42 protein-coding genes (1 of these 42 only partly in view) are annotated in these 57,671 nt (G+C 42.4%); 29 read left to right on the forward strand and 13 right to left on the reverse strand.

Annotated elements, in window-relative coordinates:
• The 4 genes from BUB08_RS15070 to BUB08_RS15085 all read left to right on the forward strand — a co-directional run.
• On the forward strand, positions 1-630 hold a 630-nt coding region (locus BUB08_RS15070; protein ID WP_175550021.1), incomplete at its 5' end, for a T9SS type A sorting domain-containing protein.
• Between the two features lie 247 nt (positions 631-877).
• On the forward strand, positions 878-2,185 hold the full coding sequence (locus tag BUB08_RS15075) for a T9SS type A sorting domain-containing protein (RefSeq protein ID WP_139249735.1): 1,308 nt from the start codon (positions 878-880) through the stop codon (positions 2,183-2,185).
• A 138-nt stretch (positions 2,186-2,323) separates the two neighbouring features.
• Positions 2,324-4,852 carry a right-handed parallel beta-helix repeat-containing protein gene (locus BUB08_RS15080; protein WP_073002729.1) on the forward strand — a complete coding sequence of 843 codons (2,529 nt, stop codon included), beginning with the start codon at positions 2,324-2,326 and terminating at the stop codon, positions 4,850-4,852.
• A gap of 360 nt (positions 4,853-5,212) precedes the next feature.
• Complete coding sequence (locus BUB08_RS15085; RefSeq protein WP_073002730.1) at positions 5,213-8,179, forward strand: FlgD immunoglobulin-like domain containing protein; 2,967 nt, start codon at positions 5,213-5,215, stop codon at positions 8,177-8,179.
• 10 nt (positions 8,180-8,189) lie between these two features.
• Here the strand turns inward: BUB08_RS15085 and BUB08_RS15090 are convergent, their stop codons facing one another.
• From BUB08_RS15090 to BUB08_RS15100, 3 genes are all read right to left on the reverse strand, one after another.
• Complete coding sequence (locus BUB08_RS15090) at positions 8,190-8,690, reverse strand: hypothetical protein (RefSeq protein WP_073002731.1); 501 nt, start codon at positions 8,688-8,690, stop codon at positions 8,190-8,192.
• Between the two features lie 44 nt (positions 8,691-8,734).
• Positions 8,735-10,153, reverse strand: a complete 1,419-nt coding sequence (locus BUB08_RS15095) for a sugar transferase (protein WP_083570795.1) — start codon at positions 10,151-10,153, stop codon at positions 8,735-8,737.
• Positions 10,154-10,245: 92 nt separating this feature from the next.
• Positions 10,246-11,142 carry a Gfo/Idh/MocA family oxidoreductase gene (locus tag BUB08_RS15100; RefSeq protein ID WP_139249736.1) on the reverse strand — a complete coding sequence of 299 codons (897 nt, stop codon included), beginning with the start codon at positions 11,140-11,142 and terminating at the stop codon, positions 10,246-10,248.
• A 110-nt stretch (positions 11,143-11,252) separates the two neighbouring features.
• On the opposite strand from BUB08_RS15100, the gene BUB08_RS15105 reads away from it, so the two are divergent.
• From BUB08_RS15105 to BUB08_RS15130, 5 genes are all read left to right on the forward strand, one after another.
• The gene (locus BUB08_RS15105; RefSeq protein WP_073002733.1) at positions 11,253-11,906 is read left to right on the forward strand and encodes a protein-L-isoaspartate(D-aspartate) O-methyltransferase; all 654 of its coding nucleotides are present in this window, start codon (positions 11,253-11,255) and stop codon (positions 11,904-11,906) included.
• A gap of 3 nt (positions 11,907-11,909) precedes the next feature.
• The gene (locus BUB08_RS15110) at positions 11,910-12,548 is read left to right on the forward strand and encodes an MBL fold metallo-hydrolase (protein ID WP_073002734.1); all 639 of its coding nucleotides are present in this window, start codon (positions 11,910-11,912) and stop codon (positions 12,546-12,548) included.
• Between the two features lie 104 nt (positions 12,549-12,652).
• Complete coding sequence (gene gcvP, locus BUB08_RS15115; protein WP_073002735.1) at positions 12,653-15,529, forward strand: aminomethyl-transferring glycine dehydrogenase; 2,877 nt, start codon at positions 12,653-12,655, stop codon at positions 15,527-15,529.
• A 22-nt stretch (positions 15,530-15,551) separates the two neighbouring features.
• On the forward strand, positions 15,552-16,355 hold the full coding sequence (gene ispE / locus BUB08_RS15120; RefSeq protein WP_073002736.1) for a 4-(cytidine 5'-diphospho)-2-C-methyl-D-erythritol kinase: 804 nt from the start codon (positions 15,552-15,554) through the stop codon (positions 16,353-16,355).
• Positions 16,356-16,682: 327 nt separating this feature from the next.
• Complete coding sequence (locus tag BUB08_RS15130; protein ID WP_073002738.1) at positions 16,683-17,036, forward strand: hypothetical protein; 354 nt, start codon at positions 16,683-16,685, stop codon at positions 17,034-17,036.
• 163 nt (positions 17,037-17,199) lie between these two features.
• Here the strand turns inward: BUB08_RS15130 and BUB08_RS15135 are convergent, their stop codons facing one another.
• The 4 genes from BUB08_RS15135 to tgt form a co-directional block, all read right to left on the reverse strand.
• Positions 17,200-17,532 (reverse strand): biotin/lipoyl-containing protein, encoded by a 333-nt coding sequence (locus BUB08_RS15135; protein WP_073002739.1) that lies wholly within the window; start codon positions 17,530-17,532, stop codon positions 17,200-17,202.
• Positions 17,533-17,549: 17 nt separating this feature from the next.
• Positions 17,550-19,094, reverse strand: a complete 1,545-nt coding sequence (locus BUB08_RS15140; RefSeq protein WP_073002740.1) for an acyl-CoA carboxylase subunit beta — start codon at positions 19,092-19,094, stop codon at positions 17,550-17,552.
• A gap of 195 nt (positions 19,095-19,289) precedes the next feature.
• Positions 19,290-20,375, reverse strand: a complete 1,086-nt coding sequence (locus BUB08_RS15145; RefSeq protein WP_073002741.1) for an LptF/LptG family permease — start codon at positions 20,373-20,375, stop codon at positions 19,290-19,292.
• Positions 20,376-20,381: 6 nt separating this feature from the next.
• A complete protein-coding gene (gene tgt / locus BUB08_RS15150) occupies positions 20,382-21,509 on the reverse strand; it encodes a tRNA guanosine(34) transglycosylase Tgt (RefSeq protein ID WP_073002742.1) in 1,128 nt (375 codons plus the stop codon).
• A gap of 176 nt (positions 21,510-21,685) precedes the next feature.
• On the opposite strand from tgt, the gene BUB08_RS15155 reads away from it, so the two are divergent.
• Genes BUB08_RS15155 through rsmG form a run of 3 tightly spaced genes read left to right on the forward strand, consistent with a single transcriptional unit; the run spans position 21,686 to position 24,059 of the window.
• Positions 21,686-22,843, forward strand: a complete 1,158-nt coding sequence (locus tag BUB08_RS15155) for a glycosyltransferase (RefSeq protein WP_073002743.1) — start codon at positions 21,686-21,688, stop codon at positions 22,841-22,843.
• On the forward strand, positions 22,818-23,423 hold the full coding sequence (locus BUB08_RS15160) for an RNA polymerase sigma factor (protein WP_073002744.1): 606 nt from the start codon (positions 22,818-22,820) through the stop codon (positions 23,421-23,423). Before BUB08_RS15155 ends, BUB08_RS15160 begins: the two co-directional genes overlap by 26 nt.
• Before the next feature lie 15 nt (positions 23,424-23,438).
• Positions 23,439-24,059, forward strand: a complete 621-nt coding sequence (gene rsmG / locus BUB08_RS15165) for a 16S rRNA (guanine(527)-N(7))-methyltransferase RsmG (protein WP_073002745.1) — start codon at positions 23,439-23,441, stop codon at positions 24,057-24,059.
• On the opposite strand, the gene BUB08_RS15170 is transcribed toward rsmG, so the two are convergent.
• Positions 24,056-25,108 (reverse strand): 6-phosphofructokinase, encoded by a 1,053-nt coding sequence (locus BUB08_RS15170; protein WP_073002746.1) that lies wholly within the window; start codon positions 25,106-25,108, stop codon positions 24,056-24,058. The genes rsmG and BUB08_RS15170 overlap by 4 nt on opposite strands.
• A 204-nt stretch (positions 25,109-25,312) precedes the next feature.
• On the opposite strand from BUB08_RS15170, the gene BUB08_RS15175 reads away from it, so the two are divergent.
• The 3 genes from BUB08_RS15175 to BUB08_RS15185 all read left to right on the forward strand — a co-directional run bounded on the left by BUB08_RS15175 (position 25,313) and on the right by BUB08_RS15185 (position 29,805).
• Positions 25,313-26,104 (forward strand): 3-keto-disaccharide hydrolase, encoded by a 792-nt coding sequence (locus BUB08_RS15175; RefSeq protein WP_073002747.1) that lies wholly within the window; start codon positions 25,313-25,315, stop codon positions 26,102-26,104.
• A gap of 151 nt (positions 26,105-26,255) precedes the next feature.
• Positions 26,256-28,658, forward strand: coding sequence for a TonB-dependent receptor (locus BUB08_RS15180; RefSeq protein ID WP_073002748.1), 2,403 nt, complete (start codon positions 26,256-26,258; stop codon positions 28,656-28,658).
• Positions 28,659-28,662: 4 nt separating this feature from the next.
• Entirely contained in the window at positions 28,663-29,805 is a 1,143-nt protein-coding gene (locus BUB08_RS15185; RefSeq protein ID WP_073002749.1) for a DUF4249 domain-containing protein, read from the forward strand.
• Positions 29,806-29,816: 11 nt separating this feature from the next.
• On the opposite strand, the gene gldB is transcribed toward BUB08_RS15185, so the two are convergent.
• Positions 29,817-30,824, reverse strand: coding sequence for a gliding motility lipoprotein GldB (gene gldB / locus BUB08_RS15190; protein WP_073002750.1), 1,008 nt, complete (start codon positions 30,822-30,824; stop codon positions 29,817-29,819).
• A gap of 143 nt (positions 30,825-30,967) precedes the next feature.
• Between gldB and BUB08_RS15195 the strand changes: the two genes are divergently transcribed.
• The 10 genes from BUB08_RS15195 (at position 30,968) to BUB08_RS20100 (ending at position 47,917) form a co-directional block, all read left to right on the forward strand.
• Positions 30,968-32,611, forward strand: coding sequence for an NAD+ synthase (locus BUB08_RS15195; RefSeq protein WP_073002751.1), 1,644 nt, complete (start codon positions 30,968-30,970; stop codon positions 32,609-32,611).
• Between the two features lie 23 nt (positions 32,612-32,634).
• On the forward strand, positions 32,635-33,207 hold the full coding sequence (locus BUB08_RS15200; protein WP_073002752.1) for an RNA polymerase sigma-70 factor: 573 nt from the start codon (positions 32,635-32,637) through the stop codon (positions 33,205-33,207).
• A gap of 156 nt (positions 33,208-33,363) precedes the next feature.
• Positions 33,364-34,383, forward strand: a complete 1,020-nt coding sequence (locus tag BUB08_RS15205) for a FecR family protein (RefSeq protein ID WP_139249737.1) — start codon at positions 33,364-33,366, stop codon at positions 34,381-34,383.
• Between the two features lie 191 nt (positions 34,384-34,574).
• On the forward strand, positions 34,575-37,919 hold the full coding sequence (locus BUB08_RS15210; RefSeq protein WP_217651630.1) for a SusC/RagA family TonB-linked outer membrane protein: 3,345 nt from the start codon (positions 34,575-34,577) through the stop codon (positions 37,917-37,919).
• Between the two features lie 21 nt (positions 37,920-37,940).
• A complete protein-coding gene (locus BUB08_RS15215; RefSeq protein WP_073002754.1) occupies positions 37,941-39,731 on the forward strand; it encodes a RagB/SusD family nutrient uptake outer membrane protein in 1,791 nt (596 codons plus the stop codon).
• Between the two features lie 264 nt (positions 39,732-39,995).
• A complete protein-coding gene (locus BUB08_RS15220; RefSeq protein ID WP_139249738.1) occupies positions 39,996-41,324 on the forward strand; it encodes a TolB family protein in 1,329 nt (442 codons plus the stop codon).
• Positions 41,325-41,404: 80 nt separating this feature from the next.
• Positions 41,405-42,802: a sulfatase-like hydrolase/transferase gene (locus BUB08_RS15225; RefSeq protein WP_083570796.1), complete on the forward strand. Its 1,398-nt coding sequence runs from the start codon at positions 41,405-41,407 to the stop codon at positions 42,800-42,802.
• Between the two features lie 132 nt (positions 42,803-42,934).
• Entirely contained in the window at positions 42,935-44,260 is a 1,326-nt protein-coding gene (locus BUB08_RS15230) for a TolB family protein (RefSeq protein ID WP_139249739.1), read from the forward strand.
• Positions 44,261-44,281: 21 nt separating this feature from the next.
• Positions 44,282-45,670 carry a sulfatase family protein gene (locus BUB08_RS15235; RefSeq protein ID WP_217651631.1) on the forward strand — a complete coding sequence of 463 codons (1,389 nt, stop codon included), beginning with the start codon at positions 44,282-44,284 and terminating at the stop codon, positions 45,668-45,670.
• A gap of 33 nt (positions 45,671-45,703) precedes the next feature.
• The gene (locus tag BUB08_RS20100; RefSeq protein ID WP_083570797.1) at positions 45,704-47,917 is read left to right on the forward strand and encodes a sulfatase-like hydrolase/transferase; all 2,214 of its coding nucleotides are present in this window, start codon (positions 45,704-45,706) and stop codon (positions 47,915-47,917) included.
• Positions 47,918-48,165: 248 nt separating this feature from the next.
• On the opposite strand, the gene asnB is transcribed toward BUB08_RS20100, so the two are convergent.
• Positions 48,166-49,914: an asparagine synthase B gene (gene asnB, locus BUB08_RS15250; RefSeq protein ID WP_317041215.1), complete on the reverse strand. Its 1,749-nt coding sequence runs from the start codon at positions 49,912-49,914 to the stop codon at positions 48,166-48,168.
• Between the two features lie 314 nt (positions 49,915-50,228).
• On the opposite strand from asnB, the gene BUB08_RS15255 reads away from it, so the two are divergent.
• Positions 50,229-50,621 (forward strand): DUF302 domain-containing protein, encoded by a 393-nt coding sequence (locus BUB08_RS15255; protein ID WP_073002833.1) that lies wholly within the window; start codon positions 50,229-50,231, stop codon positions 50,619-50,621.
• Positions 50,622-50,692: 71 nt separating this feature from the next.
• Here the strand turns inward: BUB08_RS15255 and BUB08_RS15260 are convergent, their stop codons facing one another.
• Positions 50,693-51,964, reverse strand: coding sequence for an outer membrane protein assembly factor BamB family protein (locus tag BUB08_RS15260; protein WP_073002757.1), 1,272 nt, complete (start codon positions 51,962-51,964; stop codon positions 50,693-50,695).
• Between the two features lie 274 nt (positions 51,965-52,238).
• Between BUB08_RS15260 and BUB08_RS15265 the strand changes: the two genes are divergently transcribed.
• Complete coding sequence (locus BUB08_RS15265) at positions 52,239-53,366, forward strand: hypothetical protein (protein ID WP_073002758.1); 1,128 nt, start codon at positions 52,239-52,241, stop codon at positions 53,364-53,366.
• A gap of 347 nt (positions 53,367-53,713) precedes the next feature.
• On the forward strand, positions 53,714-55,501 hold the full coding sequence (locus BUB08_RS15275) for an AMP-dependent synthetase/ligase (protein WP_245820211.1): 1,788 nt from the start codon (positions 53,714-53,716) through the stop codon (positions 55,499-55,501).
• A gap of 88 nt (positions 55,502-55,589) precedes the next feature.
• On the opposite strand, the gene BUB08_RS15280 is transcribed toward BUB08_RS15275, so the two are convergent.
• Positions 55,590-55,781: a hypothetical protein gene (locus tag BUB08_RS15280; RefSeq protein WP_139249740.1), complete on the reverse strand. Its 192-nt coding sequence runs from the start codon at positions 55,779-55,781 to the stop codon at positions 55,590-55,592.
• A gap of 179 nt (positions 55,782-55,960) precedes the next feature.
• Positions 55,961-56,827: a ChaN family lipoprotein gene (locus BUB08_RS15285; RefSeq protein ID WP_073002761.1), complete on the reverse strand. Its 867-nt coding sequence runs from the start codon at positions 56,825-56,827 to the stop codon at positions 55,961-55,963.
• Between the two features lie 341 nt (positions 56,828-57,168).
• On the opposite strand from BUB08_RS15285, the gene BUB08_RS15290 reads away from it, so the two are divergent.
• A protein-coding gene (locus BUB08_RS15290; protein WP_073002762.1) for a lysophospholipid acyltransferase family protein crosses the window boundary here: on the forward strand, positions 57,169-57,671 show its 5' portion. It continues 250 nt past the right edge of the window; the window shows 503 of its 753 coding nt (coding positions 1-503); it begins with the start codon at positions 57,169-57,171; its stop codon lies off the right edge, out of view.

The following is a 57,671-nucleotide window of genomic DNA, read 5'->3' on the forward strand; positions in this document are numbered from 1 at the left end:
GAAGGAGGAATGGTAACCGAAACATTTATGTTAACCGTTAACCCGGTAAATGATGCTCCGTACCTAGTAACTGCCATTGACGACCAAATGGTGAATGCTTCTTATGTATTGAAAGTGGAAGTAAGCTCGGAGTTGGGCGTTCTTTTTGATGATATAGACGGAGACGAGCTGACCATCAGTGCCATGCTCGAAAATGGAGACCCGCTTCCAGAGTGGGCAGAAATGGTTGATGACACATTGGTTTTCAGTCCGATGATAGAAGACATGGGGTGTATTGATGTTGTAGTAAAAGCAACTGATACAGAAGGCGCTTTTGCAACCGACACGTTCCGGTTGTGTGTTGAAGGTTACCCGGTAAGTGCAGAAGACATTTCCGCAGAAACGTTCAGCGTGAATTTGTATCCGAATCCTGCCCGCAATAACGTTAACCTCGAAATTAAAAGTTCAGGTTATGGTCCGGTAGATGTATCGGTTTACACCATAACAGGGAAAGAAGTGCTTCGCAGGAACTTTGGCAACAGCAGCCTTGTTACGTTCAGCATGGAGGAACAAGTATCAGGAGTATATTTTGTTAAGCTGCAAAAAGACGGACAGATAGCCGTTAAAAAACTGGTACTGGAGAGTAAATGATAGTGGTATTTTTGAGTAAAACAGAAAAGGTTGCTTCTTTGTTGGAAGCAGCCTTTTTTACGTTTAGGGTACCGGTTTTTGTATAATTCCCTGATTTTTAAAGGTGCATAAAACTTGTCGCATTGTTTTGTATATTGAACTCGTTTTGCATTTGTGAAAATTGTTTTATAAAAGGAGTACAAACTTGAGAGCAGATTTAAAAATAGGGCAATGTCAAATTGAAAAGGTTCTGTCAAACCCAATTAAAATGAAGGGAACGGTTTGCGTTTTTCTGCTTTTCGTTGTTTTGTTCTTTAGTAAAATTACCATGGCTCAGGTGCATTTTAATCCTGTGTATGGGCATTTTACGCCTCCGGGATTTATGAATATCAATTTGATTGAGGCAAAAGTAAATGGCATAGATTTAAATGAAGGGGATGAAGTTGGTATTTTTGAAGACGAAGTTTGTGTTGGGTTTTTGGTTCTTTCCGATGAACTTGGTGAATTCGATGATTTACTGGTTGCCCCCGGAGTTGCAGGAATCAACGATCCGGACACCGAAAAAACAGACGGGTTTTCCAATGGACGGATTATTTCATATAAATTCTGGGATGCTTCCGAAAATGAAGAAATTCATTCTGTTGCTCCTGTTTATTATCATGTAATGAGCGGTAGTATTCTTGCAAACACGCCGACTTTTTCGGAGAATGCCTCGGCTTTTGTCAGCCTTACCGGTGTTCACAATTACACACCGGTAGCCAATGCCGGAGATGATTTTGAAGTTGCAGAAGGTGAAGCGGCCCGCTTAAATGGAACAAAATCTTCTGATTACGAAAACGATTTTTTAACGTTTAACTGGACTGCTCCGGACGGAATAATTCTGGACGATGTTAGCTCTGAAACACCCGCTTTTGTGGCTCCCGAAGTACAGGAGAACACCAACTTTAAATTTGTGTTGACGGTAAACGATGGTGAATCTGATTCAAGGCCCGACACTGTTGAAGTAACGGTATTGCATATAAACAAAACTCCTGTTTTTAATACGATTGAAAATGTTACTGCCAATATTGGCTACGGATTCTCCGTAGATATTTCGGTAACTGACCCGGATGAGCTGGATGAGATTTCAATTTTTGCCGACGACTTGCCTCACTGGCTGAATCTGGTAGACAATGGAGATGGTACGGCAGTGTTGAAATCTGACTCCATTCCAAAACTGGAAAGCCTGTTGGGCGAACACAGTGTTGTGCTGAAAGCAAGCGATGGACACGAAACTGTTGATCTATTGTACTCTTTTGTGGTTAGCGTTGATGTTGGCATCACAAGTTTAGACGACGAGGTTTTGAGTATTTATCCGAACGTGACTGATAAACTGGTGAATATTCAGCTTAAATCATTCCCTGAAAACGGCGCAAATGTAGGCGTTTACAATCAGCTTGGGCAAATGGTTTTATCCAGACAAATTAAAGCGCAAAAAACGCAGCTTGATCTTTCCGGCAATCCGGCGGGCGTTTATCTTGTCAGGGTTTCTTTTTCGAGCTTTCAGTATGCCGGCAAAATCATTTTGCTGCAGTAGGATGTCACTTTTTTGTTGAGAATGATTGCGTGTGATGCGCTGTTTTTGAATGTGGGAAATGAAATAATTGCAGATGATGCGTTTTTTGTTCAGGGTTAAAGACTTGTATATTGAACTCAAATTGGAGCATTTTGAAAGATGAATAGACAAACTATAATAGGGAAGACCGGCTTTTTTGTTGCAATATTATTATCTGCATTGAGCTTTGCTTCTGCCCAAAATATCATTAAAAATTCGGGGTTTGAATCTGGTGATATTGTACCGTATTGGTCGGTTTGGCCTGAAAATAACGGCATTTATGTATCTATTGATTCTGAAGTCTCTTTGTCCGGTTCATTTTCTGCAAGGCTTGCCAATAACGAAGTGTATTTATACCAGCGTGTTGTTTTGGAGCCAAACACAAAATATACTTTAAAGGCGTCTGTGAAATCAGAATTGGGTGATGTTATTTATCTGGGAGTAAATAACCATGGAAATGAACCTTCGAACATAATTTTTCAACATACAGAATTTAAAACTGATAGTTTGATTTTTACTACCGGAGAAAACCCCGACAATGACGCCAATATATACGTCTGGAAAGTCGATGGGACAGGAAAAGCTTGGGTTGATGATGTTTCGTTGATTGCAGATAAAACCGGGCAGGCTCCCGATGAGCCGGGAGGGTTAGGAACTTATTACGTAAGTAGTTCGGGAAACGATAATAATGCCGGTACTTCGCCATCAGATGCCTGGCAAACTATTGAAAAGGTAAATCGTATGATTTTTCAGCCGGGCGATCAGGTTCTTTTCGAAGGAGGCGAGGCTTTTTACGGGTGCATTCGTTTGAATGAGTTTGATTCTGGGGTAGTTCCAAACTATGTTTCTTTTGGCTCTTACGGTGCCGGACGAGCTACTATTAATGCAGGAGCTGGTTCCGGGCTGGTAGCTTCTGATTGTCAGTTTCTGAAAATAAGTAATTTGAATTTTGTTGGCGACGGACGTAAAACCGGAAATTCAGGCAACGGTATTAATTTGAATTACTGCTCAAATGTTTTGGTTGACAGCGTTGAAGTCAGTGGTTTTCAGCATGCCGGTGTCGTTGTAAAAAACACCGGAAATAATTTTCGGATTACTAATATTTATGCTCACGAAAATGGTTATGCCGGAATTTATTTCTCGGGAAACTATAAAAATTCGCTTTCTGATATCTATATCGGGCACTGCATCGCAGATAATAATCCGGGCGACCCAACTGTGTTGGACAACCACAGCGGTAATGGAATTTTTGTGTACCTGGCAAGCAGCATTCTTATTGAATATTGCAAGGCATCAAATAATGGTTGGGATATGCCCCGAACCGGGAATGGGCCGGGCGGAATCTGGGTAGCTGAAGTTGATAGTGCGATCATTCAGCATTGTATTTCGCACAGTAATAAAACCTCGGATGGTGGGCAGGACGGGCTTGGATTTGACCTGGACGGAGGAACAACAAATTCTGTTATTCAGTACTGTTTGTCGTACAACAATGAAGGGGCAGGCTACGGCCTTTTTCAATACGATGGCGCTTCGCAATGGAAAAACAATACGGTAAGGTATTGCATAAGTGAAAATGACGGGAATGTGTCGGCGAGAGGAGCTGCGGTGTTCTGGAATGGAGCCGGCGATTCCGATCAGTTTCAGGGACTCCATTTTTATAATAATGTGATATACAACTCAGCGGGGCCCGCTTTGGCGTTTTTAGATCATTTGAATGACAACTTCCGTTTTTACAACAATATTTTCGTTTCGGAACAAAGTAGCGTGTATAATGGAATTAACAATGAACGATTTGCGGGAAACTGCTGGTATTCGTTTAATAACTCGTTTTATCTCGATTCAGAAGTCGGTTTTTTAGAGTGGGCGCAATCCAATAATCAGGAAATGGTAGAAAATGAAATTGTTGGGATGTATGAAAACCCTGAATTTATAAACCCGGGCAATTCCGTTTTGGAAGACCCGGCTCAATTGGGAAAGAGCGAAGATTATACTCTAGCACCCGGCTCGCCGGTGATAAATGCAGGCCTCGATCTTAGCGCTTTTGGGGGTGTTAATCCGGGCAAACAGGATTTTTCCGGCTACCCGTTAACGCAGGTGACGAAGTTTGATATGGGAGCATTCGAACATCAGCAGAAACAGAAAATAGTTTTGACTCCGGGCTGGAATTTTATTTCAATAAGGGTTTTGCCTGCAAATCCCGATTTGATGGATATATTTCAGCCGCTTATCAAATCAGGAAATCTGGTTAAAATTATGGATGAGAACGGATACTCCGTTGAAAATTATGGGTTTGTTGGAGAATGGATGAATTTTATTGGTGATTTGGATCGAATGAACGGTTATAGGGTGAATGTGGTATCTGCCGACACGCTGGAAGTGACAGGCATTGCAATTGATTTTCCGATTGAAATATCGCTTTCTCCCGGGTGGAACATTATTCCCTGGCCTGCGGAGGAGGAACAGAATGCACTTGCTGTTTTGCAACCACTAATTGACGAAGGCTGTTTTGTGAAAGTAGTGGATGAAAACGGAAGCACCATTGAAAAGGCTGTTTTGGAACCGGGGTGGGAGAACAGCATCGGGAATTTCAAGCCGGGTAAAGGGTACTTGGTAAAAGTGAATTCTGCGTGTCGCCTAATTCTAAACTGAAATTGACATAGAATTTCTGGCTGAAATGGGAAAATAGTCCCAGAATGAAATGAATTGGATTTTTTGGAAAATAAAGAATTGACTGTTTTTAGGGTGTTTTGCTTGTGGTATGTTAATTGTCGCCTTCTTTTTGAAAAAATATGATATTTTTATAGTTGTAAAATATCAGTTTGATTTTTTGCCGGGTTGACGATAAATCAATCTTTTTGATTGGGGATACAGAAGAAAAAGAGTAATAGATGGTTTAATGTATTATTTTGAGGGCTACAAAATAAAGTGACTAAGACAGATTTTGCTCAGTATTGAATGTCTGAAAGCGACTTTATATTACGCCGCTGAAAAACAAATAATTTTAATCAAATGAAAAGAGATCGGACGCTTGTGAAATTTATCCCATATTTATTTGTGCTGCTATTTGTTTGGTTGGCAGACATAGATTCAAATGCACAGCCGGAAAAAACTACCGGTTTAAATTCAAAAGATGAAGTTCTCTCGAAGGTTGCAAAAGAGGTGACCCTTCAGATAGAAAGGGAGCGACTTGCGCTGCATGAGTCGGAAAACTCAAAACCGTTAGTTGAAAAGTCTTCGGTGATAAATGACTTTCCGGTGAAAACAGCAATCAGTGAATCAGATTCGATGGTGCTGGTGCGCTTTTTTAACCAAACCGGCGGGGCTAATTGGACAAACAATACGAATTGGCTTGCAGGCCCTGTCAATACATGGTACGGAATAGAAATCGAATCCGATTTTGTAACTGAAATTAGGTTGAAAAACAACAATCTGGAGGGGACAATTCCTCCGGAACTTGGGCAGTTGACCTCCTTGAAACATCTGGATTTGGATACCAATAAATTGCAGGGAGCAATTCCAGTGGAACTGGGCCAATTAACAGAACTGGAGTTTTTGTATTTGAATGGTAACAAATTGACCGGAACTATTCCTGCCGAATTATTGCAGCTGGTAAATCTTGAACTATTGTATTTGAGCGACAATCAGCTTTCCGGAGATATTCCCGAAGGATTTGAACAGATTGCCGGGCTCCGGTGGCTCGATTTGAGCCACAATCAGTTTTCCGGTTCAATTCCTGTTGAATTTGGGCAATTTGCTTCTCTGCTGTTTTTGGATCTGGGACAGAATCAGTTTACGGATACCATCCCGGCGTCGTTTGGGCAGTTGGCAAATCTGAGGTGGTTGGTTTTAAGCGATAATCAGTTGGATGGGGAAATTCCGGTAGAGTTGGCCGCTCTTTCCAGTCTTGAGCAATTGTATCTTGAAGGAAATCAGTTTAGTGGAGGTGTTCCTGCGGAGTTGGGACAGCTAACGAATCTTCTTTGGTTGAATTTGGGACAGAATCAGTTGATCGGATCTGTCCCTGTGGAGCTAGGGCAACTGTCCGATCTTCGTTTGCTCTACTTGGATGGGAACCAGTTGGATGGAGGAATCCCTGTTGAGCTTGAACATCTGACTGATTTAAGATGGGTTAATTTGAGTGAAAACCAATTAAGCGGCAGTATTCCCGACGAAATATGGCAACTGGCTAACCTGGATTTGCTTTTTCTGGATTCGAATCAATTGACGGGAAATATTTCTACACAGTTGGGGCAGTTGGCCGGTGTTGAGTGGTTGGATTTTGGACAAAACGAATTAACAGGCGCAGTTCCGAAAGAGATTAGTCAGTTGGCAGATCTGCAGATATTTAATGTAAAGTCAAATCGACTGGATTCTCTGCCTGAAATTGTTGCGCCGGAAAGCCTGGCATATTTCGATGTGTCAGATAATCAACTTGGGTTTGACGATCTGGAACACAATATAGATTTGGAATCAGCGCTGGATTTCTTTTATTCTCCGCAGGACAGCATAGGAACAACCCGGGTGTTTTTGGAAAAAGCGGGGGACAGTTTCAGCTTTTTGCTGGAGGTCGGTGGAGAACAAAATGTGTATCAATGGTACCGAAATGGAGTGCTTCTGGAATCGCAAACCTCGTCAACGTTGGCATTCGATAATCTTGCTCCCGGAAATTCGGGGAAATATTATTGCGTGGTAACCAACACGCTTGTTCCTAATTTGGTTTTAACAAGCAGATTGGTAACCTTAAAAATTGAACAGTGCCAGGAGTTGGTGTTTGATGAAGGGTGGCACATTATTTCGGTTCCGGTATTGCCGGAGCAGGCAGATGCCGAATTCCTTTTTCAGTCGATGATCGACAAATCAACATTGTTATCTGTTCTGGATGAAGATGGAAATGTGCTTGAAGAAGGCGAATCCTCGGAGATTTGGCAGAATGATATTGGCGATATTACTCCCGGTAAAGGATATAAATTGAGAGCCGGCGATAAAGATACCGTTGAAATTTGTGGGGTGGTGTTGGATTATCCGTTTTCAATTCCGTTGAAGGCCGGGTGGAATATTATTGGATTTCCACACACGTCGCCTGCTAATTCAGATGAGGTGATTCAATCACTGGTTGACAAGGGTACTCTGGAAAAAGTGCAGGATGAAAGAGGAAATGCAATAGAAGACTGGGGTGAGTCTGGTGGTTGGAAAAACTTTGTTGGTAATTTTGTCCCGGGCAAAGGTTACAAAGTGAAGCTCACTGTTGCCGATACCATTTATATTAACGAAGTTTATCAGGCATCCGATGTCCAGTCAATTGCTTCGCCAGTACATTTTCAGCCGTCTTTTACCGGCAATGGCGTTGATCATATGAATATTAACATTACCAATTTGTCGTCCGCTTTTTTTAGCCCCGGTGATGAGTTGGCGGTTTTTGACGGCGACTTTTGTGTTGGCGCAGTTGTATTGACCGAGTTTCAGATTGAAGAACAAGCTGTTTCAATTGCCGCTTCTGCTGCTGGTGCTTTTGGAATGAGCGGATTCACAGAGGGAAATACCATTATGTTGAAGTTCTGGAGCGCTGAAAATGATCAGGAAATGGTGTTGACTCCTGAATTAATGGACGGGACACTCACTTTTCTTAAAAATGAATCGGCATTTCTCAGCCTGGCTGAATATACTGCTGCCGGCATAGTGGATGAGTTTCCGGGAAGCCGGGCGTCAATCAGTTGCTATCCCAATCCTTTCAGCAGTGAGGTTACCATCGAAATAGTGCAATCCGAAGCAGACAATGTTCAACTTGAAATATTCAATCATCTTGGACAGCGGGTGAAAACTCTTTCTAGCAGAGTTCGTTTGCCGGCAGGTGTTCACAGGTTTGTCTGGGACGGAAAAAGCTCAGGTGGCCAGATGGTTGCTCCGGGTGTTTATTATGTGAATATGGTGACGAACAACGTTCAAAAGCAGAAGAAGATACTGCTGTCTGGTTTCTGAAAAAAGGGCTTTATTCGTTTGCACGGTTAAAAACAAAAGTGCCTTCAGTGTTCGTTACGCTTTTGTCGCCATCGAGATCCAACTGAAGGATTAACTGATTGTTGTATTCTGTGTGAATTCCAATAAAAGAAGGATGAATATTCAGGTGGTCCAAAATGATGGATGCAAAATTATTGTCTGCGTCGTTGAAGTATGTTAGTTGACCGTTTTTGTCCACAACTCCTATTTTGGCAATCTTTGCTTCAAGGGTGTTGTCAATTGTGAGAAATGTGCCGATAAATTCACTAACAGGAATGTTAGATTCGTTTTGCTGAATGCAGATTGTTGACTTAAAGGTGTTTGTGCTGATTTCGAGCGTTTGAGAAAACTCAGTATCATTTTCTTCGTTTAGCCAGCTTCTTTCCCATGAGCCAATGTACAAAGGAGTTGGTTTTTCGTCTTCCCGGCAGGACCATGAGACGAGTATTAACAGAACAAACAGAGCTGTTTTTACTGAACTTGTAGTTTGCATTTTGAACAGGTTGGTGTTGTTACGTTCTGATGTTTTTGCGGAGTTTATTTCCCGTTCGCTTTAAATGCAACCATTACGGTGTAAATGAGTATTTTGAAATCGATGTAAAGCGATATGTTTTTCATGTACATCATGTCGTAGGGAAGTCGTTCAAGCATTTCATCAACGTTGGAAGCATATCCGTATTTAACCTGGCCCCAGGAGGTGATTCCCGGGCGGAGCTTGTGCAGATGCGTATAATGCGGTGCACGTTTAACAATCTGGTCGATAAAATATTGCCTTTCAGGACGTGGCCCCACCAGCGACATATCGCCTTTTAAAACATTGTAAAATTGCGGAATTTCATCGAGGTGGGTTTTTCGCAGAAACCGGCCGATTTTGGTGATTCGCGTGTCGTTTTCACTTGAAAGTGCCGGCGTGCCGTTTTCTGCGCCCTGCACCATGCTGCGCAACTTATATATTTTAAAAGGTTTACCAAATCGGCCAATACGTACCTGCTTGTACATAATGGGGCCTTTTGACGATTTTTTGATTAAAACAGCCAATACTAAAAAAACAGGGAGAAACAGAACGGAGGCGATAACCGAAAGTACCACGTCGATTAACCGTTTTGTGTTTGCCTGCCACGACGGCATAAGTCCATTGGAAATTTTTATGAGCGGACTGCCATAGATGGTAGTCGTTTTAACTGTTCCCGATAGGAAATCGTACAATTCGGGAATTCCCCAGATGGTTATCTGGCGGTTTTCCAACACCGTTAAAATTCCGGTCAGTTTTTCGTGCTCGCGTGTTTCTATGGCGATAATTACCTCTTCAATGTTATTGTCTTGAATTATTTCATTCAGTTGGTTGATTTTTCCCAGTTGGGGAAGGTGCTGACCCAGAAGCTTGTCGTCGTTATTTTCAACGCCGATAAACCCTTTGAAGAGATTTCCCGCCGGGCGCTTTTGACCCGACATTTCTTTGAAAACTTTTTCTGCTTTTTCGTTACTGCCAATCAGTAATGTATTGAATCCGATTTTACGGTGGTGAATTTTATGAATGGTGTGTGTTGTAAGAATCAGCCTGAAAAAATAGGTGAAACTAAAGTGAAGCGCCAATAACGTAAAAAACAGGTGGTAATAATTTTTGTACGAGTGAATGTAATCGTCCAGAATGAGGGTAAAAAAAATGACGATAACCCCAGTGACAGAGGTCAGTAATGTTTGCCAAAGCTCCAGGAGCCTGGATCTTCTGTAAATATTATCGTAAAACCCTGTGATGTAGTAGAACAGAATCCATAAAGCAGGAATAAAAAGAAGGCCAAGAAAGTACTGACCCGTAAATTCGATGGGGATATCAATGCCAAATCGCTGGGGTTCAATAATGGCTTTTCTGTAAATGTAAAATGCAGTCCAGCTTAAGGCGGCAGCAATAAAATCCAGAGTTAAATATTTAGCAACTTGCCACTTTTTGTTCATCATTCGAAGTTAAGTCAGTCTGTATGCATTACAATTTCATACAACTAACGCATTGTTCAAAAAAATATTGCGGCAAAAGTAGTCTTTTCGGCGGGTTAATTTCCTGAAAAATGGTCTAACTTCGATTTGATTCGTTGAACGGTCTGAATCACAGCGGAGTAGTCTTCGATGTTGGTGGTGTTTTGTTTTTTCAGAATGATGGAATTCAGAAAATCATTGGTTTCTTCTTTCTCTTCCAATTCTGAAAGATCGAGGGGGATGTTGTTGCAGAAATACTGATTCCGGATAAAATCAAAATCTGTAAACTGATTGTTGGCAAAAGTCTTTATTCTGAATTCACTTTCAGTACTCATTTTTCCGTAGCAAATATTTACTCTTGTTCCGTTTCCAAACTCCATCTGGATGCTGTTGATTTCTGAATCGGCCGGAGCAGACCGAAATGAAACAGCATTTATTTTTTTTGGAGTTGTGCCTGCGCTGTTTTTCAACATCAGTATTAGCCCGACAAGAATATCGTCGGCAGGTTGTTCGTCGCTGAAGTGGGAAACTTCAATTAACGAAGGTTGTTTGACGTTTGCATTTAACCACTGAATGGCCGGAGTGTAATAAAAAGGGTTGGTTACCTGGATAATGGTTTGAGCCTCTTCTGCCAGTTTGGCAATTTGATTGCATTCATTAGAAGTTAGTTCCGGGTAGCTGGTGGCAAAAAAATGTTTCGATTTTTTAACCATGTCGCAGAGCAAGTCAAACGGCAGTAGCGAAAACCGGTTAATCAGCAACACATCCGACCTTTCTATTAATTCAATACGATTAAATTCGGGAACAGAATAACGGGTATGCCCGGGTTTCGATGGCGTCCCGACTGATGATTTCCCCGTGATGTGTACCTCGCGGTGTTTCTGAGCTTTCTGGATGAAGGCATCCAGGAGCTGAATGTCTCCTATCAAACCAAGGTTTAGCATGTCACAAATATAGAAATAGAGATAACCCATTTTCGGAAATTGCTCATTAACTTATCAACTTTATGTGTTAATATTGCAGAAAAAGAAATTTAGCAAGACCCGGTTGGTTCGGCTATTTTTGCGGCTTAATTGGATGGAACATGACAGAATTCGATAATTTGCGGCATCAGGGAATGCGAAAGCGCTTGGTGGACGGCTTGAAAATAAAAGGGATAAGAGATGAGAGCGTTTTGGCTGCCATTGGAAAAGTACCGCGCCATTTGTTTATGGAAAGCTCGTTTCTGAACTTTTCGTACAAGGATCAGGCGTTTCCGATTGGAGCAGGGCAAACCATTTCCCAGCCTTATACTGTCGCTTTCCAGTCGCAGCTTTTGCAAATACAAAAAAATGAAAAAGTGCTGGAGGTAGGTACCGGCTCCGGATACCAGGCTGCCGTTTTGGTTGAGCTGGGCGCAAAAGTATTTACCATCGAACGTCAGAAAGAGCTTTTTCGGAAAGTGCAGTCGTTTCTGCCTGAAATAGGTTATCATCCGGCTTGCTTTTTTGGCGACGGATACGAAGGGTTGCCTGCCTTTGCTCCATTCGATAAAATACTGGTAACTGCCGGCGCTCCGCTGATTCCGGTTGCATTAAAGGAGCAGCTGAAAATTGGAGGGAGGCTGGTTATTCCTGTCGGAAAGGACAATCATCAGGAAATGCAGGTTATTGTTAGAGTTTCCGAAGATGAATATAAGTCGGAAAAGCACGGCGGGTTTGTGTTTGTCCCATTGTTAAAAGGAGTTGTCAATATTTGATATATGCTAAAAATTGAAAAATTCGTAGTAAATCCGTTGCAGGAAAATTCGTTTGTCATTTCTGATGAAACAGGTGAGTGCATTTTTGTTGATCCGGGCTTTTATTTTGAAGTGGAGCACGACGAGGTTCGCGACTACATTTCGGATAACCATCTCAAGCCTGTAATGATTGCCAATACCCACTGCCATTTCGATCATATTATGGGGGTTGAGTTTATTCGTAAGGAATATGACGTCCCTTTTTATGCGCATCCCGACGATGCTTTTTGGGTTGAAAAAGCCCTTGAGCAAGGTCAGATGTTTGGGTTTGCAATGGCACAGGTTGATGCCCCCGATTTCTTTTTTAAAATGGCAGAGCCGTTAAAGTTTGGAAATACCGAATTAGAGATTATTCACGTTCCGGGGCATTCTCCCGGGCATGTGGTTTTTTACTCCAAAAAAGAAAATGTACTGATTGCAGGGGATGTTCTTTTTCACGGAAGCATCGGACGAACCGATTTGCCGGGGGGTAATCATCAGGCATTGGTTTCCGGTATTAAAAACAAGCTTTTTGCGCTGCCCGACGAAACTCATGTTTTTTGCGGCCACGGCCCGGAAACCACAATTGGCTTTGAAAAAACTTCGAATCCTTTTCTAATGTGAAATGGCTGAACCCTGCTTTTATTAACGGATAGATGGAATAAATCATTTTTTCAAAAAGAGCGATACTTTATACTTGCAAACAATTTAATAAAAATAAAAGACACATGTCTCACGATCGTTTTGTAACCCGGCATATTGGTCCGCGCGAGGACGAAATTCAGGAAATGCTGAAAGCAATTGGCGTTTCATCAATGGAAGAGTTAATAGCACAAACTGTTCCCGATGATATTCGCTTAAAAGAACCTTTGAAACTCAAAGAAGGACTCACCGAAAGGCGGTATTACAGAAGAATACTCAGCCTGGCAGATAAAAACAAGGTTTTCAATACGTACATTGGAATGGGGTATTACGACACCATTACTCCGGCAGTTATTCTGCGTAATGTATTGGAAAACCCGGTTTGGTACACTTCATATACTCCTTATCAGGCTGAAATTTCGCAAGGACGGCTGGAAGCTTTGTTAAACTTTCAGACAATGGTTTGCGAACTGACTGCCATGGAAGTTGGTAATGCATCGTTGCTGGATGAGGCCACTGCTGCTGCAGAAGCTATGATAATGATGTTTAACATGAGAACCCGGCAGATGGTAAAAGCGGGAGTAAATGTTTTACTTGTTGATGAAAAGATCTGGCCGCAAACTCTTGATGTGTTAAAAACCCGTTCCAATCCGTTGGGAATTGAATTGAAAGTTCAGTCAAAAGATTCATTCGATTTTTCCGACAATGTTTTTGGTGCAGTTGTACAATACCCGAATTCCGATGGCGAAATTATAGATTACGCGTCGTTGGTAAACAGTGCGCACGACAACGGAGTGAAAGTAGCTGTTGCTGCCGATTTGCTTTCGCTGGCACTGCTTACTCCTCCCGGAGAATGGGGCGCTGATATCGTTTTTGGAAGCAGTCAGCGTTTTGGTATTCCTATGGGATACGGCGGTCCGCATGCTGCTTTTTTTGCGGCTCGCGAAGAATACAAACGACACATGCCCGGAAGAATTATCGGCATTACAAAAGATATGCACGGCAATCGTGCTTTAAGAATGGCGCTCCAAACTCGCGAACAGCATATTAAAAGAGACAAAGCAACTTCGAACTTATGTACGGCGCAGGCGTTGCTTGCAACCATGGCAGGGTTTTTCGGAGTTTATCACGGAGCCGGAGGAATAAAAACCATCGCTCGCCGGATTCACAATATCGCAGCTTTTCTTGCCGAAGAAATTGAAAAGTTGGGATACAAACAACTGAACCATAATTTCTTTGATACGTTGAGATTTTCGCTGCCGAAACATGTGAAGCGCGAAGATATTGAATGGCTGTCACTGGAGCTGGAAATGAATTTCAGGTATTTTGAAAACGGGGATGTAGGAATTAGTATTGACGAAACTACCAACCGCGAAGACATGACCTGGATTCTGGAAGTATTTGCCAAAGCCGCAAACAATTCGTGGTCGGTTATTCATGAATATCCAAAAGGTTATGAAATAGATCCGAAGTTTGCACGCCAGTCAAAATTTATGACACAGGACGTGTTCGAATCGTATCGGTCTGAGACCGAAATGGTGAGGTACATTAAAAGGTTGGAACACAAAGATATTTCGCTTACTCAATCTATGATTTCTTTGGGGTCGTGCACCATGAAATTAACTGCGGCCACAGAAATGCTTCCGCTTAGCTGGATTAAATTTAACGGCATCCATCCTTTTGTCCCGAAAAACCAGGCAATGGGATATCACGAAATGATGGAAGAATTGCGCCGCGATTTGGCAGAAATAACCGGAATGGCAGACGTAAGTGTGATGCCTAACTCGGGAGCTGCCGGAGAATACGCAGGGCTGATGGTTATCCGGGAATATCACCGGAACAGGGGCGAATTGCAACGAAATGTAGTTTTAATCCCGTCGTCGTCGCACGGAACAAACCCTGCCAGCGCAGTTATGGCCGGATTAAAAATTGTGGTTGTAGATTGTGATGACAGAGGAAATGTTGATTTGGAGGACTTGCGGAAAAAGGCTGAACTGAACAAAGAAACACTGGCTGCGCTTATGGTTACCTATCCGTCAACTCACGGGGTTTTTGAATCATCAATCGTTGAAATGTGCCGGATTATACACGAAAATGGCGGTCAGGTTTACATGGATGGTGCAAATATGAATGCGCAGGTTGGACTCACTTCTCCGGGGAAAATTGGTGCCGATGTTTGCCACCTGAATTTGCACAAAACCTTTGCTATTCCGCATGGTGGTGGCGGCCCGGGAGTTGGTCCCATTGCAGTAGCCGCGCACCTGGTGAAATTTCTTCCTTCGCACCCGATTATGAATAACGGACACATTGGAATAACAGCAGTTTCTGCTGCTCCGTGGGGAAGTGCATCTGTTTTGCCAATTACTTACGGATACATAAAAATGATGGGTGCCGAAGGATTAACCAAAGCAACCGAGGTAGCCATTTTAAATGCAAATTACATTGCTAAAGCCCTGGAAAAAAATTACGGTATTGTGTACACCGGAGAAAATGGCAGGGTAGGCCACGAGCTGATTTTGGAATGCAGGCATTTTAAAGCGTCTTCCGGTGTTACCGAAGAGGATATTTCAAAACGGCTTATGGATTTTGGTTTCCATGCGCCAACGCTTTCATTCCCTGTGCATGGAACTTTGATGGTTGAACCAACCGAAAGTGAGTCTAAGCAAGAACTTGATCGGTTTATTTCAGCTTTGAATGTAATCTACGATGAAATAAAAGAAGTGGAAAACGGAGAAGCAGATAAGTCCGATAATGTGTTGAAGAACTCGCCACATACTGCAGAGCAGGTTACTTCCGACAATTGGACGCACGCTTACCCAAGGCAAAAAGCAGCATGGCCTGTTGCCTGGTTAAGAGAAAATAAGTTCTGGGTTCCGGTTGGCCGGGTAGATAATGCCTGGGGCGACAGAAATCTGATTTGCACCTGCGGTTCACCAAAAGAGTACGAACTGATTGGTGAGTAGCAGCACAAAGGAAATATAAACAATGATTGTTTTTCCGAATGCAAAAATAAATATAGGGTTGAACGTGGTTTCCAAAAGGCCGGATGGCTATCACAATTTGGAAACCGTGTTCTACCCTGTTTCTCTTTCGGATGCTTTGGAGATGGTTGAAGCACCGAAATCCGGTATTTCTTTTTCGGGAACAGCGGTTCATGGGGCTCCCGAAGATAATCTCGTATTACGAGCTTACAATCTTGTGAAAAAGGATTTTGGTTTGCCTCCGGTGCATTTTCATTTGCACAAAGTAATACCAACCGGAGCCGGGCTGGGCGGCGGTTCTTCCGACGCTGCGTTTACATTAAAGTTGCTGAATAATTTTTTTGAACTGCAAATCAGCGTTGAACAGTTAAAAAACTATGCCGCTGCAATTGGAGCCGATTGCCCGTTTTTTATTGAGAACAGGCCGGCTTTTGCAACAGGCATCGGCGATGTTCTTTCCCCTGTTCAATTGGATTTAAGCAGGTATAAACTTCTTATTGTAAAACCACCTTTTGGGGTAAGCACTCCTGATGCTTACCGGAATATTGTTCTTTCGGTGCCTTCTTTTTCGCTGTCAAAAATTCAGGAAAGGCCTGTTGAAGAGTGGAAAGAATTGGTTAAAAACGATTTCGAAAAGAGTGTTTTTAAAGAATATCCGGAGATAGAAAACATAAAAATGAAATTGTACGAAATGGGGGCTGTTTATGCATCCATGTCAGGAAGCGGCTCTTCCGTATTTGGTATTTTCAGGGAACTTCCTGTCCAAATTCCCGGCCAATTTCCAAATGATTATTTCGTGTTTAGTTGAATTGTCACGCCTTCCTAGTTGTCTTGTTCCCCTAATTTGTTTGTTACTTTTTCTGAGTTTAATATGTTGTGGCAGTGTTTTTTCTTAGTTGTAGCAATTCGAAATTGTTCTTTATAGTAAAGTGCTTTTCTTCGCCATTTACCGGCAATTTTCAATAAAAATACTTTTTCGTATTTTATTCGACCGATGAAATCCGTCTTTCGCCGAATTTTGCAGCATGCTGGCATACTTTACATATTTTTTAACAAAAAGGAATGTAACCTTTGCACCTGTAATTAGTCTATTTAGATGAAACAATTATAGAAACAAGCAATAAAAACAGAAACAATGAAAACAATGAAAGCTCAATTAAGTCAGATTTTTTTAGTCACATTCCTGATTGCAATACTGGTAAGCGGAAATGTGGATGCTGAAGGAAATGAAATGATAGTTGTCTCAGGCCTTGAAAATACTGTAGAACCCGGACTTGTTGTTGAAGACTGGATGGTAACCGAGGATTGCTGGCTTACTGCAGAAAGTGATTTTTTTGTTGCTACAGACCACGATGAAGATCTTTCGGTAGAGTTCTGGATGTTAGACAAAAGTAAATGGGGATTAGCTGCATTTGATTATGCCTCAACCGACCACGAAAACAGGTTGGAGCTTGAAAAGTGGATGGTAAACGAAATGTTTTGGAATTAATGAGGAGATAGTGATAACGCGATTAGTTTAGTTGGATTTTTAAAGACTGTTGGAAACAACGGTCTTTTTTTTAGCTCAGAACTGTTGATGGAAAATTGCAGAAACAAAAAAAACCGCATCCAATGTGCGGTTTTTCTATTATTATTATTATTATCTGTGAAGTCTATTTAATCCGGACTGGTTTAATTTCCAGCATCAGGTGTTTTCTTGGAATGACCTCGTCTTTTGTAACGTAAATTTTTACGATTTCGCCATCAAATGGCATTCTTACCTGATTTTGCATTTTCATTGCCTCAAGTAAAAGCAGGGTTTGTCCTTCTTTTACTTTTTCTTTTGGCTTTACAAAAATGTCGATAATTGTTCCGGGAATAAATGAGTAAATGTGATTCGGATTGGGGGCTTCCCAATTCAACCGGTTTTCAAATTTCCAGGTGTAAGTGGTTTTGTACACTGCTCCCTGAACTACGAGGTTTTTGAATTCTTTTTCTTCTGTCATACCTGTTTTTTAATGGATTAAAACGGTGGAATCCCGTGTTTTTTGTTGGGAAGATGAACGCTTTTGTTCTCAGAAATCTGCAAAGCGTGAAGAATTCTTCCTCTGGTTTCGCGGGGTTCAATTACCTCGTCAATATATCCCTGTGCAGCTGCAACATACGGATTGGCAAATTTCTCTTTGTACTCCTGTATTTTGTGTTGCCTTGTTTCTTCCGGGTTTTCAGACTCTGAAATTTCTTTACGGAAAACAATGTTGGCAGCACCTTCCGGCCCCATTACTGCAATTTCTGCAGTTGGCCAGGCAAATACAAAGTCGGCGCGCAAATGGCGCGAGTTCATGGCAATGTAACCACCACCATAAGCTTTTCTGAGAATTACCGTAACTTTCGGAACGGTGGCTTCGCTGTATGCATACAAAATTTTTGCACCGTGCCTGATAACACCGGCGTGCTCCTGATCCACTCCCGGCAGGTAGCCCGGAAGGTCTTCCAGTGTAACAATAGGAATATTAAATGCATCGCAGTAACGGATAAACCTTGCTGCTTTGTCCGAACTGTCGGTGTCAAGAACACCTGCAAGCACCATTGGCTGGTTGGCAACAAAACCCACGGTTTCGCCGTCCATGCGTCCAAACCCTATAATAATGTTGGGTGCAAAAAGCTCCATTACTTCGAAAAACTCCGAGTTGTCGGTAATTGTTTTTATGAAGTCGCGCATGTCGTAGGGAATACGCGGATCTGAGGGAACCAGGTCTTCAACCTTTTTGCCTTTTTTCGGCGGTTTGGGAGGAAATGGCATTGCTTTGGCGCCATTATTTCTAGGAATGTAGCTGATAAGTTTTTTTATCTGCTCAAAACATTCCAGCTCGCTGGTCGCATAAAAGTGGGCATTTCCTGTAAGTTCGGCATGTACTTTTGCTCCACCCAGCTCTTCCATTGAAATTTCTTCGCCCAAAACTGATTTTATAACACTTGGGCCGGTGATAAACATTTTGGAAATGTTTTCTACCATAAAAACAAAATCGGTAAGGGCCGGAGAGTAAACTGCACCACCGGCACATGGTCCGAGAATAACAGATATTTGCGGAATTACGCCTGATGCCAGGGTGTTGCGAAAAAATATTTCGCCATACCCGGCCAGCGAATTAACCCCTTCCTGAATACGGGCGCCACCGGAATCGTTAATTCCAATTAGCGGAACCCTCATCTTCAGGGCATGATCCATTATTTTTGTGATTTTCCGGGCGTGCATTAGCCCCAGCGAACCACCTGCAACGGTAAAGTCCTGGGCAAAAATACAAACCGGTTTGTTGTAAATTGTTCCTGTCCCGATAATTACGCCATCTCCGTGCAGCACTTTGGTATCCATGCCAAAATCTCTGGCACTGTGCTCAACAAATAAGTCGTATTCGTGAAAGGAATTTTTATCCAAAAGGGCAAGGATACGTTCACGGGCAGTCAATTTTCCCATTTTTGCCTGTTTCTCGATGGCTTTGTCGCCACCGCCTTTTTGTACCTCCCTTTTCCTTTTTCGAAGGTCAAGAACGTTACTTCTTAATGACATAAAACTATTTTTAATTTATTAATCCCCCTTCGTTGAAGGGCTTTTTGATCTCGATAAATCGAAACAAAATTATAAATTTTTTCCCTCGGGTAACAGATTTTATAATTTCAGGGATACATTTTAAGAGACATTCGCATTATGAAATCGAATAATTACATTTTTTGTTTGAATGGTGGAATCTGGTAAAAAACTGTTTTATCTGGCTGCCCACCTGAAAACAAAGAATGCAATTATGCTGTATCCGAGGTTGGGAATCCATACGGCAATAAGAGGCGGAGCAGTTCCGCTTACTGCAAAAACCGTTGATATTTGCATAAAAAGTATGTACGAGAAACTTAGCAGCAGGCCAAGCCCCAGATGAAATCCCAGGCCTCCTTTTATTTTTCGGGACGCCAGTCCGGCACCGATAATCGTTAAAATGAAGGCGGAAAATGGGCCGGCAAGTCTTCGGTGCTTTTCAATTTCCCATTCAATTGTATTTACCCCGCGCATTTGCATTAACGAAATTTCCCTCCTCAGTTCGGGGGTTGTATAATTTTCCATCTGGTTTTTGACAATCTTATAGTCAGCGGGCGACATGTTCAAAGTGGTATCCATGCGATATCCTTTTTCAAACTCTTCGTGTGAATCGTAAATGGTTCTTTTCCACCAGTTGTTCAGTATCCATTTTCCGCTTTCTTCGTCCCAACGAATATTGTCTGCCGTAATTTTTTCCACCAGTTGGGCGCCGTCAAACTTCTCAAGCGTAAACCTATCGCCCACATTACTTGCATTAAACCGGCGCATGTAAATAAATACTCCTGGTTCAATTTGCCGGTGAATGTTTATTTCAGAAGAAACCGATTGCCTGTTGTTGTCAATGTAATACTGCCTGAACTGGTTCATGGTTTCGTTGGCCGGGGGAATAATGTAATTGCCCAGGGTAAACGAAAAAACACCCAGAATGAATGCAGATACCATGTAAGGCCTCATTAGCCTTGTGTAAGAAACCCCGCTGCTTAAAATGGCAATAATCTCGGTGTTGTACGCCATTTTCGACGTAAAATAAATTACGGCAATAAACGTGAAAAGCGGGCTGAAAAGGTTGGCAAAATAGGGAATGAAGTTCAGGTAATACTCAGTAATAATAGTTGTCCAACCAACATCTTTAGATAAAAATTCGTCGAGGTTCTCCGACATGTCGAACACCACTGCAATACTTAGGATGAGGGCAATGGCGTAGAAAAATGTCCCCAGAAACTTTTTAGTTATGTATATGTCTAAAGTTTTGTAGAACCTCATAATATATTATAATCTGGTTTTTAGCTGTTGAACCATATTTGTTTTCCAGCTTTTAAAGCTCCCTTCTGTTATTTTTTGCCTGGCTGTTTTAACCAGCCAAAGGTAAAAAGCCAGGTTGTGCTGACTCGCAATTTGCGCACCAAGCATTTCGTTGGAAATGATCAGGTGCCTGAGATAGGCTTTGGAATAAAGATCCACAAAAGAGTTTTCTGCTTCATCAATGGGGGAATGATCGTTTTCCCACTTTTTGTTGCGGATGTTGATTACTCCTTTTGAGGTGAAAAGCATTCCGTTTCGGCCGTTTCTGGTAGGCATCACACAATCGAACATGTCTACACCGCGGTCAATCGATTCCAGAATATTTACCGGCGTTCCTACTCCCATCAGGTAGCGCGGTTTGTTTTCCGGCAGTTCGGCATTAACAACTTCGGTCATTTCGTACATTACCTCTTCGGGTTCGCCAACCGATAATCCGCCGATTGCGTACCCGTCGGCTTCGAAATTTTTTACATGAATCGCAGCTTGTTTCCTCAATTCCGGATAAGTATTTCCTTGTACAATCGGGAAAAGCGACTGCGAATAGCCGTACTTCGGTTCTGTTTTTTCAAATTGCTCAAAACACCGTTGCAACCAGCGTTGGGTCAACTCCAGCGATTTTTTGGCGTAATCGAAATCGGCATCGCCGGGAGTACATTCGTCAAAAGCCATCATAATGTCTGCCCCGATTGACCGTTGAATGTCAATAACTTTTTCGGGAGAGAACAGGTGGTAAGAGCCATCAATATGCGATTGAAAACGGGCTCCCTCGTCGCTCAGTTTCCGGATGTCGCCCAGCGAAAAAACCTGGTATCCACCGCTGTCGGTCAAAATAGGCCCGTCCCAACGGTTAAATTTGTGCAATCCTCCTGCTGTTTCAATAACAGAGGTTCCCGGACGAAGGTACAAGTGGTACGTGTTGCCTAAAATGATTTGAGCTTTTATGTCGTTTTTCAAATCGCGGGCATGTATCCCTTTTACCGAGCCGGCCGTCCCAACCGGCATAAAAATAGGCGTTTCAATTTGTCCGTGTCCGGTGGATAGAATTCCTGCCCGGGCGCGGGTTCCGTTTTCTGTTGCTGTTAATTTAAATTCCATTACCCGTTTTTCAGGGCGCAAATATAGCCAAATTACTTGAAATGAAGGGGAATTTAATGTCTGCCAACCTGTTAATAAATTCTAATTCAAAAGCCGGTTTTTTGCCGCAGAAAATTTTGAAATTGAGCTGAATGTTTCCATTTTTGGCAGAAGAAATTTTTCTTTAATCTATCAGCATGCGAGAATCGGTATTGGAAATTTTTAATCATTTGTCGACGTTTGAATGGGGGGTGTTTGCATTTTTTCTTGCAATTGCTGTGTTGAGGATGGTTTATCTGATTTTGTTTTCGGGGCGTGTTGCCTTTTTAAAGACTCCGCCGGCATCGGCGCCGGAACCTGTTTCCCTGCTGTTGGCATTTAGAAATGAGGAAGCAAATTTGAGAAAAAACCTGCCCACGCTTTTGTCGCTCGGAAACAACGATTATGAAGTTGTAGCAGTTGACGATTTCTCCACTGACGCTTCGTTAACGGTATTGGGAACTCTCAAAAGACAAGACCTGAAAATGCACGTTTCCTCCATGAGTCAGGAAACACATTTTTCCGAAAAAATGGCGCGAAACATTGCCATAAAAGCTGCTGTAAACGAATGGCTGCTTTTTCTTACGCCAACGGTTAGTTCTTTTGCTCCGGGGTGGCTTTCAAACGTAGAGTCGGTGCTAAATGATGACGCCGATGTGGCAGTTGGTTATTCCAATTTGAAACCCAATGGCAAGTTTGTGAGTTTGTTGTTCAGGGTTGAACTTTTTTTTCAGCAGCTGAAAAGTTTTGGGTTTATTTTAAACGGACTCCCTTTTGTTGTGGCAGAAGAAAATGTGGCGTTTAAAAAACAAAAATATTTCGAAGCTAACGGTTATCATAACAAAATATCAGAATCTTTTGCCCACCTCGAGTTGCTGATTAATTCGTTTATGCAAAAGAAAACAACGCTGCTGTTGTCGAAAGGCGAATTTGCTTGCTGGGAGGAGAAGAAGGTTTCTTTTGAAGCGTTTTTCGACTTGCTAAAAAAAGAGATTAGGCTGAAGAGATTTCTGTCCGGGAATAAGCGTTTTATGTTGTTTTTTACCAATTGTATCGAACTATTGTTCTTTCCGGTTGCCGCTTTGCTTTTTGTTTTTGTTCCTGCACTTTGGCCGTTAATAGCCAGTGTTTTAGGCCTTGTTTTTATTTTTCGTTTGTTTATCATAAAAAGAATACTTTTTCGTTTGAACGAACGTAAATTATTTTTACCTTCGTTGTTATTAGCTTTGTTGCGACCGTATTTTAAACTGGTTTTTGTCCTATGGTATCGCAATACCGAACGAAAAGGAAATGGAAGGACTAAATTTATCAGATAAGGCCTGGCAAGACTATGAATTAGTTCAACGTGCACTTAATGGTGATGAAAAAGCTTTTACCCGGTTACTGGCTCGGTACAAAGATGCCATCTATTTTATGTTGCTTAAAATGGTGAACAATCGCAGCGATGCTGAAGATTTAACCCTGGAGGCTTTCGGAAAAGCGTTCAAAAATTTGCATCAATACTCTCCAACTTATGCTTTTAGCACCTGGCTGTTCAAAATTGCATCCAATAATTGCATCGATTTTTTGCGAAAAAAGAAAGGAACTTACCTGGCGATTGAAAATAACGGCGATTCTGGTGATAACAGCGAGGTTGTCCGGTTGAAATCAAAAGATCCTGATCCCGAAGAAAAACTTATCAGTCAGCAAAAAGCAATATTTCTTCATCATGTTGTAAGAAAACTGAAGCCCCGCTACCGCACTCTTGTAGAATTAAGGTATTTTCGCGAATTCTCTTACGAAGAAATTGCAAAGGAGCTTGATATTCCGCTGGGAACTGTAAAAGCCCAGTTGTTTCGGGCGCGCGAAATGCTTTTTCGGTTAATTGAGAATACCGAGATGGGAAGTGATGATTGATTATTTTTTTTCGTGATGAATGTTATTCAAAAATATTTTACCCGGTTAACGCCGGATCAGATTTCTAAAATAGACCGGTTGTTTCCGTTGTACGCAGAGTGGAATGCAAAAATTAATGTCATTTCGCGGAAAGATATCGACCAGCTTTATGAGCGGCATGTGCTGCATTCGCTAGCCATTGCCAAATTTATACGGTTTACGCCTGGCACTAAAATACTGGACGTGGGAACCGGAGGTGGTTTCCCCGGAGTTCCGCTGGCTATCCTTTTTCCTGAATGCCGGTTTCACCTGGTAGATTCAATCGGGAAAAAAATAAAAGTAGTAAATGAGGTGGTTCAGGCGTTGGATCTAAACAACGTAACAGCAGAGCAAATAAGGGCTGAACAGCTAAAAGAAAAGTATGATTTTGTGGTTAGCCGGGCTGTTACAACATTGCCCGAGTTTGTTGCCTGGGTAAATAAAAATGTTTCTCCCGTTCAGAAAAATGCTTTGCCAAACGGTATTATTTATCTGAAAGGAGGAAACCTGGATGCAGAAATAAAGCCTTTCCGGAGAAAGGCTTTTGTTCAGGATTTATCGGAATATTTTGAAGAGGAGTTTTTCCAGACAAAAAAGCTGGTGCACCTGCCTCTTTAGTTTTGCATGTATTCGTCTCCGAACGAAACTCCCATTTTTCGTGCTTTTTGAATGAGCTGGTGGTTCGGATCCACAAGTCGTAATTTTCCTCCTACTTCGTCGAGCGGAACTGTGGTGAGATCACCTTTTTTCAGAGCCACCATTGTTCCGAAACATTCGTTGGCGATGCATTCGGCTGCAAAAGCTCCGTAGCGTGTTGCCAGAATCCGATCCATCGGAGTCGGGCTTCCTCCGCGCTGAATGTACCCAAGCACCGTTTCGCGCGTTTCAATATCGGTATAGGTGGTAATTGCCTCAGCCAGGTACGATGCAGCCGAACCTTTTTTGGGATGTTCTATTCCTTCGGCAACCACTATAATGGAATACGGCTTTTTGTTTTCGTAGCGTTTTTCAATTTTTTTGCACACCGAACGAATGTTGTACGGTACTTCAGGAATTAAAATAATGTCGCCACCGCCGGCCATTCCGGCATAAAGTGCCAGCCATCCTGCATTGTGCCCCATCACTTCAATAATCATTACCCGTTGGTGAGAGTTGGCAGTTGTGTGCAAACGATCAATAGCATCTGTAGCAACCTGCACTGCCGATTCGAACCCGAATGTTACGTCGGTTCCCCAAACATCGTTGTCAATGGTTTTCGGAATGCCAATTACGTTTAACCCTTCCATGGCCAGCATATGGGCTGTTTTCATGGTTCCGTTGCCTCCGATGCAAACCAGACAATCCAGCTCCAGCTCGCTGTATGTTTGCTTTATCATTTCGGGTTTGTGCGTTTCGCCGTGGTCGCTTTTTACAATTTTGTAGGGTTTCTCCCGCGAGGTGCCCAAAATGGTCCCACCAACAGTTAGAATGCCCGAAAGCTGAGATTCTTTAAGAATAGTGTAATCTTTGTTTATTAGACCAAGAAAGCCGGCGTTAAAACCGTATACTTCCATCCCGTAGTTTACAATTGCTGTTTTCCCGACGCCCCTGATGGCTGCATTTAATCCGGGACAGTCGCCTCCGGCGGTTAATATTCCAATCCTTTTGGGTTTACCTGTTTTGTCCATGTTGCTTTAATGCTTTTTGTTTTTGAAACTGATTATCGAATTTACAAAAGAATATTCGAAATTTCTGAATATTAATCTTTCATTTTGCCCTTATTGTAAAATAATTAAGGATTGGTTTAAATGTTTTGCATCTAACTAATTTCAATTATTTTTGTACAACCAACTAAAACAAAGAATTCTTTAACCAATTAAATAGTAATAAAAATGAAAAAAGTTATTTCTTTCCTTTTTGCAGGTGCGCTTGTTTTTGGGATTTCGTGCACCGGTGGCCAAAAAAAATCTGCAGAGCAGACTGAAGAAAAAGCAGCTGTTGTAGAAGAAGTTGGCCCGAATGAATTATCTAAAGAAGAAAAAGCAGCCGGTTGGTCATTGCTTTTTGACGGAACAACCAGCAACGGCTGGCGCGGTGTAAACAAAACAAATTTCCCGGGAGGATGGGAAGTTGTTGACGGAACATTGCATTGCAAAGGCTCCGGAATGGGCGAAGCCGGTTCTGATGATGGCGGCGACATTCTTTACGATAAAGAATTTTCTAATTTCCATTTGAAAATGGATTGGAAAATTGGCGAAGGCGGAAATTCGGGTATCTTTTATCTCGGACAGGAAGTGGAAGACTGGCCAATCTGGAAAACTGCTCCTGAAATGCAGGTGCTCGACAACGAAAGGCATCCTGATGCCCTGCTGGGTAAAGACGGAAACCGCAAAGCCGGTTCTCTTTACGATCTTATTCCGGCCAATCCACAGAATGCAAAACCTGCCGGAGAATGGAATTCCATCGAAATTTTGGTTTACAAAGGAACTGTTGTTCACAAACAAAATGGCGAAACCGTTTTGGAATATCACCTGTGGACCGACGACTGGAATAACCTTGTAAAAGATTCTAAATTCCCCGAACTGAATCCCGACTGGGCAAATGTTGCAAAATCAGGATTCATTGCATTGCAGGATCATGGCGACGACGTTTGGTTCCGTAACATTAAAATTAGGGAACTGTAGAAAATATTGTTTCTTGTTAAAAAGGGGTGCATTAAGAAATGCATCCCTTTTTTGTTTTATTGACATTTATTTGAAAATCTTAATGGAATTCTTCTTTAGATTTGCCCCGATTTGTAACCCGAAGATTTTTTTTGTTAAAAAGCCAAATTAAATGCGAAAAACAGTTATTGCCTTGCTGCTAATCATTCAATGTTTTTGGGTGTATGCACAGAATCTGACAATAAGCGGATATGTCAGGGACAAACACACCGGCGAGAGCCTTATTAATGCCAATGTTTACGAAAAGGAATCCATGAAAGGAACCATCACAAACGAATATGGTTTTTTCAGCCTTTCTCTGAGTCCCGGTGAAAAAACCATCGTTTTCTCCTACGTTGGTTACACCAAAGAAGAACTGAACGTTAATTTGCAAAACGATTCCAGCATTGTTGTAGAACTGGAGTTGATGAAAGAACTGCACGAAGTAAAAGTCTACGGCAGCGAAGCGTCTAAAGTAAAGAGAACGCAAATGAGTATGGTGGAAATACCAACTACCACATTGGCAAAAGTTCCTCTTTTACTTGGCGAACCCGATGTGCTGAAAGTTATTCAGTTGCTTCCGGGAGTGCAGTCTGGTACAGAAGGCACCAGTGGAATTTATGTTCGGGGTGGCGGCCCCGATCAAAACCTGTTTTTGCTCGATGGGGTTCCCGTGTACAACGCCAACCATCTTTTCGGGTTCTTCTCGGTATTTAATCCGAGTGCCGTAAAAACAGTAAAACTTTACAAAGGAGGTTTTCCGGCGCGCTTTGGCGGGCGGCTTTCGTCGGTTATCGATATTCGCATGAAAGAAGGAAATACCAAAGAGTTTAAAGGTGAATTTTCGGTGGGGCTCATTTCGTCGCGGTTTTCACTGGAGGGGCCAATTGTTAAAGATAAAACTTCGTTTATTGTTTCAGGAAGAAGAACATATCTGGATTTGCTGGCTCGGCCGGTTATGAAAATTGTAAACAAAAACACCGATGGTTACGATTATACGGGAGGTTACTATTTTTACGACCTCAACGCCAAAATAAACCATATTTTTTCGGACAGGAGCAGGCTCTATTTTTCGTCGTACCTGGGGCTGGACAAAGCTTATTCTGTGGAAGAAGGATACTATGTGGAGGAGTATGTCAGGTACAACGACCGGTCTGAATCGGGTCTGAAATGGGGAAACATAACCAATGCTTTGCGTTGGAATTACGTGTTCGGATCGAAACTCTTCAGCAATGTTACGCTAACTTACAGCAAGTATAATTTTAATGTGGGAAGCGAATCGTTAACGGTGAACACCCGCGATAACGAGAAAAGAGAAGATATTTTCGATTACAATTCGGGTATTGAAGATTTTGCAGGCCGAATCGATTTCGACTATTTTCCTTCGGCCCGGCACTCGGTGAAAATGGGGATTGGCGCTATTCATCACACGTTTAGTCCCGGTGTAAACCATTATAATTTTACTGATGACAGCGATTCTGCGGCGCCATCTGATACTACCTTCGGAAACAAAAACATTGCGGCAAGCGAAATCCGCATGTACGGAGAAGATGTTTTTGATATTTCTGAAAAGTTTCAGATGAATGTTGGGGCGCACTTTTCATTTTTTAATGTTCAGGGAAGAAACTACACCTCGTTTGAGCCGCGTGCATCGTTGCGTTTTCTCGGTTCAGAAAAATGGTCGTTAAAAGCTTCGTACGCTCAAATGAGCCAGTACATCCACTTGCTTACCACTTCAACAATTAGTTTGCCTACAGACTTGTGGCTTCCGGCTACCAAAAACGTGAAGCCCCAGATGTCGCACCAGGTGGCAGTGGGCGCATTTTACAAATTGCCAAAGGGGTTTGATTTATCTGCCGAGTTGTTTTATAAGGATATGAACAACCTGATTGAATACAAGGAAGGCGCTTCTTTTTCGGGAGTAGCAGAAGGATGGGAATCGAAAATTGAAACCGGCAGAGGCTGGGCTTACGGCCTGGAAGTGATGTTGGAAAAGAACATAGGAAAAACCACCGGCTGGATTGGCTATACGTTATCGAAGTCAGAACGAAAATTTGAAAATCTGAATTTCGGAAAAGCTTTTCCGGCAAAATACGACCGCCGCCACGATGTTAGTCTGGTTCTTACCCACCGCTTTTCCGACAAAATTGATGTTGGAGCTACCTGGGTTTACGGAACCGGCAACGCAGTTACGCTTGGTCAACAAACATACGCTGCTGGGTCTACTGGATTTTCGCGTTGGGGCGTGTCAGAAATTCAGTATTACGGAGGACGAAACAATTACCGCATGCCTGCCTACCACCGGTTAGACGTGGGAGTTAATTTTCATAAACAGAAAAAGCACGGAATCAGAACCTGGTCGTTAGGAGTTTACAACGCCTATAGCCGTCAAAATCCGTTTTATCTTTTCTGGGGGCACAACAGCAAAAGCGGGTACAACGAGCAAGGGAAGTACTACGAAACATCCGAAACAGCACTGAAACAACTGAGCCTGTTTCCTTTGATACCTTCTGTTTCATACACTTTTAAGTTTTAAGGCAATGAAAAACGCAAGTAAAATAATATTGGTTTTCCTTTCTGTGGTTCTTTTTTCGTGTGAAAAAACAATAGAATTTAAGGAGAAAGATGCGCGCCCGATGATTGTTGTTAACGCTGTCATTGTCCCGGGAAACGAGTTCAGGGTAAATATCAGCAAAAGCAGGCATATTCTTGAAAAAAGCATTTACTACGAAGCGCTCGAAAATGCCGAGGTAAGCTTGTACGAAAACGGTTCTTTTGTTTCTGAACTAGCGTTTTTCAGTAATAAAGATACCACCTACGAATACTTTGATTACGGCTCGAAGAAGGAGCACATTTTTGAAAACGGATATTATTACGAGCCCGATTTGGAGGTGAAAGAGGGTGCAACGTACCGGCTGGAAGTATCGCACGAAGGTTTCTCCCCAGTGTCGTGCGAAACCACCGTGCCAATTCCGGTGGAGCTTGGCAATTTTGTTGGCCAACTGGAAAAAGCTCCGCAGCAGTATTCCAATAATACTTACGAAGCGAAAATGAATTTGGAGATAGTGGATCCGGTTGATGAAGATAATTATTACCGGATTGGCATTAGCAAAGAAAGGGGAATAGAACTCTATTTTAGAAAAAAAGGCGGTTATTATTACGATTATAGCGGCTATGGTGGTGGTTATGGCGGTGGAGAAGTCGATCCGGAATCTGTTACTCCAACTGACACAATAGTTGAAGAAGCCGAATTCTCCAACTATATTTACTCCACGGATCCTGTGTTAAGTGCCTATCGGAATGCGGATATTATTGGTACAACCGACGATGCTATCGGCCTTTTTTCCGACGAGTTATTTAGTAAAGAAGTTTACAATTTGTCTTTTTATGCGCTAACCAGAAAGAAAACTTTTTTCGAGTACGGAGAGTATTTTAAAGTCAGTGCATTTGTTCAGTGCCTGTCAAAAGAACTATTTCTTTATTCCCGTTCTTTTGACCAACACAGCATGGTTTCCGACAACCCGTTTGCAGAGCCTGTTCCGGTTTATTCGAATATTGAGGGCGGCCTGGGAATTTTTGGTTCGCTGGTAATTTCTTCAAAAAGCTTATATATTGGCGACTATCCGGTTGAGGGGAAAACCTATATTGACGATGAAACTTTTAGAGAATTGTATAAGTTTTAATGGTTCCCCGCCTATTCCGGGTAATATCCGGAGTCGTTTAAAATTTGCTGGTAGTTGGTGTTTTTCATGAGCTCGGGCAGTGTTATTTCTTTGTGCTTTTTCATGTACTGCCTAACAATTTGCCAGCCAATCCAAACGCCACTTCGTCCCGGCGATTCAATAGGAAACCCGGTGGTATAAGGTCCGTCGTTAATAAACCGCAAAATGTCCATTCGTTTGTTGGAATACAGCATTTTCTTTTCAATCAGAAAATTCCACATCTGCGCTTCGTTGTTTTTGCACCATTGCAATTGCTCGGCGTTGTAGCCAATTTTCAGTGAATCGTGCATTTCCGGCAGGAGGGCGTCGGTAAAATACATTAGTTTGCCCTGGTAAACAATATGGTCGAGTATTGTGGTAGCCGTTCCGTTCTCGTTAAACTCGGTTAATCCCCAGGCGTAGGCAACGTCTGAAACCAGTTTTTGCGGGTGCATGTTTTTTATTTTATAAAGCGGCACATTACTCAACTGCTTGTAATAACTGCAATCCTGTCCTAAGTATTTGTCGAGGCTGATGCCGATAATATTTTCGGCAGTAACAACAGATTGGTTGAAACCCGATATCATGGTGAAAATGGAAGGAAGCTCTTTCTCGGGAAAATGAAACTGGTAATATTTAAATGCTTTTACCAGCGCTTTTTTTGTCGGCTCAAAATCTGAAAATTTTTTGTCAGCAAGAGCTTTAACATTCACAATCATCGTATCGGTAAGAAATTCGCCCATACCTTCCGAAAAATGTTCTTCGGTGAGTCCACCCAGCCCAATCACTCTCCAGGTAAACAAATCAAAAAAATCCGGGTGCAGGTTTCGGAGTTCTGTCAATTCGGCCAGCGTGTCCTGCATGGGCAGTTCAAAAAGCTGCTGATCAAACCGTACAATTTCCACTTCGTTTTCAATCCCGGAAATGTCTACTTTCAGCGGGTTTCTGTTGCAAGAGATGAGAGCAACCGCCAGAAAGAAGAAATATGTTATGTGTTTCATTTAATGATTATTATTCTTTTTAATACGCACTGCGCTATTTTTTATTGCGAAATTGGCTCAAAAATAAGACATTTGCACATTAATCAAGACAAATACCGGCAAGCTAAAACTTGAACGTTTTACTTTTAATCTGAAAATGCTTTATGAAAGTTGCACTGGCTCAGTTGAACTATATTATCGGCGACTTTGACGGGAATGCCGCAAAAATGATCGAAACCATCGAACGGGCAAAAACAGAGGGAGCCGACCTTGTTGTTTTTTCCGAGTTGTCGGTTACCGGTTACTATCCGCACGATTTGCTCGAAAAAAAGGAATTTATTCGGAAAGCAGAAGAAACGGTTAAGCGGATTGCCGAAGCGTGTTGCGGAATTGCAGCCATTGTTGGCGCTCCCCGTATAAACGAAAATGACCGCGGTAAAACATTGTTCAATTCGGCTTTTTTTCTTGCTGATGGAGGTGTGCGCTCGGTACACAACAAAACATTGTTGCCTACTTACGACATTTTTGACGAGTACCGTCATTTTGAGCCCAATCGCGACTTTAATGTTGTTGAATATCAGAATGAACGTATTGCAATTACCATTTGCGAAGATTTGTGGGACGAACAGCCTACGGCCAACGAGTTTGGTAAAAACAAACTTTACCAGGTTTCGCCAATGGAAGAGCTGGCAAAACTCAATCCTGATTTTGTGGTGAATATTTCGGCATCGCCTTTTTCGTACAACCAGGAAAACTGGCGGAAAGATGTGTTGGTGAATAAAGCAAAAAAATTCAGTTTGCCCATTTTTTATGTAAATCAAACCGGAGCACAAACAGAGTTGATTTTCGACGGAGGCTCTGTTTTTATTGATAAATCAGGTGAAATAGTAAAAGAACTCAACTATTTCGAAGAAGATTATCTGATTGTGGATACCGCTAATCCGGGGGCGAGGAAGTTGCAGCCAGAAACAAATCACATCGAAAAAATACATGATGCGTTGGTTTTAGGTATTCGGGACTATTTTCTGAAAATGGGTTTCAGACAGGCAACACTCGGGCTTTCCGGAGGAATAGATTCTGCCGTTACTCTGGTGCTGGCAGAACGCGCTTTGGGCGCAGAAAATGTACGCGTGTTGTTGTTGCCTTCCAAATACTCGTCTGACCACAGTGTGGAAGATGCCCGGCAATTGGCGGAAAATCTGGAAATCAGGTACGATGTTGTGAATATTCAGAAAGCAGTTGATGCGTTTGAAAACGAGCTTGCTCCTCAGTTTAAAGGGACTGCTTCGGGAATTGCAGAAGAGAACATTCAGGCCCGTGCGCGGGGAATTTACCTGATGGCAATCTCCAATAAATTTGGACATATTTTGCTGAATACCACCAATAAAAGTGAGTGCGCCGTGGGTTACGGAACGCTTTACGGCGATATGAACGGCGGGCTGGCGGTTTTGGGCGATGTGTACAAAACCGATGTGTTTGCAATGGCCAGGTTCATGAATAAAGAGCGGGAAATTATTCCCGAAAACACCATCGTAAAACCGCCCTCGGCCGAGCTGCGTCCCGATCAGAAAGATACCGACTCACTTCCCGAGTATGCCGTGCTCGACGAAATACTATTCAGTTTTATCGAACAGAACCTTTCTCCGGCCGAGATTGTGAATAAAGGATTTGACCCTGAAATGGTGAAAAAAGTTATTCGCATGGTAAATACAAATGAATATAAACGGTTTCAGGCAGCACCTATTTTACGTGTAAGTTCTAAGGCATTTGGGTTCGGCAGAAAAATGCCGCTGGTAGCCAGATATTAATCTTTTTTCTTACTTTTATAGCAATGTCTGTTATAAAAGGGATTAAGGAAGAAACCCTGATACTGCGGCTTGTTAGCGGCGACCAGACTGCCTTTGAATTACTGTTTCGTTTTTATTATCCTGGCCTGGTGATATTCGCTTCTCGAATTGTTTTAGACAGAGATGAGGCGGAAGAAATTGTCCAGAATTTTTTTGTAAAACTGTGGTCTGACAGAAAAAGAATCAGAAAATCTGAAACCCTGAAAAGCTACTTTTTTGCGTGTGTGAAAAACCACGCATTGAATCATCTAAAAAGGGAGAAAATAAGCGAACGGGTTCGAAATGAACTTCGAAAAATGATTGAAACGGATCGGCTGTATCAGCCCGATGTTTTTGTAGAATCTGAATTGCAGCACCGCATAAAATCGGCTTTTGAAAAATTGCCGCCCCGCACCAACGAAATTTTTACATTAAGCCGGTTTAACGGGCTTTCTAATCAGCAAATAGCCGAACAACTTCAAATTTCCAAAAGAACCGTGGAAACTCAAATTTCCAATGCGTTGAAATTGCTGAGGGAGGAATTGAAAGACTTTATGTTTATTCTTATGTTGTTCTGAAAAGAAAACATTTTTCAGAATTCTATTACGCCTGATTTTATTGACCTGTAGTCTGTTGATTCAAAAAAAAGTTTTTTTTTCTACGTGTTTTTTTTGTCTCGGTTGTACTATTAATAAACCAACTGAAAATTGGTTTTTGAAATAGCAAAATACCGAATGAAAGAACAAAATCATAAAATGAACGCTGAATCTGAACTGGAAAAGTTTATTAAATCCAGGGCCGGATTGTCGTCTTTTGACAGGAAGCTGGAGGCAGCAAAGCTTATTAACCACACAAATTCTGTGGATGTTGAAACAGCCTGCAAAAAAGTAAGTAGTAAAATCAGCGGTACGAAAGCGTCCCGTTCGTTTTTTACTGCATTAACCCGGGTTGCGGCAATACTCACTTTGCCGTTGCTGGCTTTTGCCGTTTGGAGCCTGTTTTTTCAGGAAGAGCAATCGGAAGAGCCGGTTCTGTTGGTGCAGAACGAAATTACCTGGCAGGAAATTTACAGTCCGCTGGGGATGCGTTCGTTTGTGGTTTTACCCGACGGAACCAATCTTTGGTTAAACGCCGGCAGCCGGTTACGCTACGGAATTCCGTTTACCCGCGAACGACGGGAGGTAGAGCTTTCCGGAGAAGCTTTTATTGACGTGAAAGAAAATGAGCAATCGCCTTTTGTTGTGAAAGCCCAAAATGCCGAAGTTGAGGTGTTAGGAACGCAGTTTAATGTGAATGCTTATTCGGATGCCGAGCAGATTCAGGTGGCGCTGAAAGAAGGAAAAGTGAAGTTTCTGTTCGACGGGGATTCGGGGGCGAAAAAATATTGTGAACTCAATCCAAACGACCTGTTGGCATTCAATAAAAAAAGCAAAACAGTAACCCGGGCAAACACCAATATTGAAAAGTACATTGCCTGGCATCAGAACATAATGATACTTGACGATACGCCAATGACAGAAGTAGCCAGATTAATGGAACGGTGGTACGGCGTGAAGGTTATTATTAAAGATGAGAGCATAAAAAAATACCGGTTTACAACCGTTTTCGATAACGAACCGCTTTTTAGGGTGCTGGAGCTGCTGGAGCTGAGTTCGCCCAAAATAAAAACAACTTACATTCCCGGCAAACCGGATGACGAAACCAAAAAACTATCTCAATCAATAGTAACCATAACTAAAAATAAACGCTTATGAGAAATTAATTCCGAGAGTCTGTTTCTTATTAAGAGAGAAGGAAGCGCTACCAACACTTCCTTCCGTCTTTACCGGAATCACCCGGTGAAAATCTTAAATCATATTCTAATTTAAAACAGTGTAAAACTATGAAAAAATTTTTAAACCTATTGTGTTTGCTGTTGAAGCAACACCGAAAAAAACTAGTTGTTATGCGCAATACAGTTTTGATACTACTATTAAGCACCTTCCAGGTTTTTGCCGTTGGCACTTATGCGCAAACCAAAACAATCAGTCTGGCTATGCATGACGCAACCATCCGCGATGTATTGTTTGCCATTCAAAATCAGAGTGAATTTTATTTTTTGTATAACAGTGAGTTAGTCGATGTAACAAAAAAGGTAGATATTTCAATTAAAGGAGAAAAGGTAGATGAAATACTAACCCGATTGTTCGATAAAAGTAAAGTAGATTTTTTAATCAAGGATCGTTACATCGTACTAACTCCTGTTGGCGGAAATGTTGAACTGTTTGATCAGCCATCCCGAATAACAGGAAAAGTTACCGACTCGTTTGGGCAGCCGCTGCCCAGTGTAACGGTTGTTATTAAAGGCACGACCCAGGGAACGGTGACGACTTCGGATGGAGAATATATTCTGACAAATATTCCCGAAGATGCTACGCTGGTTTTTTCTTTTGTGGGAATGAAAACGCAGGAAATTCCTGTTGGCGGGCAAACAAGCATTGATGTGGTTATGCAGGAAGAAGCCATCGGGCTCGAAGAGGTTGTTGCAATCGGATACGGAACGGTTAAAAAAAGCGATTTAACCGGTTCTGTTACAAAAGTATCCGGCGAGGAATTTAGCATGCAACCTTTAACTCAGATTACTGAAATGCTTGCCGGTACCGTTGCCGGGTTTAATTCCAGCCAGGGAACAAGTGCTTCTGGCGGAGGTAGCCTGGAGATTAGGGGGCCAACTTCGTTAAGTGCCGGAACCGATCCGTTGATTGTTCTCGATGGCGTTATTTATAACGGTAGCATCCGCGACATAAACCCGATGGACATTGAAAGCCTGGACATTCTGAAAGATGCCAGTTCTTCTGCCATTTTTGGAGCAAAAGCTGCATCGGGCGTTGTTATAATTACTACAACAAAGGGAAAAACCGGAAAGCCGACCATCAACTTTTCGACAAAAATGGGGCTTGCCGAAGTTACAAATAAAGATATGAGGCCGTTTAGTCCCAAAGGGTTTACCGATTTCAGACGGGACTTTTTAGGCAGGTTGTATCCCGATTTACCTCAATACTATTTTTACAGCCCGGATGAATTACCGGGGAACATTAGTGTAAGCGACTGGTCGAATTACAGTGACAATCCTAACTCCAATAACTATGTTGAGTGGTTGTCGAGGTTGCAACTTACCAACCCGGAAATTGAGAATTACCTTAATGGCAGAACTGTGGATTGGTACGATCAGGTGATGCAAAAGGGATTCCGCCAAAGTTACGATGTGAGTATTAACGGCGGAGGCGAAAGCCTTTCGTATTACTGGTCATTGGGATACACCGATAACGAGGGAATTATTGTTGGCGACAAATATTCTGCATTAAGGTCGAGACTCAATGTCTCTGCTAAAATTTCTGATTTCCTTTCTGTTGGAACAAATACACAGTTTGCATTTAGGGACGAAAGCGATATACAGGCGCAGTTGAGGAACATGTTTAATAATACGCCGTATGCTACGATGTACAACGAGGATGGAACGCTGAAATGGTTTCCGAACGATCAGCAGCAAAATGCACAAAACCCGCTTTTAAATACCTATTATCAAGATAAGCAGAAGAATATTTACAGCCTGGTTTCATCGCTTTACGCCGATATTATTTTGCCTCTTGGCTTTAGTTACCGTATTGTTTATCAGCCCAGAATGGGTTTTACTAAAAACTATAATTTTTGGTCAACTTCCACAATTGTGGGCGCTATTGACCACTCGGGCGGGTACGGTACCCGGGAGGACAGCCAGTTTTACGAATGGCAGGTCGACAATATTCTGAAATGGAATAAGGATGTTGGAATTCATTCTTTTGATTTTACGTTTTTATACAATGCCGAAAAATACCAAAGCTGGTATTCTTTTCAGTCTGCCGAAGAATTCAGCCCCAACGAAAAGCTGTCGTTTCACTCGTTGCAATCAGGTGCCAAACTAACAATCGACAACAACGATACTTATTCAACGGGAGATGCAGTAATGGGAAGGTTGAACTATACATTGATGGATAAATACTTGCTGACAGCTTCTGTTCGACAGGACGGATATTCTGCTTTTGGATTGGAAAACAAAAGGGCAATATTTCCTGCATTGGCGCTGGCCTGGCAGGCTTCCAGAGAAAATTTCTGGAACAACGACTGGCTGGTGAACCGGCTAAAAATGCGATTGTCGTGGGGTGTAAACGGAAACCGCGATATTGGGGTGTATTCAGCACTGGCAAAACTGTCTCAGAATTTTTATTACAATGGTTCGCAGGTGCAGATTGGTGTGTACAACTCATCGCTTGCAAATGCGCAGTTGTCGTGGGAAAAAACAGAGGCATATAATCTGGGGGTTGATGTGGGGTTATTCGATAACCGGATAGATATAACCGCCGACGCTTACGTTTCTACCACCAAAGATTTGTTAATGCTGAGAAATCTTCCAAAAATAACAGGCTTTTCCGATATCTATTCAAACCTGGGAGAGTTGAAAAATAAAGGGCTGGAGTTTTCTGTGAATTCCGTAAATATTACGAATAGCAGAATAAAGTGGAATTCAAGTCTTGTTTTTTCACTGAACCGCAATGAAATAGTTGAACTGTTTGGAGACGTGGGAGAATATACGTTAGAAAATGAAGTCCGTTACGGAGAACTTCCTGACTTTACCAACCGATGGTTCCCGGGGCAGGCAATTGACAGAATTTGGGACTACGATATTACCGGTGTTTGGCAGCTCGATCAGGCAGATGAAGCAGCTAAGTACAATCAGTCTCCGGGCGATTACATTGCAGTAGATGTGAACGAAGACGGTATTTATACTGAAAGTAATGACAAACGCTTTGTTGGTTGGAAGCAGCCGCGCTACAGGATAGGGCTTCGAAATGAAGTCAGTTTTCTGAAACATTTTACTGCTTCTGCTTTTCTTCGGGCAGAATTGGGGCACATCGGGAGCATTGCCATATTTAAAGGAACCAGCAGTTCTTACGAAAGAACGAGTACCCGGGAATTTCCGTACTGGACTCCTGATAATCCTTCCAATAAATACGGTGCTGTTGTTTCGTACAGCGGCTTATACAGCGGCGGTTTTAACACCTACTTCCCGCGGTCTTATCTGAGGGTTCAGGATTTATCAATTTCCTACAACGTTCCTAAAAAAGTAATTGAACACTTAAATTTTGAAAGAGTACGTGTGTATGGTAACGTGCGGAACTTGCTCACTTTTGACGGGTGGATGGACTGGGATCCTGAATCAGGTTCTTCGCCTATGCCAAGAGTATTTACACTGGGATTTGATCTGTCATTTTGATAACGCTAAAATATTTCAACTATGAAAATCATAAAAAACTATTTATTAGTACTAATAATATTGGTGACTGCATCATGTTCTGAAGATTACCTGGAGACAAAACCACTCTCTTTTTATGCTCCGGAAAACGTGTACACCAATGCCGAGGGATTCAATTCATTGTTGATTACAATGAAAAAAGATTTTGCAATTGTTGGGTACGATCAGTTTTGTATCATGGCCGACCAAAATGCATATTCAGATTTGTGTGTTCCTGCTTCGTACAATAACCTTACAATAAGGGATTTGGTGAATAGTTTGACTCCTGCTGTAACCACCGGAGACACGCGGTTTCAGTTTCATAATCGGTTATTCGATCAGGCATACTATGCTGTTAGAAATCCCAATGTGCTAATATCGAGGATTGACGATGTGGAGTGGAAAAATGAACAGGAAAAGAATTTTTTCCTGGCCTCGGCTTATTTCTACAGGGCTTATTGGTACTACTTTTTAATTAACACTTACGGAGATGTGCCGTTTATAGGAGAGGAACTTACAGGACCAAAACTCGACTTTTATACGCATTCCCGCTGGACTATTTTGAATAAAATACAAGCGGACATGGAGTTTGCAGTGCAGTGGCTTCCTGTAAATGCCAACCCGGGGGAAATAACAAGGGGGGCTGCCAACCATCTGTTAACAAAAATTTATTTGGCCAACACTGAGTTTGACAAGGCAATTGCATCTGCAACAGCGGTTATCGACGGGCCCTACGCATTGATGAGGGATCGGTTTGGTTCGTATAAAAACGATTTGGGGCGTAACGTGTTTTGGGATTTACATCGGGTTGAAAACATTAATGCACCTGAGAATACGGAAACAATATGTAGTTTGATTGACCGGTTTGAAGCACCGGAAAATGCCCAGAATGTTGGAATACAATCAGGTGTGTATAGAGGCAATACGCTGCCGCGTACGTACAACTGCCAGTGGTGGCATGCCACTACGCTCGACAGCCAAGGGAAGAACGGAACAATTGGCAGTGGCGCTCAGTATGATACGCTTTTTAGAGGTGCTGCAACAGCCCGCCCGTCTGTTTATTATCTGTATGAAATATGGGATCATGAGCGTGACTTAAGAAGAGCCGATCTCAATTGGGTAGACCCACATGAGATTATGTACAATCGTACTACCTCGGTTGACTACGGAAAGCCGCTGAATCCTAATTATTTTGCCAGTGTAATAGATTCTTTTTCCAACATATACGCGATTCCTCACTATAAAACTTTTATACCCGAGCAAAATCCGCCGGGAGATGCATTCGGTGGCTCCGGCGATACCTACATTTTTCGGTTGGCGGGAACATATTTGTTGCGCGCCGAAGCCTATTTCTGGAAGGGACAACTGGATTTAGCCGCTGCCGACCTGAATATGGTTAGGCAAAGGGCCGGTACTTTGCCAATTAGCGGCAGCCAGGTGACTATTGATGAAATATTCGACGAACGTGCGCGGGAGCTTTTCACTGAAGAACCACGCTTTGCGGAGTTGACAAGAGTATCGTTTATAATGGCCAAACAAAACATTGGTGGTTATAGTCTGAATAATTTTCATCAGAGTAATTATTTCTATGACAGGTCGATAAGTACGAACGTATTTTGGCGGACAAATTTCCAGGCGCGTTTTTCCGGAGAGCCGTTTCGAATCGCTCCGTACAATGTGCTCTGGCCAATTCCTGAAACAGTTATCACAGCAAATACAAAAGGGGTAATTAATCAAAATGTCGGTTATTCAGGAACCGAAAACAACGTGCCCCCTCTTGAAGTAATTGAATAATTTTTTACGCCGTGCAGTTTGTTCCCGGGCTGCATGGCAAAATTTGTATCTAATGTCAATCAATAAGGTAATCTGAATTAAGCATAGTGAAAACTACCACTTGCGGGTTTCAGAAGTTGCCGTTGAACTTTTAAAATGTAAACGAATGAAACGAATATGAATTTTCTTCATTCAAAATCCACAAAATGAAATGATTAAAATTTGTGTGAGTTGCTGAGTGTCTTTGGTTATTTTGAACATTCAGAAATTAAAAATTTTATACAGATGAAAAGAAGAGATTTTTTAAGGACGTCTGCCGGTTTTGTTGCCGTTGCTGCTGCCCCGGGTGTCTTTTTGGTTCAGTGCAAGTCAAGCCCTGCAGTAAAAATAAAATTCAGAGATTATCAAAAAGATACCAGTCTTGGTAAAGTGAAAATAGTAACTCCCGACGACGGGTTTTATCTCAATACCTTTTATGATATTTGCCCGTTTAGTCCAAGCCAGAAACTCCTTGCTGTAAATAAGTTGCCTTACCAGGGAAAAACGGCGGAATATGGAGACTTGTGCGATATCTGCATTGTTGATCTGGAGAACGAAACAATCGAAACGGTTTATTCTACAAAAGGGTGGGGGTACCAGTTGGGAGCCAACCTGAACTGGGGAATAACTGATCGCTATTTATATACCAACGACATAATTGACAACGATGCGGTTTGTGTTCGGATAGATTTGGACACCAAAGAAGTAAAGGCATTTGCCGGGCCAATGTATCATATTGCACCCGACGAAAGCGCCGTTGCCGGATTTCCGCTGGATTTGATTAATGGCTATCAGGACGGAGAGTCTGCGCAAATGGGATACGGAGTGCCAATTTACAAGCTGTTGGAAGAGCTAAAGGGAGCGCCGTCGACAGAGGGGCTGTGGAGAACCGATTTGAAAACAAATGAGAAAACGCTTTTGGTGAGTTTGAAAGCGGCTTACGAAGCAATTGATAATCCGTATTATGCCGATGCCAATTGTTATTTTTTCCATACAAAATACAATAAGCAGGGCACGCGAATGTTGCAGGTGTTCAGAGGGGTGTTCCCGGGCTCATCGCGGTATCATCCTACACTGCTGACTTTTAATCCCGACGGGTCGGATATCGGGGTGGCTGTAACTCAGCAACAGTGGGCAAGAAGGGGAAATCATCCCAATTGGCATCCCGACGGGAAACGCATTGTGATGAACCTGACACCAACCTGGCTGGGTGAGGAGCAAATGCGGTTTTGCATTTTTGACTATTCGGGAGACAATTTTAAACTGCTGTCTAAAAAACACTTTGGAAGTGGGCATCCTAGTGTTACGCCCGATACATCATACCTCATTTCTGATTATTACGTAGGCGAATACAAAAAACTGGGGTACGATGGTTCTCCAATTCGGTTAATTGACCTTAATACCGATGAGGAGCAGGCAATCTGCACTGTTTTTACCGACCTCGATATTGATGCCAGTACATTCAGGGTTGATCCGCATCCTGCATGGAGTCGCGACTACAAAAAGGTGTGCTTCAATGGTGCGCCAAACGGCATAAGGCAGGTGTTTGTGGCAGATCTGGAAGGTGTAATTTAATAGTTTCGGGGGTTGCACTTTGAGGCTGCCCCCGTTTTTAAGAGTTAGTCGTAGTGTTCAATTGGTTCAATACATTTGTTATGAAATATTGTGCGCTTATATTTTTCTTCCTTTTTATTGTTCGTATCCAGGCACAGGACCAACCTAATGTTGTGCTGATTCTTGCAGATGATTTAGGTTATGGCGATGTTGGCTGTTACGGAAGCAGGGATATAAAAACACCAAATATCGACCGGCTGGCAACCGAAGGCGTGCGGTTTTCAAATTTTTACTCTAACGGTCCGGAGTGCTCACCAACCCGGGCTGCATTGTTGTCGGGGCTTTATCAGCAACGAATTGGCGGGTTGGAATGTGCAATAGGAGCGGGCAATATCGGGCGGTACGACGAAGCTGCCTGGTTGGTCGATAAGAAGGAACTCGGGCTTCCCCGCGAATATTGTGTGCTTCCGCGCGAGTTGAAAAAGGCCGGGTACAATACAGCAATAATTGGCAAGTGGCACCTTGGATACGAAGAAAAGTTCAGGCCGCATAATCAGTTTTTTGACTATTCATTCGGGACTTTCGGAATAGGCGGCGAATATTTCTATCATGTTGAGCGAGGCCCCATAAATCTGGATGATTCGACATTTACCGGAATTCATACGCTGATGAAAAACGGGAAAGAAACTTTTCGGGACGGGTATTACAGTACGCACTTATTTACCGATGAAGCGCGTGCGTGGCTCAATCAGCAAAACAACAAAACACCGTTTTTTCTGTATCTTCCGTATACCGCACCACATACTCCTTTTCAGGGACCAAACGATTTTTCTGAAAAACCTTTTACAAACGAGGAATGGGGAACAAGAAACAAGAGCCGGAAGACCTACGCTGAAATGGTTGAGGAGATGGATAAAGGCATAGGTCAGGTTCTTGACGTGCTTGAAAGAAAAGGACTGGCAAAAAACACCATCGTTATTTTTTTTAGCGACAATGGCGGAACAAAAATGTCTGACAACGGTGTTTTTAGCGGATATAAAGGGCAGGTTTACGAAGGAGGAATTCGCGTACCGTGTATCATCAAATGGCCAAGTATGATTCCGGAAAACTCAGCGTCGGATCAGGCTTCAATCAGTTTTGATTTAACGTTGTCGATCATAGCCCGGGCGGGCGCTGACATTTCTTCTCTGGATCTGGATGGTTATGATATTTTATCTCATGTGATTGACTACAAAACTGATTTTGACCGGACTCTTTTTTGGAGAAAAAAGCGGGAAGAGTCGGTGGTAAAAGCGGTTCGCGACGGAAGCATGAAACTGGTTGTTGAGTATGAAAGTGATGTGCTGAAAAATAAAAAATTGTACAATTTAAAAACGGATCCCTGTGAATCGGCTGACTTGGCAGAAGCAAATCCGCAAATGGCGAAAAAGCTGTTTGAAAAACTGTCCGGATGGGAAAAAGAGGTTCAGTCAGAACGATTATCGGAGATGAAAAAATAGTTAGTGAAATAGTGAAACGAACATGAATTTTCTTCATTTAAAATTCACAAAAAGAAATGGTTGAAATTTATGTGAGTTCCTGAATGTCTTCAAATTTTTAGAACATTCAGAAATCAAAAAAAATTAATGCAGATGAAACGAAGGGATTTTATTACCACTTCTGCCGGGTTTATGGCATTTGTTGCTGCGCCCGGAGTATTCTCGGTGGATTATCAAAGTGATTCGCCCAAAAGAACAAAATTCAGAGATTACCGGAAAAATAAAAGCTTGGGAAAGGTGCAAATAGTAACGCCCGATGACGGGTTTTATCTGCATACGTTTTACGATGTTTGTCCTTTTAGCCCGAGTCAGAAATTGCTTGCGGTAAATAAAATTCCTTTTCAGGGAAAGGCAGTAAAATACGGCGATCTCTGCGATGTTTGCATCGTTGATTTAGAGAATGAGACAATCGAAAAAGTGTATTCCACAAAGGGATGGGGATACCAGCTGGGGGCTAATCTTAACTGGGGAAAAACAGACAGGTATTTATACACCAATGATATAATTGGAGACGATGCGGTGTGCGTGAGAATCGATTTGGAAACTAAAGAAATAAAAGCTTTTGCCGGGCCAATGTATCATATTGCGCCCGACGAAAGTGCCGTGGTTGGTTTCCCGCTGGACATGATTAATGCCACGCAGATGGGATATGGCGTTCCGGCGTTTCGCAAATGTGACGGAACAGTGGGGTCGCCTGCCGATCAAGGCCTTTGGAGAACCGACCTTAAAACCAATAAGAAAACATTGTTGGTTAGTATTCAGGATGTTTATCAAAAGGCGAAAGACAAAGAGTTTCTGAATGATGGAAACGGCTATCTGTTTCACTCTAAATTTAACCCGCAGGGCACGAGAATTCTTCAGGTTGTGCGCTACCTGTTTCCAGAGAATAGTGCAAAAGAAGGCCGAAATCCGATGTTGTATGCGTTCAATTCCGATGGCTCAGATGTCCATCAGGCTATTACGCGGGTGCAGTGGTCGCTCCGTGGAAACCATCCCAATTGGCACCCCGACGGAGAGCGGATTGTTATGAATCTTACCCCGGCCTGGCTGGGCGACAACGAGATGCGATTTTGTATTTTCCATCATACGGGAAAGGATTTCCGCATTCTTTCGAAGAAGTTCCTGGGCAGCGGGCATCCCAGCCTCACTCCCGACTCTTCTTATCTTTTGTCTGATTACTATGCAAAAGAGTACAAAAAGCTTGGTTTAACCGAGTCTCCCATTCGTTTGATAGATCTTAACACCGAGAAGGAAGAATCGATTTGTTCTGTTTTTACCGATTTGGATGTTGAGAGCAATACATTTCGGATTGACCCGCATCCGGCGTGGAGCCGCGACTTTAAAAAAGTTTGCTTCAACGGTGCTCCAAACGGGGTGAGGCAGGTGTTTGTGGCTGATTTATCAAATGTTTTGGGCTGAAAATAATTCAATAATTCTGATATGTTTGGGAAAACGATTTTGGTTTTTTTGTTAATCGGTTTGATGTGCGAGCCGGTTTTTGCTGCCGACAAAAAGGAGCAGTTGCCTAATATTCTGGTGTTTGTTGCAGACGACTGTACATACAGAGATTTGGGGTGTTACGGAAGCACCGACTCAAAAACGCCGACAATAGATAGTTTTGCAAAAGAGGGAGTGCTGTTTACAAAGTGTTTTCAGGCTGTGGCCATGTGTTCACCTACCCGCAGTAATTTGTACACCGGAATTTACCCTGTTAAAAGCGGTGCATATCCAAACCATACTTTTGTAAAAGAAGGGGTGAAAAGCATTGTACAGCATCTGGCTCCGCAAGGTTACCGAACGGCTTTGCTTGGGAAAAAACATGTAAATCCGCCTTCTGCTTTTCCTTTTGAGTTTTTGGGCGATCCGGGCGATGAGCTGGATTTTGATCCAATGGATAATTTTTTGAATGAGGCAGGCGCAAACGAAAATCCTTTTTGCCTTTTTGTCTGTTCTCATCAACCTCATACTCCGTATAATCAGGGAGACCCTTCGTTGTTTAGTGCCGGTGAAATTCAGCTTCCTCCTTATTTTGTAGATACTGAGGTAACGCGCGATGAATTTGTAAAATACCTGGCAGAAGTCAATTACATGGATTCAGAGTTTCGGACTTGCCTGGACTTGCTCGACAAATACAAGCTTTCTGAAAATACATTGGTAATATTTACCAGCGAGCAGGGAAACAGTTTTCCTTTTGCAAAGTGGACTTGCTATGGCAGCGGTTTGCAATCTGCTTTTGTGGCAAGGTGGCCCGGAAAAATCAAAGCCGGTGCAGAAACCGATGCTATGATTGAGTATGTAGATGTTGTTCCTACTTTAATTGAAGTGTCTGGTCAGCACGTTCCCGGTTTTCTGGATGGAAAAAGTTTTCTTCCTGTACTCACCGGCGAAAAGGATTCGCACAAAGAATATGTTTTTGGTATTCAGACAACCAGAGGCATTAAATTAGGCTCTGATTATTATGGAATCAGAACCATTCGCTCTGAACGTTTTCGTTATGTCTTAAACCTGACGCCGGAAGCAACTTTTCAGAATAACGTAATAGCTGATGACAATAAGAACAGAGTTTTCAAATCGTGGTTAACCAAAGGAGCGGTTGATGCCGGCGCCAGGGAATTGGCGTATAAATATCAGCATCGCCCGGCTGAAGAACTGTATTTGCTGGATGTAGATCCTTTCGAAATGAATAATGTTGCTGATGATGAAAAATATGCGGATGTGAAGAAGGACTTGCGCGAAAGACTTTTACACTGGATGGAGGAGCAGGGCGACAAAGGTCAGCAAACAGAGCTGGAGGCTCCGGATCACCAGTGGCGAAATTACAGAGAATAAAAAAACGGGTTTGCTAACAGTAATTCTAATAAAATGAAGACAATAATCAGACTTTTTGGATGCGGACTAATTCTGGCAATTTTTTCCATGTTTTCCAACGAAAGCACTGCCCGCGAAAAACCGGGTAATCCCAATATAATAATTATATATGCCGATGATTTGGGGTATGGCGATTTGAGTACCTACGGGGGGACAATCCCAAGCCCGGGCATTCAGCGTATTGCTGACGCCGGTATTATGTTCACCGATTTTTACGTCAGTGCTCCGGTATGTACTCCTTCGCGGTATGGATTGCTTACAAGTCGATATCCACAGCGGTCGCTGCATAACTTAACCGGCGCTTTAATGCCCGGAGATGAGGGCCACATTGACAAGACAACAAAAATACTTCCGCAGTATCTTAAAGATTTTGGCTATTCCACCGCACTTTTTGGTAAGTGGCATCTGGGAAACAGCAAACCGGAGTATTTGCCGTGTTATTACGGGTTTGATAAATTTGTGGGACACACGCACGGCTGTATCGACTTTTTTACTCATGTTTATGGAAGCTTGGGGCACGACTGGTATGAGGATTGCCAACCGTTGTACGAAGGAGGGTATGCCACCGATTTGATAACAAAACATGCCATAGATTACCTTTCGTCATTGGACGGGCAGTCTCCGTATTTTGTTTACATGTCGTATAACGCACCACATTACGGAAAATCCGATCCTGCAAATTTGCCGGCAAACACAGTTGTGCTTCAGGAGGGCGAGCGGCAGGGGGTGAACTACGCAAATACTCTTCAGGCGCCGGAGAATTATATTGAGCGTTTTGCCGGCGTTGAAGATATTTATCGCAGGTATTACTCCGCAATGGTTTCCAATCTGGATGACAACATTGCAAAGCTGCTGGACTACCTGGAGAAATCGAACCAGCTCGATAATACAATCGTGTGGTTTATTTCTGATAACGGCGGTTATTCCGAAACGAATTTCAAACATGCCAGCAACGGTGTGCTGAAAGGGCAGAAAGCCAGCTTAAACGAAGGGGGCATCAGAATTCCTTCGGCGCTTTGCTGGGGGAAGAACATTAAACCGGGGCAGGTTATTTCTCAGCCGGCTGCTAATATCGATGTTTTGCCCACTTTTCTGGAACTCATAAAACCGGAACGTGCGGAGAAGGTGAATCTTGCCGATGGCGTTTCGTTGGTTCCGTTAATTCTCGGGAATAAATCAATTGACCGGGATTTGTTTTGGAAATATCGTGGAAACAAGGCTTACCGGCAAGGAGACTGGAAATTGCTCGACGATAAGTTATTCAATCTTTCCGACGATATTTCAGAGGAAAATGATTTATCAAAAGTCAGGCCCGACATCTACAAAGAGTTGAATGAAAAGTGGGAGAAAAAGGAAAAAGAGATTGAACAAACCAGGCAGAAAACGCAGGAGAAAGTGACTTGTGCAGAAGGAAAAAATAAACAGTTGTTTCCTGAAATGCCCGGAATGGTTTCTTACACCTATCGAAACAGTTTTAGCAAAAGCATCGCATTAACGCTTGACACTTTGCAGGAACTGGGAATTAAAGACATGGAATTTTCCAACCTGTTTGGCGAAACAGCACTGGCTATCAGAAAGATGCTCGACGAGCGGGGAATGTTTTGTTCGTCTTTTGGAGTAAGTTACAACGACCTCGTTACCAAAACCGAAGAGGTCGGGAATAACGCAAAAGCTCTGGGCGCCAAATATGTGAGAGTGGCGTCAATCCCGCATAACCAGCCTTTTACCCTGGAGTTGGCTCAAAAAGCTGTGGAGGATTTTAACAAGACAGGTAAATTATTGAAGGAAAAGTTTGGCCTTACTTTTTGCTACCACAATCATGGGTTTGAGTTTTATCCGTACAACGGAGGTACTCTTTTTGATTACATGGTTGAGCAAACCAACCCCGATTATGTGAGTTTCGAAATAGATATTTTATGGACTTTTTTGCCGGGGCAGGATCCTGCTGCGCTTATTAATAAGTATGGCGACAGGTTTAAGCTTATGCACCTGAAAGACCTGAAAAAAGGAGTAGAACGCGGATCGTTATCAGGGAAGACAGATAAAGAAAATGACGTGGCACTTGGTTCCGGGCAGTTAGACATCCCTGCAATTTTAAAAGCTGCAAAAAAAGCCGGAATCAAGCATTATTACATAGAAGATGAAAGTTCTTCGTACAGTAAGCAGGTGCCGGAAACCATCAGGTATTTGAATAGCTTGAAATACTGATTTTTGTACCTGACAGAACTGTTGTCAAACGAAAAGGTCGTTGCTAATGGGAATAGTCTTTTGGTAAAAAAGAGAGGGTTGTGTTCCAATCTCAACGGAAAAGGATAATCTTTCCGGAGTTGAACTATGATTTTAAGATTTAAAAATGGGTTTTGGGGCACCCGTCAATTTTTAGGCCCGGTCGAAAGCTGATGTTTCGAACGGGCCTGTTTTTCTTTGGAAAGTTTAGTAAAATTATCGCGTAAGCATTAACTCTTTTTTATGTCTTCGAAAACTGCTCCTTTCTCGTGAACAGTGTTTACGGCTCTTCCCGAGGGATCTGCATTGCCCTGGAATGAGGCGTCCCATGCAAGTGCTTCTCCGGTGCTGCATGCAATAGATGGCACTGAAGGAACGCAGGCCGCTGCCTGGTCCGACGGAAAATGCTCACTGTAGATAGTCCGGTACATGTATTCCTCTTTGTTCATTGGCGTATTTACCGGGAACCGGTATTTTGCATTTTCCATCATTTCATCGGTTACCTGCTCTTTGGCAATTTGTTTCAGGGTGTCAATCCAGCCGTAACCAACTCCGTCAGAAAACTGTTCTTTTTGCCGCCATGCCACACTTTCGGGCAGGTATTTTTCGAACCCTTTTCTCAGGCACCATTTTTCCATGCGCCCGTTTTTTGCCATCTTTTCTTCGGGATTAAAACGCATGGCAACATCAATAAATTCTTTGTCGAGAAACGGAACACGCCCTTCTACACCCCAGGCAGCAAGTGATTTGTTGGCTCGAAGGCAGTCGTATAAATGCAGGCGGCTTACTTTTCTTACGCTCTCTTTGTGGAACTCTTCGGCATTGGGTGCTTTGTGAAAATAGAGATATCCTCCAAAAATTTCATCTGCGCCTTCTCCGGTCAGTACCATTTTTATTCCCATCGATTTAATAACGCGCGACATCATGTACATGGGAGTGGAGGCGCGCACCGTGGTTACATCGTAAGTTTCGATGTGATAAATAACATCGCGGATTGCGTCCAGCCCTTCCTGTATGGTGTAATGAATTTCGTGATGAATGGTGCCGATGTGATCAGCCACTTTTCGTGCCGCAGCCAGGTCAGGTGAACCTTCCAGGCCAATGACAAACGAATGTAACTGCGGCCACCATGCCTCTTTCTGGTCGTTATCTTCAATGCGCTTCGGTGCGAACTTTTTGGCCAGTGCCGATGTAATGGACGAGTCTAGCCCGCCGGAAAGAAGCACCCCGTATGGCACGTCTGACATTAATTGGCGATGGACTGCTTTCTCCAAAGCTTCAGACAATTCTTCTATGTCGGCAGGATTGTTTCTTACATTTTCGTAGTCCGTCCAGTCGCGCTCGTACCAGCGTTTCATTTCGCCGTCTTTGCTGTAAAGGTAGTGTCCGGGGGGAAATTCCTGAATTTTTTTGCAGTAGCCTTCCAGCGCTTTCAGCTCAGACGCAACGTAATAGTTTCCAAATTGATCCCATCCCTGGTATAAAGGAATAATTCCGATGTGGTCGCGGGCGATTAAATACGCATCTTCTTCTTCATCGTAGAGTCCGAAGGCAAAAATGCCGTTCATTTCATCCAGAAATTTTTCTTTCTTTTCCCTGTAAAGTGCCAGGATTACTTCACAATCTGACCCGGTCTGAAAATCGTATTTGTTTTCAAAACGTTTTCTGATTTCACGATGATTATATATTTCGCCGTTTACGCCGAGGATTAATTTCTGGTCCTTGCTGTACAAAGGTTGTCCTCCTGATTCAGGGTCAACAATAGAAAGCCGCTCGTGCGCAATAATGGCTTTTTCTCCGCAATAAATTCCCGACCAGTCGGGTCCCCGGTGTCGCAATTTTTTTGACATTTCTAAAACCTGCGGTCGTAATTGTTGACCGCCTTCTTTTAGATCAAATACACAAACAATTCCACACATATTTCGTTTTTTTTTTTCGTTTATACTGTTGTTGAAGGTCAAAAATATACATTCTGACATGAAATCAAAATAAAGTGTGACTTATTTCTTTAAATATTTCTTTTTGCTTTACATTTTGTAATTAAATATAATATTTTAAAATCATAAATTTTAAATTTACCCCCTCTGTTTTGAATGAGTTGTAGGAAAAAATAATATAAATTAACGTGATGCCCCTTGTTTTGGTTTCGGTTTGGCCGGAAAAATATAGAAATAGGTCGTCGGGCTATATCGTTTTTATTTTTTTGAATTTGCTGCGAATGTCCGCCAGAAATGTTGAACGAAACGCGGGTATATTTGTTAGTAATCCCACTAATAATTTAAAAACAAAAGATATGAGCTATTATTTTAATACAATATTGGGCGACAGGAATTTTGACGATGTGGTGGAAGATGTGAAGGCCGGGCTGGCAGTAGAAGGATTTGGTGTTCCGGCAGAAGTGGATATGCAGAAAACCTTCAAAATTAAGCTGGATATCAATTTTCGAAAATACCGAATTTTGGGAGCCTGCAATCCTGAATATGCATTAAAGGGTGTTGAAAGTGAAAAGAACCTTGGCGTGCTGCTGCCATGCAGTGTGGTGGTGCAGGAGAACGAAGACGGCAGAGTAGAAGTTGCTGCAGTCAACCCCAAAGCATCAATGAACTTCGTTGATGATCCGGTGGTTCAGGAAGTCGCTTCGGAAATTGCCCTGCGGCTGGAGCGGGTAATCAAAAACCTCGGGTAACTGTAATAAGAGCTTTGTTTTGCCGAGGTGTTTTGTAAAAAGATGGAATTGCTGAAGAACAGGGATTTCTTTTATTCTATCAGATAAAGGTTTTTGTCTGTTCGGAGTAACATCTTCCCCCGGAGAAATGCAGGGACAGCTTTTACTGTTTCGCCGATGCTGTTTTCTGCAACCAGGTTAAAAGAATTGCCCGGTTTAATAATGGTGCACTCTCCTTTTACGTTAAAGAAGTAGATATTTCCTCCGGCATAAACAGGCGATGAATTGAAATTCCCCTTTAGTTTTTCTTTCCATACCGGGGTGCCGGTTGCGGCATCGAGGCAGGTAACGGTGCCGCGGTCGTGCACCATGTACATTTTGTCGTCAACAATAACCGGCGTCGGAATTTGCGGAACCTCGTCCTCATACATCCACTTAACATGTGTTTTGGTTACATCTCCTTTTCCGGTTGGGTCAATTGCGTATTGCCGTGTAAAATTGGGGATATTATCCAGAAAAATCCATCCAGAGTTGACGAACACCATTCCGTTCCAGAAAAGCGGCTGACTCACTGTTGAGTCGTACCCGTATTCAATGGTCCAAACTACTTCTCCGGTATTTACATCGTGGGCAAAACACATGAAAGAAGCATTGCTAATCATCAGTTCCCTGCCATCCACTTCAATAATAATAGGAGTTTGGTACGACTTTCGGTAAACCGGTTCTATGGGATCATAAATTGCTTTCGGGCGCATACTTTTCCAGATTGTCTCTCCGGTTTTTTTGTTGAGGGCAACGACATACGGATTTTCGGTTCCTTCCAAATGAACAATCAACATATTTTTGTGTAAAACGAGCGAAGAAGCGGGCCCCTGCATGTGCTCGCATTTAAGATCCTCGCGTTTCCAGACCACTTCAAACGTTTCGGTGTTGATGCAGGCAGTGCCAAAACTTCCGTAGTGTACATACACCAATCCTTTTTCGATGCAGGGAGTTGGGGTGGCGTAGGAGTTGGTGCCGTGAATTCGTTGCGGTTCGGTACTCGTAAAAATCGTTTTCTCGTTGAGCAGTTTTCCCGATTCAAAATCGTAGCAAACGGTGTAAAACTCTTTCCCGTCGTCAGTGGCAGAAGTGAGCCATATTTGGTTATCGTAAACTACCGGCGACGACCAGCCTTTTCCTTTTACCGGAGTTTTCCATACAATGTTGGAGTTTTCACCCCACTGAAGCGGAGCTTTTTCTGTTTCTGCATTCGCGTCCATTCGCGAGCCTCTGAAATGGGTCCAGTTTTGTGCAGATACAAAATTTATGTTCATTATAAAAGATAGAAGTACCAGGGAATAGAAGTTGGTTGTAGCCGGCATAATTGATGGTTTTTGGTTTGTTCTGAAAATATTTCTGTTATTGGTTTACGAAGCTAAAAATAAGATTTATTTTTAAGCCCGGATAAAACAAACCGGGAAATAAAAACGAACACAAAACGAAGGATTCCATCTGTTTTCTGTATTGTATAAGTAATGGCAGGCAATGTTAGTGGGTGTTCCCCGCTCTGAGGTATGAACCGAAACTCCTTATGCTGCCTGCACTGCTCATGCAATTTGTGGTTAACGGTATTAACAAAACAAGATCTATATAGCAATGAAACATGTATTATTCGTACTTTCAGCATTCCTGTTTTTTGGGGGGTGCAAAAATCAAGACTATCTGAACGTCAACTACATTAAGAATCAAAAAGAGTACACGGAAAAGATAAAATTGGATTTTATCTCGAAGAACGGCGATATAATCTCACCCTACATTGATTCTGTTAAATTTGGTTACCTGGATTCATTGTCCTTTCCCGATAATAATCCTGATAATCAACAATCAAACATTACGTACAAACCACTGGACTTCAACAAAAAAATAGAGCCTTGTAGTCCCGAGTACTACGCAGCTTATACCATTTACAACATTCAGAAAGATTTGGATTACTACAATCGGCTGTTTGACAATAAAATTGATTTCAATTCGCAAAAAGAGTATCGGAATATTGCTATTGTTTTTGGAAATACTCCGCTTCTGTCGCAGCCAAAAATTTTCTGTTTCAAAGAAAACTCGAAACCCGAGCCTTCGCTATTTTATCATGAAATGGGGCACAGGGCATTTTGGTATTTGCAGGATGACCTTGGCGTAAAATTTGGCGGACTAACAATTATCCACATGGGGCTTTTGGAGTACTTCAATATTTCGTTAAACAATTCTCCCATCGAAGTGGATGAAGATCCCAATCATCCAGGCCTTTTTATGAGAGATGCCAGTCGTATGTACAAATATCCGTTGGACAGCACTTATACGCTTCGATACACGTTTGAAAGGTTGAAAAAGGCGTACAAAGAAGAATTAAAAGATCCTGACAGCGATATTTCGAAGTATCTGGCTGCTTGCTATTCCAGCTACGACGATTATATTTTGGATAATATTTATGACAATCATTACGGCGGAATGGTTCTTGCCAGCACGTTGTGGCGCATCCGTGAGAATTTAGGGCAGGAAAAAACAGACAACTTAGTAGCAAAAACTATTTTGGAATTGAACCAATTTATGGAGATGCGGGAAACGTATTACAACGGAGATTTGAATTCACTGTCAAAAAACATCGATTGGCATGATGTCTATTACGGACTTATCCGGAAAGACAAAGAATTGTACGAAGGGCATGATGTCAATATTATTGAAAACGAGTTTAAAAAGACCGGTTACCCAGCTCATGAAATTGTGATTTGAGATTCTGTCGCTTCAGGTCATTGCGCGGTGTTGTAGATTCCGGAATTGAGAATGTAGCTTCTGTTTTGACTTTTTTGCACATATTTTAGCAGATTTTTGCTGAAAAGTGGTTTCCTGATTTTTGTGAAAAAGAGAGCAAAATTGACTTTCGGGAAGCTTTTAAGTTCTGAATTTTTGGAATGCTTCATTCTTTTAGTCGAATTGTTGATTCGTAAGTTTTTGAAGATAAGTGTTTTGTGTTTGTTTGGAACGAGTCTAAATAATCTAAACATCCTCATTTTCACTTGTTTCTGAATTTGGTGACAACCCAAAACCTGTATATTTGGCCGTTTTATAAATTTTTAGAAATGGCAATTGAAGTTACCCGTACTTTTGATATTCTCGAAAAGCAAGTAAAAGAGTTCCCGCGAAAAGATGCGCTGGGAGGTAAGAAAAACGGTGATTGGTACACCTATTCTTCCGACGAATATTATGAAAAGTCGCATCAGTTTGCGCTGGGATTGATGGCCTTGGGATTTAAAAAAGGGGAAAAAATTGCCACGGTTACTGCCAATCGTCCCGAGTGGAATTTTGCTGACATGGGAATGGCAATGGTCGGGTTGGTGCATGTACCCATTTACCCTACCATTGGAGAAGATGAGTACAAATACATTCTGGAACATTCCGAAGCACGGGTTCTTATTGCCGGCGACGCCAAACTCTACGAAAAGCTTATGCCAATTGTGGAAATGTCATCAGCAATTCAGGATGTTTATACTTTTGAAGAGGTTGAGGGAGCCAAAAGTTACGAAGAGATTCTTGCTCTTGGGAAATCTCGGAAAGCAGAACTGGAAGGTAGTTTGGAAGAACTAAAACGTTCCATTCAGCCCGATGATTTGGCCACAATTATATATACGTCGGGAACAACTGGTGTTCCCAAGGGAGTAATGTTGTCCCAGCACAATCTGGTTTCCAATTTTGTGTCTCACTCGCAAATGCATAATCTGGGAAAAGAACACCGCGTTATTAGCTTTTTGCCTCTGTGCCATGTGTACGAGCGCAGTGTGAATTACCATTTTCAGTATAAGGGAATGGGAGTATATTATGTAGGTAATTTGTCGCAAATTGTGTCGGCCATAAAAGAGGTAAAACCACACATGTTCAACTCTGTGCCACGGTTGCTGGAGAAAGTTTACGATGGTTTTGTTTCCAAAGGCAAGGAGCTTTCGGGAATTAAGAAAGGTATTTATTTCTGGGCGTTAGGGCTGGCCAGGCATTTTGAGTTCAATAAAAAATACGGCCCATTTTTGACGCTGAAAATCAAAATTGCAGATAAGCTGATTTATTCGAAATGGCGCGCTGCTTTGGGTGGAAATATAGTTTATATTGTATCGGGCGGAGCTGCTTTGCAGCCGCGTATTGCACGGGTTTTGGGAATGGCCGGGATGTACAACCTCGAAGGGTACGGGCTTACCGAAACATCGCCGGTAATCGCGGTTAATAATCCTGCAAAAAAAGAATTGAAAGTTGGAACCGTGGGCCCGATACTCGATGGTTTTGAAGTGAAGATTGCCCCGGACGGAGAAATTTTGTGCAAGGGACCCGGTGTGATGATGGGCTATTACAAAGCGCCCGAATTTACTGCTGAAGTAATCGACAAAGACGGTTGGTTTCATACCGGCGATATTGGCATTATGGATGAGGGGAGATTTTTGAAAATAACTGATCGCAAAAAAGAAATTTTCAAACTTTCAGGGGGGAAATATATTGCGCCCCAGATGATCGAAAATAAGCTAAAGTCATCGCATCTGATTGAACAAGCCATGGTGATTGGCGCCAACGAAAAGTTTGCCAGTGCGCTGATTTCTCCGAATTTTTCTTTGCTGCACGATTGGTGTACCGAGTACAAAATTCATTTCCGCGACAATCAGGAATTGATACAGATTCCGGAAGTGGTTGATAAAATTCAGTCGGAAGTACGCAAAATCAATAAAACATTGGGCTCACATGAACAAATCAGCCGCATTCGCCTGGTTTGCGAAGAGTGGACTCCTGCGTCCGGGGAGCTGTCGCCAACATTGAAACTCCGGCGGAATGTAGTTGCTCAAAAATACCAGCAGCTTATTAACGATATTTACTCGGTTGGAAACAATTAACAGAGTCCGGTTTCTGTTAGCATGACGATTGTGTGGTGAACCCGGCGCAATAGCTTTTTTGTGCCGAAACGCAATTGCTTCTTTTCAATTACCTGTGCTTGTTTTTGGCTTTATTGTACGCGAATTTTAGACCACTGGTAATTAGAATAAAACCAATTCCAACAATTAGTTTGTATTCCTGCAACGGATTGCCCGGAATAACATTCGTCAGTGCAATTATCAATAAGAGCAGGCTGAAAACCCAAATAAAAACAATGATAATCAGAGCCGTGTTTTTCATTCTGTTTAGTTGCTGTTGTTCTCTACTTGCAAGATTTTTATAGCCTTCCTGCGAGTTTAGTCGCAAAAACGGCAGGTTCTAAAATAATACTTTTGAAGTGAATATTTCGATTTTTAGGCTTTTTCTGAGCGAGTATTTTGAATTGTTTGGCATGGGTTTCAAAAAATGAAAAGTTGCGCTCAATACGTTGTGGTCATGTTTTCGTGTATGCAAATTGTATAATCGGCTTTGCCCGCATTTTCTTCCGCAAGCTCAGAAACGTCTTCCTGCGAAACTGTGGTGATGGTAACGATATTCAAATTCGGATTATGCTGTTTTAGATACCAGTAAATACTTTCAAAATTATCTGAGTGGTACGCCCCGTTGTAATGGATTAGCAATTTCCCCGGCATCCGGTTTTTTAGTATGAAATGCGCCATGGTGGCGTCTTTAATGGCTTGCGCCTTTGGAAAGTTTTCGTTCACATGGGCTCCCATTCCTTCCATCTGCATCATGCTTTTGTAGCAGTTCAGCTCCGGATTGTAAAGAACAGGAAGCGGCGGAAGAAAACTTTTTGCTTCTTCTGAAAGCTCTTCAAGCCCCTCAAAACCACGTGAGTTGACCAGCGATGCGTATCGTCGCGGAACATTGGAAGCAACAAAGCGGAGGTTGTTTCCGCGTGCAAACTCAACAAGTGGTTTGTAATCGGTTGAGTAGTTCCTCCACAAACGCGCTTCGTCTTCAAAGCGTGTTCTGGAAATGAGGCCGGCAAAGTATTCGTCCAGAATGACTTGGTTATCGCTTTCGAACATTTCAGCACCAAGAACCAGGTTTGTGTCTTTTAGCGCGAACAAATCCCGGGTTAATTCAAGTTGCAGCCAGTGTGCAACGGGGTTGTTGTGCAACTCGCCAAACAACACAATGTCGGCATCCTGAATTTTTTTTATCATTTTCCCGTATTTTATTTTTTTGCTTTCTTTTGAAAAAAGCATCCAGGCAGGTTTGCCGGGTTTGAATCCTGAAAATACGAAAAAGAGAAGCAGTAGTACAATCGGCGTTTTTTTCATTTTAATGCTTGTTGATATGCATGTAGAACAAAAACTTCGGCTTTCAGTTTAAAAGTGCCTCTCTGTTAAAACTGTTTCGTTTTAGCCTGACAACTGTCCGCCGGTGTTTTTATTGCTGTTGACTGTCGCGAATTAGCACTTTTTAAAGCATTTAACATCAGTAAGTTTTAATTAACAAAACTTCAGGAGCATTAAGTCGGGTTAACATATTTTCGGTGTATGTTTGAAATGTGATTTAAAGCGAATTACATGAAGAGTAGTCTCAGTTAAACAATTTCAGAAAATGCAATTTTAAGAGGATTCCTGTAAAACGGGAGTCCTTTTTTTGTGATATTTGCACCATGAAAACTGTACAAGCTATTTTGCTTTTTCCCCTGGCATTGTTTCGGTTGCTGTTTGTTGCAGCGGCTTCTTTTTATGTGGTGCTGGTTGGTTCAGTCTGGTTAATGTTGTTTGGCTTTAGCCGGAAATTGCAGAACTGGTCGATGCGCACCTGGGGAAGAAGTATTCTTTTTGTTTGTGGTGTCAAAATTAAGCGGAATGATATTCCGGATACCGACAACTTTATTCTGATGCCCAACCACCGCGGATATCTCGATATTTTTATTGTTGCGGCGAATACTCCTGCTGCGTTTGTGGCAAAGGCAGAGTTGAAAAAATGGCCGTTTTTGAAAGGCGGGGGCAGAATTTCTCACACCATTTTTGTGTCCCGTTCCGAGCTGAGAAGCGCCATTGCAACTATGGGAAAAATAAAAGCTTCGGTAAGCAAAGGAATTCCGGTGGCTCTTTTCCCGGAAGGCACTTCGTTCAAAGGACCGTTAACCAGACCTTTCAAAAAAGGAAG

It is taken from the genome of Mariniphaga anaerophila (assembly GCF_900129025.1).
GTDB classification, from domain to species: domain Bacteria; phylum Bacteroidota; class Bacteroidia; order Bacteroidales; family Prolixibacteraceae; genus Mariniphaga; species Mariniphaga anaerophila.

Coding starts and splice junctions, on each gene's coding strand:
- BUB08_RS20100 (WP_083570797.1), top strand. CDS start 45,704: ATGAAGACAATAATCAGACTTTTTGGATGCGGACTAATTCTGGCAATT.
- BUB08_RS15220 (WP_139249738.1), top strand. CDS start 39,996: ATGAAAAGAAGAGATTTTTTAAGGACGTCTGCCGGTTTTGTTGCCGTT.
- BUB08_RS15230 (WP_139249739.1), top strand. CDS start 42,935: ATGAAACGAAGGGATTTTATTACCACTTCTGCCGGGTTTATGGCATTT.
- BUB08_RS15265 (WP_073002758.1), top strand. CDS start 52,239: ATGAAACATGTATTATTCGTACTTTCAGCATTCCTGTTTTTTGGGGGG.
- BUB08_RS15210 (WP_217651630.1), top strand. CDS start 34,575: ATGCGCAATACAGTTTTGATACTACTATTAAGCACCTTCCAGGTTTTT.
- BUB08_RS15155 (WP_073002743.1), top strand. CDS start 21,686: ATGCGAGAATCGGTATTGGAAATTTTTAATCATTTGTCGACGTTTGAA.
- BUB08_RS15110 (WP_073002734.1), top strand. CDS start 11,910: ATGCTAAAAATTGAAAAATTCGTAGTAAATCCGTTGCAGGAAAATTCG.
- BUB08_RS15280 (WP_139249740.1), bottom strand. CDS start 55,781: ATGAAAAACACGGCTCTGATTATCATTGTTTTTATTTGGGTTTTCAGC.
- BUB08_RS15105 (WP_073002733.1), top strand. CDS start 11,253: ATGACAGAATTCGATAATTTGCGGCATCAGGGAATGCGAAAGCGCTTG.
- ispE (WP_073002736.1), top strand. CDS start 15,552: ATGATTGTTTTTCCGAATGCAAAAATAAATATAGGGTTGAACGTGGTT.
- BUB08_RS15200 (WP_073002752.1), top strand. CDS start 32,635: ATGTCTGTTATAAAAGGGATTAAGGAAGAAACCCTGATACTGCGGCTT.
- asnB (WP_317041215.1), bottom strand. CDS start 49,914: ATGTCAGAATGTATATTTTTGACCTTCAACAACAGTATAAACGAAAAA.
- BUB08_RS15100 (WP_139249736.1), bottom strand. CDS start 11,142: ATGGGTTATCTCTATTTCTATATTTGTGACATGCTAAACCTTGGTTTG.
- tgt (WP_073002742.1), bottom strand. CDS start 21,509: ATGGAATTTAAATTAACAGCAACAGAAAACGGAACCCGCGCCCGGGCA.
- BUB08_RS15175 (WP_073002747.1), top strand. CDS start 25,313: ATGAAAAAAGTTATTTCTTTCCTTTTTGCAGGTGCGCTTGTTTTTGGG.
- gcvP (WP_073002735.1), top strand. CDS start 12,653: ATGTCTCACGATCGTTTTGTAACCCGGCATATTGGTCCGCGCGAGGAC.
- BUB08_RS15145 (WP_073002741.1), bottom strand. CDS start 20,375: ATGAGGTTCTACAAAACTTTAGACATATACATAACTAAAAAGTTTCTG.
- BUB08_RS15135 (WP_073002739.1), bottom strand. CDS start 17,532: ATGACAGAAGAAAAAGAATTCAAAAACCTCGTAGTTCAGGGAGCAGTG.
- gldB (WP_073002750.1), bottom strand. CDS start 30,824: ATGAAACACATAACATATTTCTTCTTTCTGGCGGTTGCTCTCATCTCT.
- BUB08_RS15085 (WP_073002730.1), top strand. CDS start 5,213: ATGAAAAGAGATCGGACGCTTGTGAAATTTATCCCATATTTATTTGTG.
- BUB08_RS15140 (WP_073002740.1), bottom strand. CDS start 19,094: ATGTCATTAAGAAGTAACGTTCTTGACCTTCGAAAAAGGAAAAGGGAG.
- BUB08_RS15090 (WP_073002731.1), bottom strand. CDS start 8,690: ATGCAAACTACAAGTTCAGTAAAAACAGCTCTGTTTGTTCTGTTAATA.
- BUB08_RS15130 (WP_073002738.1), top strand. CDS start 16,683: ATGAAAACAATGAAAGCTCAATTAAGTCAGATTTTTTTAGTCACATTC.
- BUB08_RS15160 (WP_073002744.1), top strand. CDS start 22,818: ATGGAAGGACTAAATTTATCAGATAAGGCCTGGCAAGACTATGAATTA.
- BUB08_RS15075 (WP_139249735.1), top strand. CDS start 878: ATGAAGGGAACGGTTTGCGTTTTTCTGCTTTTCGTTGTTTTGTTCTTT.
- BUB08_RS15260 (WP_073002757.1), bottom strand. CDS start 51,964: ATGCCGGCTACAACCAACTTCTATTCCCTGGTACTTCTATCTTTTATA.
- BUB08_RS15205 (WP_139249737.1), top strand. CDS start 33,364: ATGAAAGAACAAAATCATAAAATGAACGCTGAATCTGAACTGGAAAAG.
- BUB08_RS15170 (WP_073002746.1), bottom strand. CDS start 25,108: ATGGACAAAACAGGTAAACCCAAAAGGATTGGAATATTAACCGCCGGA.
- BUB08_RS15285 (WP_073002761.1), bottom strand. CDS start 56,827: ATGAAAAAAACGCCGATTGTACTACTGCTTCTCTTTTTCGTATTTTCA.
- rsmG (WP_073002745.1), top strand. CDS start 23,439: ATGAATGTTATTCAAAAATATTTTACCCGGTTAACGCCGGATCAGATT.
- BUB08_RS15235 (WP_217651631.1), top strand. CDS start 44,282: ATGTTTGGGAAAACGATTTTGGTTTTTTTGTTAATCGGTTTGATGTGC.
- BUB08_RS15195 (WP_073002751.1), top strand. CDS start 30,968: ATGAAAGTTGCACTGGCTCAGTTGAACTATATTATCGGCGACTTTGAC.
- BUB08_RS15180 (WP_073002748.1), top strand. CDS start 26,256: ATGCGAAAAACAGTTATTGCCTTGCTGCTAATCATTCAATGTTTTTGG.
- BUB08_RS15080 (WP_073002729.1), top strand. CDS start 2,324: ATGAATAGACAAACTATAATAGGGAAGACCGGCTTTTTTGTTGCAATA.
- BUB08_RS15225 (WP_083570796.1), top strand. CDS start 41,405: ATGAAATATTGTGCGCTTATATTTTTCTTCCTTTTTATTGTTCGTATC.
- BUB08_RS15185 (WP_073002749.1), top strand. CDS start 28,663: ATGAAAAACGCAAGTAAAATAATATTGGTTTTCCTTTCTGTGGTTCTT.
- BUB08_RS15215 (WP_073002754.1), top strand. CDS start 37,941: ATGAAAATCATAAAAAACTATTTATTAGTACTAATAATATTGGTGACT.
- BUB08_RS15255 (WP_073002833.1), top strand. CDS start 50,229: ATGAGCTATTATTTTAATACAATATTGGGCGACAGGAATTTTGACGAT.
- BUB08_RS15275 (WP_245820211.1), top strand. CDS start 53,714: ATGGCAATTGAAGTTACCCGTACTTTTGATATTCTCGAAAAGCAAGTA.
- BUB08_RS15095 (WP_083570795.1), bottom strand. CDS start 10,153: ATGATGAACAAAAAGTGGCAAGTTGCTAAATATTTAACTCTGGATTTT.